Source organism: Arthrobacter sp. B0427-1-12 (assembly GCF_059092905.1).
Genome location: NZ_JBNHIC010000030.1, coordinates 1 through 49,713, shown reverse-complemented (window position 1 = coordinate 49,713; position 49,713 = coordinate 1). Strand labels below are relative to the sequence as shown.

Below are 49,713 nucleotides of genomic sequence, written 5' to 3'. Positions count from 1 at the left end.
GATCGCCTGCGTAGCCCGCCGCACCGGCGGGGACCTCGGAGCCCTCTGGGTCATCGAAGGCACGGGAAGCTCGGCGCCGCGTTGGGCGCCGGCACGGGCACTGCCCCGGCAGGAACCGGCCTACGCCTCATGCCGCGGCAGCAGGCCCAGTGCGGTCTCCGGCTCGCACAGCGAGTAGGTGTTGAGGACGGGAACGTCGAGGACCGCTGCGGCTTCCTCAGCGGCCAGCGGCGACGCCGTCAGCAGGCCGGATACCGCGGCGACGGTAACGCCTGCGCCGCGGAGCACCTGGATTCCCGCCGTCGCGCCGAGTGCGTCCGCGGCGGAAAAGACCACGTGGTCCACCACAGTCTGGAAAACCGGATCCGCCAACAGCCGGCGCGTTTCACCCTGGTAGACGCCGTCGGCGATCTCAATGACCACCACATCAGCGGCGGAATTGGCCAGGGCCGCGATCATGCTGATCAGTGTGGCACGGATGGTCTCGTAGTCCAGCCGGACGTCGTGGGATACCCGACGTCGGTGAAGTCGAGCACCCGGACAGCACCGGCGTCGGTAAAGAGGCGGGGATCATTGCCGGACCGACATGATGGCTGCTCCTAGGAATTGCCGTTCGCGGGATTTGCCCTGACGGCAGATGGGAGACGTTCGGGCGATTCGCCGAGCTGGAAACCCGGCCTGACTAAACAGTGCTGCTTGAACCTTGTAGTTTTCTGGTTCCGCTGCGGAGGCAAGCCCGGCCAGCCACTACAGGCAATTTCCAAGGCCCCCTTCCTAGCGTCAATACTGGAAGTCCACGGCAGGACCCACCACAGAGCACGGGAACAGGGGGGAACCATGCAGCAGCGCGCGCCGTTCCGCCTCCTGCGCGCCTCAGTGATCACCGGCGTCGTACTTTCCCTGGCGGGCACGGCACATATGGCGGGCGGCGGCGTTCTGCCGGCACCCGGCATCCAGGCGGCCCTTGCGGTCCTGACCATGCTGGGCGTGACCATTGCGGCCCACCGCCGGAGCAGTGTTCCCGGGCTGGCCGCCATCCTGGGCGCCGGACAACTGCTGCTGCACCAGGCCTTTGAAACAACGACGGCGGCCGCCGCCTGCGCGCCGTCCGTCACCGAAGCGCCGGCCAGCCACCTGAGCCACATCGCCGGCTCGGTCAACAGCATCAGCTGCCAGGGCGCGGCCGGCGGGGCCGGTGTCCTGATGGCACATCCGGGCGTGATGGGTCCGGCCATGCTGGCCGCCCACGCGCTGGCCACGCTGGCCACCGCCGTCGTCATCGCCAAGGGCGAGGCGGCGCTGTGGGCCCTGGCCGCCTGGCTGCGGCCGCTGCTGGACCTTCCGGCACCGGTGGCGCTGCTGCCCCGGCCGCGGCCCGCACCGGTCATCGCGGCCGCACCTGCAGCCCAACCCCGGCAGTTCCTGAGCGTCCGCACGCTGCGCGGTCCGCCTCCGGGAATCTTTCACTGAACACCGGCCCCCGCGGCCACCACCATCCAGTTCCTGCGCTGCCGATTCCAGGCCACAGCGGCCTGCAGCGCGCTTTGAAAGGTTTCCATCATGAACACGTCACTCCGCCGCACCCTGAACGCCTCCCTTGCCGCGGCCGCGACCGCCGGCCTGATGACCCTGGGCCTCGGCTCCGCCGCCGCCCACGTCCATGTCTCCCCGGACGAGACCGCAGCGGGCGCCAGCTCCAACCTGACCTTCGATTTCTCCCACGGCTGCGACGCTTCGCCGACCACGCAGGTCGCCATCACGCTGCCGGACGAGCTCAACGATGCCACTCCCAACGCCCACCCGGGCTGGGACGTGCAGAAGGTTGAAGAGGACCTGGCCGAGCCCCGGACCCTGCCGGACGGCGCCAGCATCACCAAGCGCGTCAGCCAGATTGTGTACACGGCCAAGACCCCTGTTCCCGACGGCGTCAGGGACTCCCTGACGATTTCGGTGACGGTGCCCGAGGCCGAGGGCTCCACCTTGGCGTTCCCCGTGCTGCAGACCTGTGAGCAGGGTGCCACCGACTGGGCCGAAATCCCCGCTGAGGGCAAGGACCCGCACGAGCTGGAATCGCCGGCACCGTCCTTTGCGGTCACCGCGGCCTCCGCCGAGGGGCACGGCCACGGTGAGGAGCAGGCCGAGGATTCAGCCTCCGGCGACGCAGCGGCCGAGCCGGCCAGTGCCGACGTCGAGGCTGCGTCGCAGACCACCAGCACCGGCTCCGACGCCGCCGGCTGGGTGGGCCTGGGCGCAGGCCTGCTCGGACTGGCCGCCGGCGGCACCGCCCTGGCGCGGACCCGCAGGGCCAAGCAGTAATACCGGATCCTGGAACAGCACGACCGGCCGGTGCCCGCACGACTGCGGGCACCGGCCGGTCGCGTCCGGATAACAATCCCGCCGCTTTTGGACGCGACACCGCCGCGCATCGTTGACTCGCTCACACCCAGCCGAGAAGGTTGGTGCTATGAGCAACCGGGCATGGAATACAGTCGCCGCAGCAGCGGCCATGGGAACACTACTTGTTGTCAGCGGCTGCGCCGCGACGTCGGAACCGGAAGCTACCGGTTCCCCCTCCGCAACATCTCCCGCTTCCCTCACCTCCGTTTCCCCCACCCCGACAGCGGCTGAAACCGCACCGTCCCAGCCGGCGTCGGCCGCGCCCGCACCGCAGGCCCAGACTCCCGAAGCCAACGCTCCGCAGACCACCCCGCAGACCACTGCCCCCGGAAGCCCGGCCGCACCGGAAGGACTGTGCACCGCCGGCATGCTCTCCGGCGCGGTGGTGGATATGCCCGGCGGGGCGGCGGCGGGCAGCGTCTACCGCTCGCTGCAGGTCACCAACACCTCCGGCGCCTCCTGCGTCCTGGACGGCTATCCGGGTGTCTCCTATGTAGATGCCGCCGGCAACCAGATCGGTGCCCCCGCGGACCGCGATCCGTCCCAGCCGCGCATGGCCATCACGCTCCAGCCGGGACAGACCGCCGCCGCGGTGCTGAAGCAGACCAACGGGCAGAACTACCAGGATTGCCAGCCGACGCCGGCCGGGGGTGTGCGGGTCTATCCCCCGAGCGCCACGGACTGGCTGATCGCTCCGCAGGACACTACCGCCTGCGCCAACGCCGGGATCGTCCTCATGACCATCGGCGCCTTCCAGCCCCTGTAGTCCGGGCGAACGTCTGGCAGCCGCAACCGGCCGCGCATACCGTCGGTGGCGTGCGCGATGATAATTCCATGACCGATGTGCTGGAAAAGTTCACCCCCGCCACCCGCGAGTGGTTCACGGGGGCCTTTTCCGCGCCCACGCCGGCGCAGTCGGGCGCCTGGGACGCTATTTCGGGCGGATCGCATGCGTTGGTGATCGCACCGACCGGCTCCGGAAAGACGCTCGCCGCGTTCCTCTGGGCTCTGGACACCTTCATCGCGGCCGGCGCGGACGAACTGCCGCTGGAACAGCCCGTCAAGGCCGGCAAGGGCGGGCGGAAAAAGGAACCCCGGCGGGGAACCCGCGTCCTCTACATCTCGCCGCTGAAGGCCCTGGGCGTGGACGTGGAGCGCAACCTGCGGGCGCCGCTGATCGGCATCACGCAGACCGCCCGGCGGCTCGGACTGCCGGCCACAGGCATCACTGTGGGTGTCCGGTCAGGAGATACGACGCCGGCGGAACGGCGGGCGCTGCTGAGCCGGCCGCCGGACATCCTGATCACGACGCCGGAATCCCTCTTCCTCATGCTCACCTCCAAGGCACGGGAAACGCTGACCGAGGTGGACACCGTGATCGTGGACGAGGTCCACGCCGTCGCGGGGACCAAGCGCGGGGCCCACCTGGCCGTGTCCCTGGAGCGGCTGGACGCGCTGCTGCCCAAGCCTGCCCAGCGCATCGGACTTTCGGCCACCGTGGAGCCCAAGGAAACCGTCGCCCGGTTCCTCGGCGGCAGCGCCCCGGTCGCTGTGGTCGCCCCGCCGGCACAGAAAACGTGGGACCTGACCGTCACGGTCCCGGTGGAGGACATGACGGATCTGCCGGCCGCCGCGCTGGACGCGGACGACGCCGGCACCGGCTACGCGCCGCAGGCCAGCATCTGGCCGCATGTGGAGGAAAAGATCGTCGACCTGATCCAGGCCAACCGCTCCACCATCGTCTTCGCCAATTCCCGGCGGCTGGCCGAGCGCCTCACGGCCCGGCTGAACGAGATCCACGAGGAACGGCTTGCCGTGGCCGCCGGAGCCTGGGCCGCGCCGGAGCCGCCGCGGAACCCGCCCGCGCAGCTGATGGCGCAGGCGGGCCAGACGGAGGGGGCCGAACCGCTACTGGCCCGCGCCCACCACGGTTCCGTGTCCAAGGACCAGCGCGCCCTGATCGAGGACGACCTGAAGTCCGGCCGGCTCAAATGCGTCGTGGCCACGTCCAGCCTGGAACTGGGCATCGACATGGGTGCGGTGGACCTGGTGGTGCAGGTCGAATCCCCGCCTTCGGTGGCCAGCGGCCTGCAGCGCGTCGGCCGCGCCGGGCACCAGGTGGGCGAAATCTCCCAGGGCGTCCTGTTCCCCAAGCACCGCGGGGACCTGGTCCACACCGCCGTCACGGTCGAACGCATGCTGGCCGGCCGGATCGAGCGGCTGTTCATTCCCGCCAATCCGCTGGACATCCTCGCCCAGCAGACCGTGGCCGCCGCCGCGCTGGGGACCATCGATGTGGAGGAATGGTTCGACGTCGTACGCCGTTCCGCGCCGTTCGCCACCCTGCCGCGCTCCGCCTTCGACGCCACGCTGGACCTGCTCGCCGGCCGCTACCCGTCGGACGAGTTCGCGGAACTGCGTCCGCGCATCGTCTGGGACCGGGTCGAGGGAACCATCACCGGGCGTCCGGGGGCGCAGCGGCTCGCGGTGACCTCCGGCGGCACCATCCCGGACCGCGGCCTGTTCGGGGTCTACCTGGTCGGTTCGGAGGACAGCGCCAAGGGCGGCAGGCGCGTCGGCGAGCTGGACGAGGAAATGGTGTACGAGTCGCGGGTCGGGGACGTCTTCGCCCTGGGTGCGACCAGCTGGCGGATCGAGGATATCACCCACGACCGGGTGCTGGTCTCCCCGGCCTTCGGCCAGCCGGGCAAGCTCCCGTTCTGGAAGGGCGATTCGCTGGGCCGGCCGGTGGACCTGGGCCGGGCCCTGGGCGCCTTTATCCGCGAGGTCTCCGATGCGGCGCCGGAAACGGCGCTGGCACGGTGCCGCGCCAGCGGGCTCGACGACTGGGCAGCGGGCAACCTGCTGGCCTACCTGACCGAGCAGCGCGAAGCCACCGACGTGGTGCCCAGCGACCGCACCCTGGTGGTCGAACGGTTCCACGACGAGCTCGGCGACTGGCGGGTCGTCCTGCACAGCCCCTTCGGCATGCCCGTCCACGCGCCGTGGGCGCTGGCGGTCGGCGCGCGCCTGAACCAGCGCTACGGGCTGGACGGCTCCGCGATGGCCTCCGACGACGGCATCGTGCTGCGGGTGCCGATGATGGACGAAGAGCCGCCGGGCGCGGAGCTGTTCCTGTTCGACCCCGAGGAACTCGATACGGTGGTCACCGCGGAGGTCGGCGGCTCGGCCCTGTTCGCCTCGCGCTTCCGCGAATGCGCCGCGCGCGCCCTGCTGCTTCCGCGGCAGAACCCGGGCAAGCGCTCGCCGCTGTGGCAGCAGCGCCAGCGGTCCGCGCAGCTGCTGGATGTGGCACGGAAATACCCGGCGTTTCCGATCGTGCTGGAAACGGTCCGGGAATGCCTGCAGGATGTCTATGACCTGCCCGCGCTCAAGGAGTTGGCCGCCGGCATCGAACAGCGCCGGCTGCGCATCGTCGAAACGACCACGAAGCTGCCCTCCCCCTTTGCCCGCTCCCTGCTGTTCGGCTATGTCGGCGCCTTCCTGTATGAGGGGGATTCCCCGCTGGCCGAGCGCCGCGCCGCGGCGCTGTCGCTGGATCCGACGCTGCTGAACGAGCTGCTGGGCCGCGCCGAACTGCGCGAGCTCCTGGATCCGAAGGTCATCGCGCAGACCGAGCGTGAGCTCCAGCGGCTGACTGAGGACCGGAAGGTCCGCGGCCTGGAAGGCATCGCCGACCTGCTGCGGCTGCTGGGCCCGCTGACGACGGCGGAAATCGCCGTCCGCACCCAGCCTCCGATGGAGGAGGCCTGGCTCGACGAACTCGTCGGCGCGCACCGGGCCCTGAAGGTCAGCATCGCCGGCAGCGAGCGCTGGGCCGCGATCGAGGATGCCGCGCGGCTGCGCGACGCCCTGGGCGTTCCGCTGCCCATGGGTGTCCCGCTGGCATTCATCGAACCGGTGCCGGACCCGCTCGGGGACCTGGTGGGCCGCTACGCCCGTACCCACGGCCCCTTTACCAGCGCCGAAGCCGCTCGGCGGTTGGGACTGGGCACCGCCGTCGTCGATACTGTCCTGCACCGGCTGGCCGCCGACGGCCGCGTGGTGGAGGGCGAATTCCGGCCAGCCCCGGCCGCGGAACCGGATTCACCGGACGTGCCGGAGGCTGCGGACCGCGGCAGCGATTTCGCCGGCTCCACCGAATGGTGCGACACCGAAGTACTGCGCCGGATCCGCCGCCGTTCGCTGGCCGCACTGCGCCAGGAGGTCGAGCCGGTCGACCCCCGGACCTACGGGCGGTTCCTGCCGGAATGGCAGAGTGTGGGGGCCAGGCTGCGCGGGCTCGACGGCGTGGCCACCGTCGTCGACCAGCTCTCCGGTGTCCCCATCCCGGCCTCCGCCTGGGAGCCCCTGATCCTGGCCTCCCGCGTCGCCAACTATGCCCCGGCGATGCTGGACGAGCTGATGGCCACCGGCGAAGTGCTGTGGTCCGGCGTGGGTTCGCTGCCCGGCAACGACGGGTGGATCAGCCTGCACCTGGCCGAGAACGCTCCGCTGACGCTGAACCCGAAGCCGGACTTCGAGCCTTCGGTGCTGCAGTACGAGCTGCTCAACCTGCTGGCAGGCGGCGGTGCGTACTTCTTCCGCCAGCTCGCGGAGGGCCTGGCCGCGGCCGGACAGCAGCCCGGCGACGACGCGGTGGTCACCGCGCTCTGGGAACTGGTCTGGGCCGGCCGGATCAGCAATGACACGTTCACGCCGGTCCGCTCCCTGCTGGCCGGCGGCACCACCGCGCACAAACAGCGCCCCACTGCACCCCGCGCCCGGTCCGCACGGATCGGGCGGCTGGGCCGGATGGGCCGCGGCCACGGAGTGCCGCTGCCCGGGGCTTCCGGGCTGCGCGCCGGAGATGGGGGCGCCGGTGCGGGCGGGGCCGCCGGAGCAGGCACGCGCGGTATCGGGCTGCCTGCCCCGCCGATCGCCGCCGGCCGCTGGAGCATCCTGCCCGGCGTCGAACCGGACGCAACGATCCACGCCCATGCCACCGCGGAACTGCTGCTGGACCGCTACGGCGTGGTGACCCGCGGCGCCGTCGCCAATGAGGATATTCCCGGCGGCTTTGGCCTGATGTACAAGGTGCTGGCCCGGCTCGAGGAGATGGGCCGCTGCCGGCGGGGCTATTTCATCGAACATCTCGGCGCCGCGCAGTTCGCCGTCCCGGCCACGGTGGACCGGCTGCGGTCCTTCACCGAAGACAGCCAGCTGCAGAAATCCGAACCGGCCGCCGTCGCCCTGGCCGCGACGGATCCGGCCAATCCCTACGGCGCCGCGCTCCCCTGGCCGGCTCTGGAAACCGGCCACCGGCCCGGCCGCAAGGCGGGCGCGATGGTCATCCTGGTGGACGGGGACCTGGCACTTTACGTGGAGCGCGGCGGCAAGACCCTGCTCTGCTTCACTGAGGACATCGACACGATCGCCCTGGCCGCGAAGTCGCTGGCCGCAGTGATCAAGCGCGGCGCGATCGACAAGATGGCGGTGGAAAAGGTCAACGGCCACGGCATCCTGGACACCCCCCTGGCCCAGGCGTTCATGGACGCGGGCTTCTACTCCACGCCGAGGGGACTGCGGATCCGTGCCTGAAAGGAATATCCGTGCCTGAAGGAGACACCGTCTGGCGAACGGCACGCCGGCTGAACGCCGCCCTCGCAGGCCGGCAGCTAACACGCTGCGACCTGCGGGTGCCGCAGTTGGCCACCGTGGATTTCAGCGGCAAAACGGTGGCGGAGGTTGCCTCCCGCGGCAAGCACCTGCTGATCCGCATCGGGGATCCGCAGACCGGCTGGACCCTCCATTCGCACCTGAAAATGGAGGGCGTGTGGCATGTCTACCGGCCGGGCGAGAAATGGCGGCGGCCTGCGTTCCAGGCCCGGGCCATCCTGGGCACCGCGGAAGTCACCGCCGTCGGATTCGCCCTCGGGCTCCTGGAGGCGGTCGCGCGGAAGGATGAGGACGACGTCGTCGGTTACCTTGGTCCCGACCTGCTGGGGCCGGGCTGGGATCCGGAGGAGGCGCTGCGCCGGCTGCAGGCGCAGCCGGACCGGCCGGTGGGACTGGCTCTGCTGGACCAGCGGAACCTCGCCGGGCTGGGCAACATTTACCGCTGCGAACTGTGCTTCCTGACCGGGGTGCATCCGCTGACGCCAGTGGCCCAGATACCTAACCTGCCCCGGATGGTGGAACTGGCCAAGCGGCTGCTGGAAGCCAACAAGAACCGGAGCATGCGGACCACGGCCGGCGTCCACGGCTCGGCGTTCTGGGTCTACGGACGCGGACGGCGTCCGTGCCTGCGCTGCGGAACGGCCATCGCCCACGACAAGCTCGGGGACAGCGATCTGGAACTGCGGGACCTCTATTACTGTCCGCACTGCCAGCCGCCGCGGTGAACGCCGGTACTCTGGATGGGTGATGCAATCCCCCCTTCCCGTGCGCAACGGCGTCAACGCCACACGCCTGCGGCTGCCCTCGGACGGCCGCTGGGACACCGCCATGGACTACGTCCTGGAGCGGTTCGGCCACGTGGACCCGGAGGGCATCATCGACCGCTTCGAACGCGGCGAGGTGGTCGGGCTGGGCGGCGTTCCGCTGACGGCCCAGACCCCGCTGACCGACCACACCTTCATCTGGTACTACCGCGAGCTGCCGCAGGAGGAACGTCTTCCGGTGGAGGTCGACGTCCTGCACGAGGACGAGCAACTGGTGGTGGCGGACAAACCGCACTTCCTGCCCACCACACCCGGGGGGATGTACATCGCCGAATCCGCGCTGGTGCGGCTGCGCGTGGCCCTGGACCTGCCGGACCTCATTCCCGTCCACCGGCTGGACCGGATGACCGCCGGCGTGCTGCTGTTCGCCAAGAACCCCGAAACCCGCGGCAAGTACCAGGTGCTGTTCGAGCGGCGGAAGGTGCAGAAGGAGTACGAGGCGATTGCCGCCGTCGACCCTTCCCTGCAGCTGCCGCGCACCGTCCGCAGCCGCATGGTCAAGTCCCGCACCTACCTGCTGGCGCAGGAAGTGGAAGGCGAGCCGAACGCGGAAACCCGGATCGAGCTGCTCGAGACCCAGCCCGGCCCGGACGGCACCGCACTGGGCCGCTACCGGCTGGAACCGCATACCGGCAAGACGCACCAGCTGCGCGTCCACATGGCGTCGCAGGGCATCGGGATCCTCAATGATCCGTTCTATCCGCAGCTGCTGCCGCAGGCGCCGGACGACTATGGCAAGCCGCTGCAGCTGCTGGCCCGCTCCCTCCGGTTCACGGATCCGCTGACCCAGCGGCCGGTCGAATTCCGGAGCCGGCTGCGGCTCAGCGCCTTCCCGTCCGACGTCGGTTAGCCGGCTGAATCAGCCAGCTGAGCCTTTCCCGCGCAAGGCGGACAGGTCCCGGTAAACGGACCGGAAAATGCGGGCGATATGGTCGCTGAACAGCACGAATTCCACCCGCTCCACCGAACCGGATTCGTGCGCCATCACCGTCTGCAGCGCCACCTCGGCCACCTTCTCCGGTTCCCAGCCGTAAATCCCTGCGCTCACTGCGGGAAAGGCCAGCGAAGTCGCGCCGATTTCATCGGCAACCTTCAGGCTGGACCGGAAGCACCAGGCCAACAGCTCCGGATCGGTTTCGCCGGCCCGGGCGTTGGGGCCCACGGTGTGGATGACCCAGTGCGCAGGCAGGTCGTAGCCGGGCGTGGCGACCGCCCGCCCCGTCGGCAGGCCGTCCGGCCAGGTGCTGGCGCGGACCCGGCGGCAGGCCGCAAGCAGTTCCGGTCCGGCCGCCGCGTGGATGGCACCGTCCACACCGCCGCCGCCCAGCAGTGATGAATTCGCCGCATTGACGATCGCGTCCACCTCGCGCTTGGTGATGTCCCCGGTGACAATGTCGATCCGCATGTCTGCCAGTGTGCCACCCGATATAGTACGGCACTAGTACCCCCTGATTTGGGAGTACCCCTTGATTTGGGGAGCCGGTCTCCCCCATACAGGGCTTGCGTGTTCACCGGCTCTTCAGTTGCATCCCAGTCTTTTCCCAACCACCCCCTGCCACGGTCCAAGGAACGGAAGAACCGTCTGGGGAGGCTTTTTGGTCCTTCCGTCCAGCATTCAAGAGGGGATGATCTTCAATGCTGCGCACCACCGAACGCCGCCGCACGGCCAAAGCCGGTCTTCGGCACCGCGGGCTGCAGGTGGCCATGGGCGCCACCGCCGCCGCGCTCCTGGCTCCGCTGTTCGCCCCGGTCGCCGGCGCGGAAACCATATCCGATCCGGTACCGGCAGGCGGACTGGCCGCCGTCGGCCCCATCGACCCTGCCCACGGCTTTCCCGTCTGGTACGAGGACAAAGGCGATCCCGCCAACGGCCTGGCCCCGGTCCGCCTGGAGCTATGCCTGACCGATCCACTGTGCCTGGCCGCAAGTGACGAAACCTGGAACCGGTTCTGGCCGGTATCTGTGCCCGGCAACTTCCCGGAAGAGGCATTCTGGTGGTCCGGCGAAGCGGAGATTGACCGGCCGGTGGGCAAGAGGGCCCGGCTTATCCTGGCCCAGGAAGCAGCTTTCGGGCTCGAAGTTCCGCAGGAAAAGCAGCAGGTCTCCTTCGCCCGGCTGCGCATCCGCGTAGACGGCCTGGTCCTGGGCGCGACCTATACCGTGACCCATCCCTATGGGGTCGAGCGGTTCGTCGCGGAGGATGACGGAAAGGGCGGCGGTGAAATCAACTACACCGAAGACTTTGGCTGCTTCGACACTCCCTGCACTGAGACATCCTTTGGCCGGGCAATGAACGGACGGGTAGGGCCGTTCCTGCGCTGGGACACCGGTGCCCCGGCGGGCTATGTGGGTGACCCGAATATTCCCCACAGAGTGGTCGGCAGTCCATATGACACCAACTTTTTCCGGGTGGAGGGCCCGAACGTTGGTGGTCCGGGTGTGAACGTCGTCCAGACCAATCTGTTCAGCGTTCAAGGCAAGATCGCCGGCCCTGAAGCCCCGTACACGGATGTTGCGCCATCCAACCAGTTCTTCAACGAAATCATGTGGCTCAAGAACCAGGGCATCACCACAGGCTATCCCGACGGCACATTCCGGCCCGTCCAGCCAGTCAACCGGGACGCCATGGCAGCCTTCCTGTACAGGATGGCAGGCTCCCCCGATTTCACACCGCCGGCGGAATCACCCTTCAACGATGTCACCGTCGACAACCAGTTCTACGAAGAAATCAGCTGGCTGGCTGAAAAGGACATCACCACCGGCTTCGACGATGGCGGCTTCCACCCCGTCGAACCCATCAACCGGGATGCGATGGCTGCCTTCCTGTTCCGCTGGAATGCCCTGTTCGGCACCGTCGAGGTTCCGGCCGACCTGACCCCGCAAACCAGCCCGACGCTCCCTGATAATCACCGACCGCACCCGGGCCGCCCGACAGACGTCGGCCGGCCCGACGGTGTATGGCCACGCCCACTTTTTGGGGTCGGCAGTGGGTAGGCTGATGGGGTTGGCTACTGAAGAAACCGGGCTGAGGAGGTTGAACAGTGCGTGCCGCGGACGGGGAAGGGAACAAGATGGCAAGGAAACCGCCGCCGTATCCTCCGGTTCCTCCGAAGGCACCTCCTGTTCTGCCCACAACCCGGGCCCAGGTGCCGCCTCCACCGCTGCGGCGGCCCGCTGTGCCCGGTTCCGCCGGCACCCCAACCCGTGTCGTACCCGCCCGCCCAAGCCGCCCGCCGGCGTCGTGCTTAACCGCCCGCAAGGGGCAGCCTGCCCCGGGCGGCCGGCAGCCCGGTTCGGCATCCCGGCTGGCGGCCGGAATCCGTTCCATCGACCTGAAACGAAGCCTGACCCTGAAAAGGGACCAGTCCGGCGCCGTCGACGGTGACATCCTGCGGCGGATGTCCGTCACAGCCGCGGCGCTGGTGACGGCCGCTGCGGTGGCGGCAGGCGTGGGCCTGTTCGGCGGGCCCCGGATCGCGGACGCCGCCGGCGGGGCGCTGAGGCCCGATGCGACTCTGCTCGCTCCCGCAGGTCCCGCGTTCACCATCTGGTCCCTGATCTACCTGGGCCTGTTCGCCTACACCGTCCACCAGTGGCTGCCCGGCGAGGGGGGGAGTTCCCGGCACCGGCGGCTGGGCTGGCTCGTCGTCCCCGCGATGCTCCTGAATGCCTTCTGGATCTGGGCGGTCCAGACGGGCTGGCTCGGTTTTAGCCTGGTCATCATGGCCGCGCTGGTGACCGTGCTGGCCTGCACGTTCCGGCAGCTGATTGCCGAGCCGCCCGCATCCCGGCTGGAGGCGGTAATGGTGGACGCCCCGCTGGGCCTGTACTTCGGCTGGGTCATGGTGGCTGCCGCCGCCAATCTGGCCGCCGGGCTTACGGCCACCGGAGCGGACCTCTTCGGCTGGGGCGCGGAGATCTGGTCCGCCTTGGCACTGGCTGTCCTGGCGGTTGCCGCCGCAACGGTGAGCATGGCCGAGCGCGGGCGGCTGTCCGTTGCCGCCGGAGTGATCTGGGGCCTGGTCTGGATCACGCTGCAGCGGCTACTGGGCGAGCCGTCGTCGGAATTCGTGGCTGCCGCGTCCGGATTCGCCGCGTTCCTGGTGCTTGTCTGTGCCCTGTCGCGGCGCCAGCGGGTCACGCATGAGGAGCGGCTGGCCGCCCGCCGGGAGTTCCTTGGTTACGGATCGGTTCCCAACGGCCCCGCTGACGGCGGAGAACCCTCAGCGTTCCGGTAGCGGCAACCTGTTCGACGGCGTAGCGCAGGTTGGCCGCGGCCTGCTGTCCCTGGCTGTCCTCGGCCGCATGTTCGCTGGGCTCGACCAGGAACCGCACCGTGATGCGCGGTACCCCGGCGACCACGTCCAACTGGTTCGCCTCGACCAGATGGGCTGCCGCCACCGCATCGATGGCTGATTCCATCACCTGCTCCGGCCGGCTGCCGGGGCGCAGGCCGAGGATGTCCAGCTGGGCGCGGAAGGAAGGCATGCATCCAAGCGTATCCCCGCCCCCTCCACCCCCGATTACTCCGCAATTGACGCACGAATAACGCGTTTTTCGAACGTGTGTTGCGGAGTCAGCCGGAGGGACGGGGAGGTCAACCGGTGTTGCGGAGGCCGGCGGCGACGCCGTTGATGGTGATGAGCATGGCCCGCTGCAGGCGTTCACTGTCTTCGGCACCGCCGGCCCCGTTCCCGCCCTCCCGGACGCGGCGCAGCAGCTCCACCTGCAGGTAGGAAATCGGGTCGAGGTACTGGTCGCGGACGGCCAGCGAGCGCTTCAGCGTCGGCTGCTTGTCCAGCAGCTCGGCCTCACCCGTCAGGTTCTTCACTTCGGCGACGGTCAGCTCGTATTCGGCCCGGATCACGTCGAAGAGCCGCTGCAGTTCCGGCGGGACCAGCGCGGACACGTAGTGGGCGGCGATCTCCATGTCCGTCTTGGCCAGGGTCATCGTGACATTGGAGAGGACAGACCGGAAGAAGTGCCAGCGCTCCAGCATTTCCCGCAGCTGGGCCTCACAACCGGCCTCCCGGGCGGCCTTCAGGCCGGAGCCGACGCCGAACCAGCCGGGGACGATCTGGCGGGACTGCGTCCAGCCGAAGACCCAGGGAATGGCCCGCAGCCCGCCGAGTCCGGCGCCCGAATCAGGGCGCTTGGACGGGCGCGACCCGATGTTGAGGGAACCTAGCTGCTCCATCGGCGTCGAGGCCAGGAAGTAGGCCGGCAGGTCGGGATCGTCGATCAGGGACCGGTACCGGGCGAAGGCCGCGGCCGAGACGGTTTCCATGACCTCGGAGTAACGCTCGCGCTCATCCTCCGAGGTGCGCGGCGTGCGGTGCAGCGCCGAGCCCTGCAGGACGGCCGCCACGGAGAGCTCCAGGTTTTCCCGTGCCAGTGCCGGCAGCGAATACTTGTCCGAGATGACCTCGCCCTGCTCGGTGAACTTGATTTCCCCCTCCAGCACGCCGTTGGGCTGGGCCAGGATGGCGTCGTACGTCGGTCCGCCGCCGCGGCCCACCGAGCCGCCGCGGCCATGGAACAGGCGCAGCCGCACACCGTGCCGGGCCGCCACATCCCGCAGCTTGCGCTGGCTCTTGTGGATCTCCCACTGCGAGGTCAGGACGCCGGAGTCCTTGTTCGAATCGGAGTAGCCGAGCATGACCTCCTGCACGTCCCCGCGCAGCTGGACGATCCGGCGGTAGGCCGGGTCGGAGAGCAGTTCGTCCACGATCCGGGCCGAGTCCCGCAGTTCCTCCACGGTCTCCAGCAGCGGGGCGAAGCCGATCCTGGCGAAACCGCCGGGCTTTCCCGACTCATCGGCATGTCCGTTCCCATAGACGTCGATCAGCCCGGCCTCGCGCGCCAGCACCGCCGGGGCCAGCACGTCGTCCGCGCCGCGGGTCATCGAGACGATGTATGTCTCGATCACGTCCGGCCCGTAGGTTTCCAGCGCCGTACGGATCTCACCGAACACCGCGAAGGTCCGCCGGCCGGCGTCGTCAAGGGGCGGGGGATTCGGTGCCAGCGGGCGGCGGGACATCAGCTCGCGGGAGAGCACCCGCATCCGCTCCTCGCGGGTCAACTCGGCATACGGGACTTCAAGCTGGCCGAGCCGGTCGACCAACTGGCCGACGACGGCGTGGTGCGCGTCCGCATGCTCGCGGACATCGAGCGTGGCCAGGTGCAGTCCGCAGGAGGAAACGACCCGGCGGGCCGCGGCGAGCACCCCGTCCGCCGCCAGCGATCCCGAATGCGCCCGCAGGGACCGCTCGACCAGCGCCAGATCGGTCAGTACCTGCGCTGTGGAGGTGTAGTCGCGGCCGTTTTCGTGCGCGGTGCCGTTCTGCACCCGGACAGCGGTGTTCATCAGCTTCGCCTTGATACAGGTCAGCTTCAGCCGGTACGGCTCGTGCGCATTCAGTTCCAGCACGCGCCGGTCCAGCCGCGGCAGGTTCCCCAGGTCCACGCGGATGGACTCCATCAGCTCCTCCTCCACAGGGACGATCGCTGTGGAGGAGGAGAGCGCGGAGATGAGGTCGTCGATGAACCTGATGGCCAGCCGCACCGCATGCTGGCTTTGCAACTGCAGGATCTCGCGGGTGGTGGCAGCGGTGACATTGGGATTGCCGTCCCGGTCCCCGCCGATCCAGGAACCAAAACGCACCGGCGAGGAGGGCAGGTCGACCCCGTGTTCGGCCAGCAGGTCGGACAAATCCCCGAGCAGCTCCGGCATCGTGTCCGTGAGGATGTTCTCCAGGTAGTAGATCGCGTTGCGCGCCTCATCGAGCGGCGTGGGACGGACCTGCCGCAGCTCGTCGGTCTGCCAGATCAGGTCGATGATCTCCGCCAGCCGGCGGTCCTGGCGCCGGCGAGCCATGGTGCCTTCCGCCGTCGGCTGGGCCAGGATGTCGGAGAGCGTGCGGATCTTGTCCAGCACGGACCGGCGCGACGCTTCGGTGGGGTGGGCGGTGAAGATCGGCCGCACGTCCAGTTCGCGGACGGCTTCCTGCAGCGCCGCCGGACCGGCTGCGGCGGCGACGCCTTCCACCGCCCGGGCCAGCCAGCCGTCCTGCTCCGCCCGGGTGCGCAGACCGCGGACACGGTGCACCTGTTCGGCCGCATTGGCCAGATGGAAGTAGGCGGCGAACGCACGGACCAGCTCGGTCGCCTCCTCCAGGGGCAGCCCGGCCAGCAGTTCGCGCACCTGTGCGGCCGTCGCGGCGCGCTCCGCCGCCGAAGCCGGCCCGCCGCCGTCGTTCGCTGCGGAGGCCTTGGACTGCTTGGTCAGCAGGCGCACGCGCTCCACGAGTTCCAGCAGCTGCGGGCCGTGCTGCCGGACCAGCGATTCGCCCAGCAGCGTGCTGACGCGGCGCACATCCGCACGCAGTTCGGCATCGAGATCGGCGTCCAGCGCACTCTGGGTCATGGAACCATTCCTTCGGGTGGGGGCCGTATGCTGCGCTGGATACGGAAGGCGGTAAACAACCCTTCGGATACTACCCAATATGACCCGGACCACAAGGGCCTTCCGGCGCTGCGTTATGCAGCTGTAACAACGACGGCGGCGCCCGCCTGCCGCTGTCACAACTCCTTGGTTCTATACCTTCCAGGAGCAAATTGGAGGCTGGTGCGCTCTGCGGAGGCGTCAGTCCGCCGTGACGGTGATGGTGCGGGTGGCCCGGACGGTCCGCGGGCGCCAGGTCAGGAAGTCCACGTGGATCCGGTACTGCCCGGGGGCCGGCGGGTGCAGCAGCATGTCGTACTTTTCCGCAGCCCCGGAGGAGACCACGCTGATGAGCAGGCGGTTTCCGGTGGCCCACAGCGGGAGGGCCGGCCCGTCGGGGCTGGCGGTATTCCAGAACGGACGGCCGTCGTGGGAGATCAACTCGGCCATGGACACCGGCACATCGTTCATGTCGGTAAACCGCAGCAGGGTCGGGAAGTAATCAGCGTTGAAGTACCGCAGCAGGGTCGGGGCGCGGCCGCTGCCGTCCACAGTGGCCCGCATTTCGGAGAGGCTCCAGACCAGGTCGCCGGACGGACGTTCGGGGATGATCCCGCCGAGCAGGTAGAAATGGTCCGCCTCGAACCGGTTCAGGCCGGCGTCCTCACCGGAGAGGCCGGCGGCATGGTGCAGCTCGTGCCAGCGCGAATCCAGCGAGTAGGGCCCCACCAGGGTCTCCGTGGCAATGTCATACTCCGGCCCGTTGATCGACACCTTCCTGGAACCGGGGAACGTGTTGTCATCTGCGTTGACCGGGTCAATGATGATGGGCCCGAACATGCCGTACTGCACGTGCAGGGGCGTGTTGACGTGGCAGTGGTAGAAGTAGGTGCCCGCCGTGCCCTCATTGGGGCTGCCCGCGACACCCGGCTCGGGCCGCCACTGGTAGGTGTAATGGCCGGTCACCTCGAAGGAGGTGTGGCCGACCCCGTCGTTGCGGGGGTCCGGTTCGATCCCGTGCCAGTGGATCGTATGCACACTCTTGCTCGGCTTGATCGTCCCGTGAATGATCTGGCCCTCCGTCGCCCGGATCAAAGGTCCGGGGAGACCACGGCCGGAGTCTCCGGCTTCAAAGCTCCAGACCTCGTGCTGGGAGCCGTCCGGGAACTCGAGCCTGCGGTTGAAGAAATCCAGTTCCACGGAGACGTCCGGCCGCTGCGGATGTTCGGTTTCCGGGCTGCCCTCGTGGGGCTGGTTGGCGGCGAAGTCCACCTGGCTGCGAAAGAACCCATGCTCCTCCGGTTCCTCCTGGGCGGCCAGGACCCAGTCCGCCACCAGTCCACCCGGATACAGGCCCCCGGCGGCGGTCTGGGACGGTTCGGCGTGGCAGTGCATCGGGTACTTCCAGTCCTTCGTCCGCGCCTCCCAGACCGCATCCACCACCTCCGGCGGGCGGCGGCAAGGCAGCAGGGCCTTCTTGCGCTCCAACGGATTGAGCGAGACCGTATCCTCCCACTTTTGAAGCACAACTCGCCCGTCCGGATCGACGAAGCCAACGTCACGGGGCAAATCCTCACCGTTTCTTCTGACTATCCAGACGTGGTTGCCGTGATAGTGCAGCTGGTGGTCCACGATCCCGGTGTTGACCATCCGGATCATCTGCCCGGTGCGCACCGTGCCCGGGAACCGAGAGGCGCTCAGATCCCGGACATCGCCCTGCCGGGGGAAGCCGGAGGGCAGGGTGTCCTCGTGCCGGCGCTCGTTCAGTTCCCTGTCGGTGCTCACGGCCATGGACTGGAAACCCGAATAGCCGTTGAGGGTGAAGTAGCGGGGAGCATCATGCCCGGTCTCCGGGTCGGGGGTGCCGCCCCGGGCCGCGGCCGCGGCCCATTCGGGCACAATGTCATGGCAGATCCACAGCCACTGCCGCTCGAACTCCAGCCGGCCCGGCGCCAGCCGCCACGCATCGGCCGGATCGATCACCACCAGCGCACCGTGCAGCCCCAGCACCCGCTCCACCAGTTCGTTGCCCGGATCCGAAAAGACATAGGTGCCCGGCTCCGGGGCGTCCAGCACCACCTCCCCGACCGCCCCCGGGGCAATCGGCCCGGTGCCCACATCCTCGCCGGCGGGCCCCGCCTCATGGAAGGCCAGCTGGTGCGGCTGGGCCAGGGTGTTGTGCACCCGCAGCCGGATAGTGGAGCCGGTTTCGGCAATCAGTGTCCGGGGCGGGAAGAAGCTGGCCCAGTACGCCCGCCGGATCAGGTAATGGTGCGCGCTCTCCGGATCCGGGCCCAAAGGCAGGGGCCGCCCGTGCGGCGGCAAAGCCGCATCCAGCGGATAATGCCGGCTGGCCACCACCTCATTGCCGGCGGTGAAGACATACGGCCCCAAGGTCAGACTGGGGTCCGGCTCCCCCGCCGCCGCCGGACGGTCACCGAAACCGCGGTGATACAGCAGCGAACCGTCCACCATCGGCAGGAAGCCGTCATTGATGTAGACGTCCAGGACGCCGCGATGTCGGACGGTGGGCAGGGTGAAACTGGTACGGGCCACGATGCACCTCTTCGCGTAGGCTCCGCACACCCGGGATGGGTATGCGGAGCCTACGCCGTCAATCTCGTGGCCCCAGCTCCGACGTCGTCCTCCATTTGTGCCATCGAGTCCTTTGAAAATGCTTGAGGAGGAAATGTTTGAGGCTTCCGCAATGACAAATGCGCTGGATGGGGCTACTTCGGCGCCATCCTGATGGCGCCGTCCAGCCGGATGGTTTCGCCGTTGAGCATCTGGTTTTCGATGATGTGCTGCACCAGCGCCGCATATTCATCCGGCCTGCCCAACCGCGACGGATAGGGCACCTGTTTCCCCAGCGATTCCTGCGCCTCGGGGGGCAGGCCAGCCATCATGGGCGTTTCGAAAATCCCCGGCGCGATGGTCACCACCCGGATCTGCCACCGCGCCAGCTCGCGGGCCACCGGCAGCGTCATCGCCGCCACGGCACCCTTGGAAGCCGCATAGGCCGGCTGGCCGATCTGCCCGTCGAAGGCCGCGACCGATGCGGTGTTGATGATGACGCCGCGCTCCGGGGTCAGTTCCTCGCCGGCGGCGGTGCGCACCGCCGCGGGTTCGGTTTCCGACATCGCCTCCGCGGCGAGCCGCAGGACATTGAAGGTGCCGATCAGGTTGACCTGCACCACCCGGTTGAACTGCTCCAGCGGCAGCACGCCGCCGCGTCCCAGCACTTTGCCCGGGGTGGCGATGCCGGCGCAGTTCACTGCCATCCGCAGCGGTCCGCGTTCGACGGCGGCCGCCACCGCCGCCTCGACGTCGGCCGCGTTGGTCACATCGGCCGGGATGAAGCCGGCGCGCTCCCCCAGCTGTGCGGCGTACTCCGCGCCCGCGGACTGGGGCAGATCCACCAGCAGCACCTGCGCGCCGGCGTCATACAGCCTGCGGGCCGTGGCCGCGCCCAGTCCGGATGCGCCGCCGGTGATCAGTGCGACGTTGCCTGCGATGTCCATCGTTCCTCCCCGCCGAGGTGGTTGCTGTGCCGCTGCCAAGCCTAGCGCCCGAGGGACCCGCCGCGAACGGAGTGAGTGGCGGGAGGGCGGTAGTGGCCACGGGACGGGAGCGCACCGGCCCAATCCAACAAGCTGGGCCAATAGGCTGGGCCCATGACTGCCGTGACCCGCGAGGAATGGGCCCGCCGCGCGGACCTTGCCGCCCGCGCCGTGACCGCCGGCTTCGGCCGCCGCCTGCTCGGGCTGCCCTGGACCCACCTGGGCGCCGTCCGGCGCCCCGCCGCGGACAGCCCGGCCCTGCTGCAGCCGTGGCACTACTGGTGGCAGGCGCACTATGTGGACTGCCTCGTGGACACCGGGCGGCGCGAACTTGCCGCCGGGCGGCGCTTCGCCGGCCCGCACCGGCCCAGCGCGGGACGGCTGGCCTCCCAGCTGGTCCGCGGCATCCGGCTCCGCAACGCCGGCCGCTTCACCAACCTGTACTACGACGACATGGCCTGGCTCGCCCTGGCCGTCCAGAGGCTGGACGGGCTCGCCGCGGAGGCCCAGTGCCGAGGCCGGCGCCGGAACCGCCGCGCCCTGGCCGTGCTGGCCCGGCGGCTGGAATCCGCCCACACCCCGGAGCTGGGCGGCGGCCTGTACTGGAACACCGAGCGGAACTTCAAGAACACCCCCGCCACCGCCCCGGCCGCGCTGTTCTTCGCCCGCGCCGGGGACAGCCGGCAGGCGCGGCAGCTGGTGGACTGGCTCGCCGCGAACCTGCTCGACCCCGAGACGGGCCTCTACCGGGACGGGCTGCGGATTGTCGGCGGCCGCCCCGTGCCGGTGCCGGACATCCATACCTACAACCAGGGTCCGGTGCTGGGCGCCCTGCTGGAGCTGGCCAGGGAGGGCACCCCTGACGCTGCGGCGAACGCGGAGCGCGCGGCCGGCCTGGTGGCCGCCGTCGCCCGCGGCCTGACCACCCCGGCGGGCTCGCCCGCACCCGGCGCCCTCATCACCCACGGCGGCGGCGACGGCGGCCTGTTCACCGGAATCCTCGCGCGGTATCTGGCGCTCGCCGCCAACTCGCCGCTGCTGCCGGCTTCCGCCCGCACCCAGGCCCGGACCTTGATTACGACGACGGCCGCCGCACTCTGGGCGGGCCGCTCGCCCTGGGCGGCGGGCACCGGCGGCACCCGGGACCTCACCGTGTTTCCCGCCTCGCCGGGATCGGCCGCGGAGCCCGGTGCCGCCGTCGACCTATCCACCCAGCTGCAGGCGTGGATGATCCTGGAAGCCGCCGCTTCCTGCGCTGAATAGCGGGTACCGGGTCTGCAGGGGCGCTACATACGCAACACCAACATTGCGTAATGGTTGTGATTTACCTCACTTAAAGCATGTATCCGGCTGCGTCTAAGGGTCGCCTAACCTACAGTTCTTCCTTAGTGAGCTACGCAACTGCACCCGGCTCATCAACTTCACTCTGCACGAAAGGCCCATCATGAAGTTCCGCCTCAAGCCCGCGTCCACGTCGACGCTCGCCATCGCCGCAGTCCTCGGCCTCGCTGCCTGCGGCTCCGGCACCGGCACCGCCGCTTCCGAGTCCGACGCAGCCGCGGCCGGCGGAAATGGTGAAATCACCGTCTACAACGCGCAGCACGAAAGCCTGACCCAGGCCTGGGCCGACGAATTCACCGCGGAAACGGGCATCGAAGTCACCCTGCGCCAGGGCAACGACACCGAGATGAGTAACCAGATCGTGCAGGAGGGCGAGGCCTCCCCCGCCGACGTCTTCCTGACCGAGAACTCCCCGGCGATGACCATGGTGGAGAATGCCGGGCTGTTCGCCGACGTCGCCCCGGAGACCGTCGCCCAGGTGCCGGAGCAGTACCGCCCGTCGACCAACAAGTGGACCGGCATCGCCGCCCGCTCCACCGTCTTCGTCTACAACAAGGACAAGCTGACCGAAGCCGATCTGCCGGCCTCGCTGACGGACCTGGCCAATCCCGAGTGGAAGGGCCGCTGGGCCGCTTCCCCGTCCGGCGCGGACTTCCAGGCCATCGTTTCCGCCATGCTGGAGCTTGAGGGCGAGGAGGCCACCGCCGCGTGGCTGGAGGGCATGAAGGAGAACTTCACCGCCTACCAGGGCAACAGCACTGTGCTCAAGGCCGTCAATGCCGGGGAAGTCGACTCCGGCGTGATCTACCACTACTACTACTTCGGCGACCAGTCCCGGACCGGCGAGAACAGCGGCAACGTGGGCCAGCACTACTTCAAGAACCAGGACCCGGGCGCCTTCGTGAGCGTTTCCGGCGGCGGCGTGCTTCAGTCCAGTGACAACCAGGAAGCCGCGCAGCAGTTCCTGAAGTTCATCACCGGCAAGAAGGGCCAGGAAGTCCTGCAGACGGGCACCTCCTTCGAGTACCCGGTGGCCAGCGAGGTTCCCGCCAACGAGGCCCTGGTGCCGCTGGCGGAACTGCAGGCGCCCCAGGTGGACGCCGCCAAGCTGAACAGCCCGAAGGTCGTCGAACTGATGACCGCGGCGGGTCTGCTCTAGAAACCGTGCATCCTTTCCAGCGGCAACCGGGCGACCGTGGCAACTGACACGTCACTCGCCCAGCAGGAACGCGGGACGACGCCGGGAGGCCGGGCCAAGCGCTCAGGCCCCCCGGCCGTCGTCGTCCTGCTCGCATCCCTGGTGGCGCTGTTCGCGCTGATCCCGCTTGGCTACGTGGTGGGCATGACCATCGCCACCGGATGGGAAACCGCCTCAGCGCTGATCTTCCGCCCCCGTGTAGGGCAACTGCTGCTTAACACGGTGGCCCTCATCCTCATCACGGTGCCGCTGTGCGTGCTGCTGGGTGTCGGCGGGGCGTGGCTCGTGGAGCGCACCAACCTGGCCGGGCGGCGGATCTGGGCCACCCTGCTGGCCGCCCCGCTGTCCATCCCGGCATTCGTCAACAGCTACGCCTGGATCAGCACCGCCCAGGGCCTGAACGGCCTGCCTGCGGGCGTGCTGATCTCCGTGCTGTCCTACTTCCCGCTGGTCTATATCCCGGCAGCGGCCACACTGGGCCGCCTCGACCCGGCGATCGAACAGTCCGCGGCCTCCCTGGGCCTGGGGCCCTGGAAGGTCTTCTTCAAGGTGGTCCTGCCGCAGCTGCGGATCGCCGTCACCGGCGGCGCCCTGCTGGTGGGCCTGCACCTGCTGGCCGAATTCGGCGCCTTCGCCATGATCCGCTTCGACACGTTCACCACGGCGATCATGGAGCAGTACCGTTCCACCTTCAACGGCACCGCCGCGAACATGATGGCCAGCGTGCTGGTGCTGCTGTGCCTGGTGCTGCTGGTCATCGAGGCGCGCAGCCGGGGCAACGCGCGGTACGCGCGCCTCGGCTCCGGGGTCCAGACCAGGCCGCGGTCCGCGGCTCTTGGCCCCTGGCAGGTACCGTCCCAGCTGGGGCTGGCCGCCGTCGTCGTCCTTGCCCTGGGCGTCCCGCTCACCAGCATCACCCGCTGGCTGGTCGCCGGCGGCGCGCGGATCTGGGAACTGGACAACATCGGCGCGGCGCTGCTGCAGACCTTCCTGTACGGGGCGGCCGGCGCGGCAGTAACGACGGCGCTGGCCTTCCCGCTGGCCTGGCTGGCGGTGCGCCACCGCAGCAGGTTCACCCGGCTGCTTGAGGGCAGCAACTACATCACCAGTTCCATGCCGGGCATCGTGCTGGCGCTGGCCTTCGTGACCGTGGCCGTCCGGGCGGTGCCGGCGGTCTACCAGACCTCGGTGCTGGTCATCCTCGCCTATGCCCTGCTGTTCATGCCGCGTGCGCTGGTCAACCTGCGCGCCGGCCTGGCGCAGGCGCCCAGGGAGCTGGAGGAGGCGGCCCAGGCCCTGGGCAAACCGCCGCTGACGTCGTTCCTGAAGGTCACCCTCCGGCTCACCGCCCCGGCCGCGGCCGGCGGCGCGGCGCTGGTCTTCCTGGGCATCATCAACGAACTGACCGCGACCCTGCTGCTGGCACCCAGCGGCGTCCGCACGCTGGCCAGTAAATTCTGGTCCCTGAGCGCGGAAATCGACTACGCCGGCGCGGCTCCCTACGCCGCCGCGATGGTCCTGCTCTCCGCCCCGATGACGTACCTCCTGTTCCAGCAATCCAAGAAAGCCGCCGGCCAATGACAGCACTTCCCGCCTCCGGGCCTCGCGCGGACGGGGCCCGCGCCGTTCCGACGCCCGCGGAGGCCGCCGCCTTCCGCCTACCGGCGGGCGTCCCCCTCCCCACCGGCACCACCACACCCGAGGACAACCACCTGGTGGTCAACAAAGTCACCAAGTCGTTCGGCGGCACGGAGGTGCTGCGCGGCGTGAGCCTGGCCGTCCAGCAGGGACGAACTACGGCGGTTGTGGGCCCGTCCGGCAGCGGCAAGACGACGCTGCTGCGCATCATCGCCGGCTTCGAAGCCCCGGATTCGGGCTCGGTCACCCTCGGCGGCCGGACCGTGGCGGCCGACGGCGTCCTGGTCCCGGCGCACCGGCGGAACATCGGCTACGTGGCGCAGGACGGTGCGCTGTTCCCGCACCTGTCCGTCGGCGAGAACGTGGCCTTCGGCCTGGAGCGGAAGGCGCTGGCGCGGCGCGGACAGTCCGCCAAGGCCCGCGTCGCCGAACTGCTGGGCATGGTCTCCCTGGAGCCGGACTTCGCTCGCCGCCGGCCGGACCAGCTCTCCGGCGGCCAGCAGCAGCGGGTGGCGCTGGCGCGGGCGCTGGCCCGCGAGCCGGAACTGATGCTGCTGGACGAGCCCTTCAGCGCCCTCGATGCCGGCCTGCGCGTGGCCACCCGCAAGGCAGTCGCCAGGACCCTGGCCGAGGCCGGCTGCACCACGATCCTGGTGACCCACGACCAGGGCGAGGCGCTGTCCTTCGCCGACCAGGTGGCGGTTATGCGCCATGGCATGCTCGCCCAGGTGGGCAACCCATTCATTGTCTACACCCGCCCCAACGACCGCGAGACCGCCGAGTTCCTGGGCGATGCGGTGATCCTGGACGCGGACCTGCAGGGAACGCTGGCCACCTGCGCGCTGGGGGCCATCCCGGTGCGCCGGCCCACCTGCCAGGGGAAGGTGCATCTGATGCTGCGGCCGGAACAGATCCGCATCGCCAGTTCCGGCCCCATCCACGGCACTGTGCTGGAAACGGACTTCTTCGGCCCGGAGATCACCGTCCAGATCCGCCTGCACGGGGCTGCCGGCGGGGCCGCCGGTTCTGGCGGCGGCGACGGCCTGCCGGGCGATGGCCAGACCATCACGATCCGCCACTGGAACGCGATGATGGCCCGCCCGGGCTCGGAGCTGTACCTGCGCGTCGTCGGCGAAGCCGTCGCGTTCCCGGCCTAATCCCGCCCGATCAGGGGCGGCGCTTCTGCGGATACGGAGCTTCATACCGGGCCAGCATGTCGACGAAACCGGCGATCTTCCGCTCACGGGCCGCCGGTGTCCTGACCTGGCCCAGCCGGTAGATCAGCGCGAAGCGGTTCTGCGCCGTGAGTACGTCGAACATCGCCTGCGCCGCCGGATTCGCGCCAATCGCCGCAGCGAGATCCTCCGGCACCTCGGCCGCCGCCGGCCCGGCGTGGGCCCGCTCCCATCGCCCGTCCGCCTTGGCCGCCTCCACGGCCGCCCAGCCCGCCGGCCGCATCCGGTCCTCCTCGGCCAACCGGGCCACATGCCCAACGTTACGCGCGGACCAGGCACTGCGTGGTCCGCGCCGGGTGAACCGCTGGAAGGAACTCTGCGCATCCCGCCGCCTGGCCTGGCCGTCGATCCAGCCAAAGCACAGCGCCTCATCCAGGGCGGCGGCGTAGGTCAGCGCCGTAACATTGCCGCCCTTCTTGTGCAGCACCAGCCAGACTCCCGGACTGTCCGCGTGGTTCTGCTCCAGCCACCTGCGCCAGGCAGCGGCGTCAGGCAGCAGCAGTTCGGGCAGGTCCACGGCCATCAGATCCTCCGATCCGGGTACGGGCGTAAATGCGCGCTGGCAAGGATTCATTATCCCCCGGGACCCGGCCCCGGCCCCGCGGCTCCATTACGGCGCACGGACCTGCCGGATGACGGCACCCGTGGCCATGCGATAAAACAAGTACATGAATGTACGCACCCCAGACCCGTATCCCGGCTGGCTTTCGGAAGAGGACCTCTATGAAGCCCGCCAGCGGCTTCCCATGGTTTATGTGGAAGCCATTCCCGTCCGGCTGGACCCCCTGGGGTACGTAACTGAGATCGGGCTGCTGCTGCAGGCGGACAACGAAGGCACAATGATCCGTTCCTTTGTCTCCGGGCGCGTGCTGTACCGGGAGACTATCCGCGCCGCCCTGCTGCGCCACTTGGAGAAGGACCTGGGCCCGCTGGCGCTGCCGCAGCTGCCGGTCAGTCCCGTACCGTTCACCATTGCGGAGTACTTCCCGACGCCGTCGCAGACCAATTTCACCGATGACCGCCAGCACGCTGTCGCCCTGGCCTACATCATTCCGGTCTCCGGCGAATGCGACCCGCGGCAGGATGCGTTGGAGCTGACATGGATGACGCCGGAGGAAGCACTGAGCCCGGCAGTCCAGGAAGAGCTCGCCGGCGGGCGAGGGGACCTGCTCCGCCAGGCGATAGCCCACGCTGGCTTCGGCAGATAGGCTGACGACGGCGGCACCATACCGTTCCGGTCCCCGAAGGACAAGGCCAGCGGCAGCTGCATAGGCCGGCGGCAGGAAAATCGTTTTCACCAGCGGCGATCGGCCGCCGCAACAGACCCAAAATGAGCCCTGCCCTACCCCAAATTTGAGGATGTTACCGGCCCGTCCGCGGTGCCAGCATTGGTGTTGTCAGGAAACGGTCCTCCGCGCAGGACGGGGGCCGTCCGCGCAAAGGAGCCCGCCATGCTCAGTCACCCACTCCGTTTCCGCCGCATTGCCACCGCAACCTCGCTTTTCGCCGCCGGGGTCTTCAACACCGTCGCATTCGCTGTCTGGCCGTGGGGGCGTGACGGTTCCGAAGAAGCCTTCGCACAGGGCGTCATCGGCAGTTCCTCAGCCAGCGAAATCGGCCCGCTCCTGCTGCACTACGGCCTCATTGCGCTGGCCGCATCCATCCTCGGCCTGTTTGAAATGCTGCGGCCGGAAGGCGGCATCTGGGGCCACCTCGCCGGATGCCTCGCCTTCGTCGGAACTGCCAGCTTCATTCCCATCGCACAGATCTTCTGGTTCCTGCTCGCCGCAGACACTGTCGGCGTACCCGCCGGCCAACTGGCCGCAATCGCCGAAGCGTACCCGGGTCAGTTGCCCAGCAACGCAATTTTCCTCCCGGCTGTTTTCTGCACGCTCATTGCGGTGCCGATGTTTTTGCTGGCCCTCTGGCGCAGCGGCTTCCTGCCGTGGTGGCCAGCCGTGGTGATGTTCGTCGGCATGGGCCTTCCGATCCTCCTTCCCTACGGCGTCTTTGTCCCCACCATGGCGGCCGCCGTCCAGGCCGTGGCGCTCATCTACGTCGGCTGGCAGGTGCTGGATCTGGATGACCGTTCCCTCTCGGCCAGGAATTCGCTGCGCAGTACGGCAGCCCGTCCGAAGGGAACTACACATCAGGAGGAAACGGCCTAACGCCGTCTCAGTCACCCCCGCCGCAATCTTCCTCCCCCTCGTCGCCGTCGTCCCCGCCGCCCCATAGCCCGGCGACAAGACCCTCCCCAGCACCAGCAGCCCGGAGGCCGCGGCGGACACGAGCGTCCACAGACCACCCAGAGCGGCAGCAAATCCGATCCCCATGAGCAGTTCCCCGGCGCTGGGCAGCAGCTCCGCCAGCGGCGGCGCGATCCAGAGGCAGAACACGACGGCGGCCAGCAGCACCAGCGCTCCGGTCAGACAGCGGCGCAGCGCGCGGTCGATCCGCCGGGCCCGCCCCCCGCCTGCCGCCGCCCCGCCGCCCACCGTCACGCGTTGCCGCGGTACCTCGAATGGTCTGCACGCCCCCAGTCTAGGATCGCGCCGCGCAGCCGGCCGGCACCCTGTGGATAACCCGCGGTGACAGGTTTCCCGGTTCCGCTTCCTATACTGGAGGGCGGACCTGCCCAGACAAGAAGGATGCTGCGATGACAGAAACTCAGCCAGAGACATACGTTCGGCGTGTCAAAGCTGAGGATATTGCGGCCGGCCAACGGATCGTGACGCCGGTCCAGACATCGGCACCGGTGGTGGCCACCAGCATCGAGAAGGATGACTTCGGCACGCCCGCCCTGGTGCTCGCCCAGCTGAACGACGGCGGCACGGTGCGGATCGCGGTCGGTTCGGCCGTGCATGTGGAGGCTGACCGGAACGACGCCGGCGCCGTCCCCGCTGCCGAAGCCGCCGCGCCTGGCGTGCCCCGACCCGACGCGGCCGCCACCGGCGGCGCGGCAGCGCAGGCCGCGACGCTGCTTGGCCTCGGGGAACCGGACTGGATTCCGGCCGAGGAGAGCACGCCGGAAGGGGTCATCGCCGACGTCGCCGCCGCCCATCCGGGCAACGCCAAGGTGCAGCGCGTCGCCGCACGGCTGGCCAAGGGGCTGAACATGAAGTCCGGCAGCAACCTGCAGGACGTGCGGGACCTGGCACACATCCTGTACGTGGACGTGGACGATCCGCAGCGGGCGCTGACGGTGGCCGAGCTGATCACGGACCTGCCCTTCGACGGCAATTTCGGCCGGTGGAAGTGGATCGAAAGCTGCCTGGCCATTGCCGCGCACATCACCCGGCAGGCCGGAGACACCCAGCGGTCCGAGGCCTATGCTGCAGCGCTGCGGGTCCCCGACGACGCCGAGACGGATCCGCTCAAGGCCAAGCTCAATGCGCAGTTCCGGCAGCGCCAGCTCAACGAGCCGAACCTCTACGACCGGGAAATCAGCCGGGCGGTGGCCCACGTGGACAAGAAGACGGAAAAGGACTGGCGCCTGCTGCGTTTGGGCACGCTCATGTACCTGCGCGCCCACGGCGGCTCGCAGACCCTCAACGCCGCCGAACTGGACCGCCGGATCAACAACGAGCTCGTCGCCATCCGCGGCCTCACCGATCAGCACTGAACGCCGGCTCCGTGGCTGCGCCACCCGTTTCGCTCCGCAGTTCACGCACGGATGAGCGCTCTTTCGAGCGCGTGCTGCGGAGCCAGCCGGGGGTAGCGAGGCGGGGCCTGTTCCGGTCTGGTCCCGCCGCGTAGAGTCGAGGCTATGACGGACAGTGCCGGAACGCCACAGCCCACCTCCGCCCACCTGGATCCAGATCCCCTCAGCGTCCACATCAACGCGGATGCCCGGCAGATCTGGGTCATGCTGCGGGAACCGTCCCTGCTCGCTCAATGGCACGGCTGGAACTACGGCGACGGCGGCCTGGCGGAGGAGATCCAGCAGATCTACTTCACCGATGCCACCGAGCAGGAGGACCACCTGGGCCTCACGCTCGGCAGCGGGGACCGGTTCATCCTGGAACCGGTCGGCGACGGCACGCGCGTGACCATACGGCGGGCTCCGGTGCGCGAGGACTCCGACTGGGCCCAGTTCAACGCGGACATCACCGAAGGCTGGATCAGCTTCCTGCACCAGCTCCGCTTTGCGCTCGAACACCACCCGCACGGCACCCGGCAGACCACGTTCCTGTCCGGCGCCACCGGCACATCCGGATCCATTCTCGACCGGCTGGGCCTGGCGGATCTGCCGGACATTGGCGCGCCGTACCGGGTCATGGCCGCCACCGGCGAAGAACTGAGCGGCAAGGTCTGGTACCGCACGGAACGCCAGCTGGGCCTGACGGTGTCCCGCTACGCGGATCACGGCGACGGGCTGCTGATCGTCGCGGACCAGCCGCCCGCAGAGGGCAGGCCCGACGGCGGCACGATGGTCATCGTCTCCAGCTACGGCCTGGGTGCGCATGACCTGGCGCAGCTGCGCGGGCGCTGGGACACCTGGCGCGCGGAGAATCTGCCCGGCTCCGAGCCGGTGGTCTAAGACGGTTTAGGGCAGCCGGAGCAGGCGCCGGAACTTCTTCTCCGCCGCGGTGCGCTGGTGCATGATGACCACCAGGAGCATGCCTACGCTGGCACCGATCACCGTTTCGATGGCGCGGTCCCGAATCAGTACCATCGGGTCGCTCCGGTGTGCCAGCTGGGTCATGACCAGCGCCAGCGGAGTAACGAAGATCTGGGCCAGACTGTAGTGGCGCAGGATGAACATCTCCGCGGCGAACTGGAGCGCCACCACGATCAGGACCAAGACCCAGGGCTCAGGCTGCGGGGCCAGCAAGGCCATCGTGGCCACCAGGCCGGCGAAGGTGCCGAGGATACGATGCACACCCCGTCCTACCCGGTGGGCCACGGTGGGACCGACCAGCGGGACGACCGCCGCGATCATCGCCCAGTAGTTGTGGCCCAGGCCGGCCGCCGTCGCAATGCCGCCGGCAATGGCTGCAGCCGCAGCGTACAGCAGGGCCTCGATGTAGAACTCCCGGCGCTGCTCGGCGCTGGGCTTGGGCCTGGCCGAGGCGGTCCAGGGCTGGCGGTGGCTGGGAACAACGCGGGCACTGATTCCGATCAGCATTGACAGCACAACGCTGGCCGCCGCCGTCAGGAAGGCCTCCCACAGCTGCGCGGTCAGGGGAATCGAAGAGATGGCGGCGTACGCGAAGATGTAGAAGAGTGAACCGCGGGGCCGCAGGTCGAAGAACGTGGTGATCAGGGAGCCCAGCCCGGCCACGATGACCGTGCCGATGACCAGCTCCCATGGGCCCGGGCCGGACATCGCCGTCAAGGCGCCCGCCATCATGGTCACGACCAGGACGATTCCGGTCTGGCCCTGGTGCAGGAACCGTTCGCGGTGGAGTTCACCCCGGCCATAGATGCCCGTGAATGCACCGAAGGACGCAAAAATCATCAGGTCGTAGCGGCCCATGGCAAGCAGTGCCAGCAGCGGCACGGCGACGCCGACCGCGCAGCGGATTGCCGGATGATGGTCATTGCGTGCCGGGCCGACCCGGAAGAATTCGCGTACGTGGTGTTTCAAAAAAGCAGCTCACGCCCTTTCGGATGGAACCTGACGGATGGAAAGCGGCGACAGCGGCGTCACGTACCTAGGTCCGTCCTGCGGACAGCAGCCGGACCGGAAAACAGCACAATGCCAACACCAATTTTATCCCGCCTTTTGTCGCCTGCTCCGGGACAGCCGCGTGAGATTGCCTGCCCAGGGCCGTGATACCGGTCGCAGGCAGCGGACATTATCCAGGTCCGGAGGCCAAATCCCGGTATTTCACTCCCTAGGGCAAAATGGATAGGTGCCCCAATCTGATTTCTCCTTTGCCGTAGGCAAGCGCCTGTCCGAAACCGCCCCCATCGCCGCCGCTCCGGAAGGCGAATTCCTGGGCCGGTCCGGGACCATCACCACACCCCACGGCGAGATCCAGACGCCGGCGTTCATCGCCGTCGGAACCAAGGCCACCGTCAAGGCGGTGCTGCCCGAATCCATGAAGGAACTGGGTGCGCAGGCACTGCTGGCCAACGCATACCACCTGTACCTGCAGCCAGGGGCGGACATTCTGGACGAGGCCGGCGGGCTGGGGAAGTTCATGAACTGGTCCGGCCCCACTTTCACGGACTCGGGCGGATTCCAGGTCATGTCGCTGGGCTCCGGCTTCAAGAAGGTCATCAACATGGATGCCTCCCACGGCGCCGAAGGGGCGGACGACCGGGTGGCCGCGGGCAAGGAACGGCTAGCGCATGTGGACGACGACGGCGTGTGGTTCAAGAGCCACCTCAACGGCGACCGGCACCGGTTCACCCCGGAAATCTCCATGCAGGTCCAGCACCGGATCGGCGCGGACATCATGTTCGCCTTCGATGAGCTGACCACGCTGATGAATTCCCGGCGTTACCAGGAGGAGTCGCTGGAACGGACCCGGCTGTGGGCCGAGCGCTGCATCGTGGAGCATGAGCGGCTCACGGAAGAGCGCGCGCACCGGCCGTACCAGGCGCTCTTCGGTGTGATCCAGGGCGCCCAGTACGAGGACCTGCGCCGCAAGGCCTGCCGGGACCTGGGCGCGATGAACTTCGACGGCTTCGGCATCGGCGGGGCGCTGGAGAAGGAGAACCTGGGCACGATCGTGCGCTGGTGCAATGAGGAACTGCCGGAGGACAAGCCGCGCCACCTGCTGGGCATCTCCGAGCCGGATGACATCTTCGTGGCCATCGAGAACGGCGCGGACACCTTCGACTGCGTCTCCCCCACCCGTGTGGCCCGCAACTCCGCCTTCTACACTCCGGACGGCCGGAAGAACCTGTCCAATGCCCGGTTCAAGCGGGACTTCACCCCGCTGGTGGAGGGCTGTGACTGCTACGCCTGCGCGAACTACACCCGCGCGTACATCCATCACCTGTACAAGGCCAACGAGCTGGTCAGCCACACCCTGATCTCGATCCACAATGAGCGGTTCATCATTAAACTGGTGGACGATGCCCGGCTGGCGATCGAGGACGGCACCTTTTTCGACTTCAAGGCCGAGACCCTGGGCCGGTACTACGCCCGCTAGTTCCGCCCGGCCCGGTCAATCTTGCTCGCCTTCTTCCGGAACCGACAGGAAAGGCACACATGACTCTTGTAGCGACTGACTCTTGTAGCGACGATGCCCGTCAAGGCCGTGACCATCGGTGTGGATACCCATTCCCTGGTTCATCATGCTGCAGCCATTGACCAGGACGGCCGGCTGCTGGGAACGGAACAATTCACTACGGACCTGAACGGTTACCAGCAGCTTCTGGACTGGGCGGCCGGCTTCGGGATCATCAATGTCTTTGGTGTTGAGTGCACCGGATCCTACGGAGCCGGGCTGACCCGGCATCTGCTGGCCGCCGGAATCGACGTGGTCGAGGTCAACCGCAGCCACGACCAGGTGCGCAACCGGAAGGACAAGAACGATGCCATCGATGCAGAGGCGGCGGCCCGGAAAGTTCTGTCGGGAGAATGCTCCTCACCGGCAAAGACACCACCGGAGCGGTGGAGGCCATCAGAAACCTGCACCTGCCGCGGGATTCGGCGGTCAAATCCCGCAGCGCCGCCTTCGTGCAGCTTCGGGACATCCTGCTCACGGCCCCGACAGGGCTCAGGGCCCGGCTGGATGCCAAGACGCTTGAGGGAAAAGCCACCCATGCCCGGAGCCTGCGGCCGGAGCTGAACCGCCTTGACGAACCCGAACAGGCGGTGAAGTACCACTTCGCGAACTGGGCCGGCGTGTCCACGAGCTCACCGCCCAGATCAAGGACGTTGACAAGCACCTGGACAAACTGGTCAACGCCGTGGCGCCACGGACCATGGCCCTGCTCAGGTGGGGCCGGTCAGCGTGGCGCAGCTGCTCATCACGGCGGGGCAAAACATCGACCGTTTCCGGAGCGAGGCAGCCTTCGCGCGCCTCTGCGGGGTTGCACCCGTGCCCGTCTCATCCGGCAAATCGCATCGGATGCGCCTGCACCGCGGCGGTAATCGCCGCGCCAACAGGGTCATCTGCCTCATTGCCATCTGCCGGCTTCGCTACGACCCCAGATCCCAGGCCTACCTGGAGCGCAAACGCGCACAGGGCCACTCGAAATCCGACGCGATCCGCTGCCTTAAACGCTATATCGCCAGAGGGCTCTACCACGCGCTGAAGAATGATTTGCAGCAAACACCTCAGGCTAGCTAGTCCGCTTGAAACCCAGCACCGGAGGCCTGCTGCATGTGACCTCCGCGTATGGCCGCGCAAAATTGTCATCAGCAGACGTAGTCCAATTTGTTAGGTTCGGAGACCGGTCAGCCTGATTCTGTCGCGCGATGTTCTCGGCGCTCGGGTGGACAGGCCAGCGCCCGGCGGCGGGTGGCTGCGTTACGCAACCACCCGACGTCGTACGCAGGGAAAGGTTAGTCGGTGACCTCGAAGGTGATCGTCTCGGTGAACTCGCGGCCGTGGACGTCGGTGGCGGTGACGGTGGCGGTGTGCTCGCCGACGGCCAGGTCGGCCGGCAGCTCGAGGCGCCACAGGTGGGAGGTGCGGTCGTGGAGGCCGCCGCCGTGCACCAGCTGCTCGAGGCTGGCGGCCGGATCGGTGTACTCGGCGCCGATCAGCGGCACGTCATCGGCGGTCATCGACTGGGTACGCGTGGCCTCGGTGGTCTCGCCGCCGTCAATGGATACCTTCACGGTGGAGCCGGTGGAGCCCATCCAGAAGTTGGTGGTCAGCCAGGTCTCAGCGAGTTCGCCCTGGGCCACGGCGTTCGGGTTCTGCGGGGCCGGAGCCGTGCCGCGCCGGTCCGTGTACGTGTCGTACCAGGCACGGTAGGCGGGGGAGTTGATGCCCAGGGCCATCTGGTCGGAACCGTCGTCGCCGGTGGCGGTGAAACGCTCGCGGATCTCCGTGTTCTTGATGTCCAGGGTCAGTACGCCGGGAGGGGTCCCGTCACGCTGCACGGAGGTGGGGAAGCCCTCCTCGAGCACCCGGCCGTTGTACCACTGGCCGGACACTGCCGGGACAGTCAGGTGGGTGAACGGCAGGCCTGCGTCGCCGAGTGTGTCGGTCCAGCCGGCCATCAGGTCGCCCTGGCGGAGGTTCTCGGACATGTGGGTGTGCCCGGCGACGGAGACCACCTCACGGCCCTTGAGGATCTCGTAGATTTCCTCGATCTGGGCGTGGGTGTAGCCGCTGGAGTAGTAGAACTCGTGCAGCGGCGCGTGGGAGGCGATCACGATCGCCCGGTCTTTGGGCACAGACGCGATGTCCTGGCGCAGCCACTCGAGCTGGCGCTCGCCCAGGCCGTACGCGTAGTTGCTCTTCTTCGCCGGGATCTGCGTCGGGTACTGGATGTTGCTCAGTGCCACAACGTGGGCCTTGCCGGAGTCATAGGAGTAGTACTCCGGGCCGAACTGGGCGCGGAAGGTGTCGAACTCGTGCTCACCGTCCAGCGCGTCGAAGTCCAGGTCGTGGTTGCCCGGCAGGAAGCGGGCCGGCCCGTTGAGCATGGAGGTCAGATTGCGGGTCTGGGCGTAGAGGGACAGATCGTTGCCCACGATGTCGCCAAGGAACAGGGCGCCGCAGCCGGCATAGTCGGTGCGGGCGGCCAGGTCGGCGAAGACACCGTTGCGCGCGAATCTGACTTCTTCCTGGTCGTAGGTCTGAACGTCGGCGCCGAGCACGCAGTGCTGCTCCGGGGACTGGGTCAGGTCGCTCTTGGCCAGCGGGAAGTTCACCTTGTCAGGCAGTGCTCCGGTAGGGGCGATGCCGCCGTACTTCAGCTCAGGGGAGCCTTCGGGCACGTGGTTGTAGAAGAACTGGGCGATGTTGTCCTCGTCCACCGGCACCTGGTAGCCGCGCGGCTGGGTAACGAAGACGGTCATGTTGTCGAATGCCGGCAGCTCATAGCGGCCCTGACCGTCCGTCGTCACGACGTCGCGGCCGTTGGAGACCGTCACCCCGGGCATGCCCGGCTCACCGGAATCCTGGGTGGAGTTCCTGTTCTTGTCATCGAAAACGGTGCCATCGAGAGTCTGCTGGTCGGCCTCCGGAGCGTTAACGACGTCGACACCTCCCCGGTAGGCGGAGGCGGCCCAGCCGGTTTCGGCCGGGGCGGGAGCGGCGATGGCGGCGGGGCCAACCATGGCGCCGGTGGCCAGCAGAGCCAGGGCAGCGGTCAGGCGCAGGGGCCGGGACAACCAGGTTGTTTGGGGAGTAGGGGACGGGTGCACGAAATTGAACCTCCGGTTGAGTGACTGCCGCCCGTTGGGGGTGGCCGGCCCTGTCAACTCTTTCCCAGGCGAATGAACGGGAACCAAAGAGGAAGCGATGTACACGCCACATGCTGGTAATGCTGCTCTCGCCGGGAGTTAACCGTTTCGGCAAATCAAACGGATCTGGTTCGAGGGATTTGCCGGCCCTGCCAGCCATCCGCTGAGACGCTACTCGCACCTGCTCGAAAGAACCAATGTAAGGGGGATTACCGTGAAGATAAGTAGGCCCAGTGCCGCCAAGGGATGCGGATTCCAACTGATGCCCAGGTAGTGGTGCACAAGTAACCCCTGAGGACGATATGGGGAAACTCCGTTGCTACCGGTAGTCGGTAGTTTTGGTGGACAACTCGTGAAGCTGCCTGAAAGAGGAACGTTTAGTGGGAAGCTCTCAAGGGCCAGCCAGTTCCGCTCCCAACGCTCTTTCTCCAAGAGATGCTCAGTGAGAACGGTGACGCTTCATGCCGACTGCGCGAGTAAGGCGCATGTGGCGATGAGCAGCCAAATATGTGAGCGTTGTGGCCTACGCCGCTCCTGAAGCCACCAACGTTTATATAACCGGCTATCCCGATCCACCAGAAGAGAAGAGTGACGAAGCCGCTGATGACGACAAGGGAACCCCGAAAGTCCTTGCCTTTAATCAAAATCAAACGATCATCCTGGTCAGCCATGCCAACTCCCACAGTCTTCAAATTGCCTATCAGTCATCAGGACAGCACGAATCATCGAGTTTGACGCGACCATAGTCGGAGGTCCCGATTTTCTTGGAAGAGGTTGACTATAGGAACATCTCCCCCCGCCTCCTCCCGAGGACGTGGCTTTGCTCCGCTGAAGCGGTTCCGGAACCACTTCCCCGGAGCAGCGCCGCTTCCTCAGGAGGGGGCGGAGGACGACGGGTGGAGGACGACGGGCTCAGATCGGGTCAGGCGCTTACGACGCCGTAGCTTGGCTCGCGCTTCTTGATCGCCTTGATCACGGTGCTGGTGATCGGGACGAAGAGGAATTCAACGGCGGTCTTGTACGCGAATCCGACGATGACATAGTTGACGAAGTCGCCGGCGGTGGTGATGCCGATGACGGAAGCGGCGATGGCGCAGAAGATCAGTGTGTCGACGAACTCACCAACCCCGGTGGAGGTCATCAGGCGCGCCCACAGGTGCTTTTCTTTGGTCCGTTCCTTCATCCTGACCAACACCCACGAGTTGAGCGTCTGCCCGGCGAGGAAGCCGAGCAGGCTGCCGAGCACTACCAGCGGCACCGGCCCCAGTACCGAGGCCAGGGCGTCCTGGTTCGTGTAGAAGTCCGCCGCGGGCAGGCTGATGATGATCCAGAAGGTGAGCGCCGCGAACACTGCCATGGCGAAGCCCATGAGGATAGCACGGCGCGCTGCCCGGAAGCCGTAGACCTCGCTGACCACGTCGCCCAGGATGTAGGCCAGCGGAAACAGGAAGAAACCGCCGTCCGTGAGGATGGGCCCGAAAGCGACGCCCTTGGATGCTCCGATGTTGGACAGGATCAGGACCACGCACATGAGGGCCAGGATCAGGTCGTAGTGGGTGCTGCCCCGGGAGGCGAATTGGGCGTGGGTCTTTTCCTGCAATTGAGTCATGGGAAATCACATTCTTCGTAGTGGTTCGCCAGGCGTGGATCGCCCGCTGTATTAGCACTAGGAGCCGCGGCGGGCCCGGCCGGAAGGCCGCCCTCATTGTCCCATGCTCCCGGCGTATGCTCGGAGCAGCGGAAGGGAGGCCGCTATGCCGCTGCACTGGAAAATCGGGGACGCCGTGGTGGACGGGGTTCCCCTGCTGCCGTCCAAGCCGCTCAAGCTGGAGGCCCGGGGCCTCGACCGGCCTCCCGGCCAACTGCAGATCCACCACATCCCGAACCGGGCGATGACCCAGCTCTGCGACTGGCTGGCAATCCCCGCCCGCCGCCTGGTAGCCCTCGTGGACATCGAAAGGACCGGTCCGCACACCTACGCTTCGGCCGAACCATGGCCATTGCCGGTGCCGCAGGGATTCCACCAGTCGGCCGCGTTCGTGTTCACCGTGGGCCCGGAGGTGTCACGGCCGGTTTACAGTTCACGAATCGGAAAGGCCTTCTGGGAGATCGATGGCGCTGGTCTTTCCGTGCTACCCGTCGGCTCCGGCGGCCAGGCTGCGATCACTGTGAACCTGAGCTACGCAGCCGATCCGGTGCTGGAAGTCAGGGCCCTGACCGGACGGGACCTTGCCTACCACATGCTGGCCAACATCAAGCGGGAAATGGCGAATCAGGGCGTTGACTGGGACGAGGATCTGGCGGCGTATGCCGAACGCGCACTGCCGATCTTGCTGCGCTCGCTCGATCAGGCCTACGGGCCGCCGCGGGACTGGATATTCGGCGTCGGGCGCAGGAGGGTCGAAGGCGATGCCGGCGACCCGTCGCGGGTGGTTCTGACGCTGCAGGGACAGACGCCCGGGCAGGGATACGTCGCGGTCACGTTCCGCAACCCTGAGTCACCGGGCCTGCCGGAGCAGGGCGAGACCACTGACCTGTGGGCCATCACCATGGACGCAGACGGCCGGGTGTACGCCAGCCCGGACGTCAGCCTCCTGGAGCTGCCCGGGGTGAAGCCGCCGCGAAGCATCTTCTAGACCCGGGCTCGGGAACGGGGCTTTTGAACACGTTCAAAAATAAGCGCTATGGTGATTTGAACACGTTCAAAAAGGAGTGCCGTGGCTGAGAGAACCGTCAAAAGCGAGCAGACGCGGCAGCGGCTGGTGGACACTGCGCTGCGGCTATTCCGCGAGGAGGGCTACGAGAAGACCACCATGCGGGCCATCGCCCAGGCCGCGGAAGTCTCGGTGGGCAATGCCTACTACTACTTCGGATCCAAGGACGAGCTGATCCACGAGCTCTACCGATCCCTGCAGGACGAGCACCGCGAGCGCACGCTCCCCCAGCTTCAGGAGGGCAACAACCTCGGCGAGCTGCTGCGGACCATCCTCCACACCGGCGTCAATATCATGGCCCCCTATCACGCGTTCGGTTCCAGCTTCATCTCCGTGGCTCTGCCGCCGTCGTCGGCTGTCAGCCCCTTCGGCGAGCAGGCGTCCATCGCGCGCGGCAAGTCCATCGCCCTCTTCCGGCAGGCCGTCGGCCAGGCCCGGCCGCAGCCGCCGCTGGCCATCCGCGAGGACCTGCCCGAACTGCTCTGGCTGGTCTACATGGGCATCACCCTGTTCTGGGTCTACGACAGCTCACCGGAACAGCGGCGCACGCGGAAACTGATCGACGACGCCGCTCCCCTGATCTCCAAGCTTGTCGTGCTGTCACGGCTGCCGGTTGTCCGCAAGATCACAGAGGACGTCGTCAGCCTGATCCAGAGCACGAAAAAGTGATGCCGCGGCGATGAAAAGTCAGAACATGTACGACGGCGGCTGGCCGGATTCCGAGGGGTACGCCGAGCAAGTGCCGCCACCACGGAACCCGCGGCACCGGGTCACGTTCGGTCCGGGCGCATTCATCGTCGGCTACATGGTCACCGTCTTCCTGCTGTCTGTCGGAACAGTTTGGGGCACAACGAGCAGCGATTATCCCTTCAATCTCGGGGCCTCCATCGGCTTTACCCTCTACGTCGTCTTCATCGGATCGCTCATTGGCCTGGCGGTCGGAGTCCTGCCGGCGCTGCTGCTTGGCCTGCTGCTGCGGCCGGTAGGCAGCCAGTGGCTCCACGTGCTGGCGTTCTTCGCGGCCGGCTTCGCCGTTCCCGTCATCCTGACCCTCATCATTGATCCAGGCAGCTCGGTCTACAGCCGCTGGTGGATCGTGCCCCTGGCCATCGGTACCGCGGCGGGCATCGGCCGGGCCAGCGTGTGGAAGCTGGTGAGAGTCTCTTGAAGACGGTCGTCATCGCCGGCACATCCGGCTTCATCGGCACCTATTTCCGCCAGCGCTTCGCCGAGCTGGGCGGCGGGGTGCGGACCATCGGCCGCAGCGGGAAACAGCCGACGTCATGTGGGGTGATACCGAAGGCATTAGCCAGGTATTCGACGGCGCACACCTACTCCTCAACCTCGCCGGCAAGTCCGTCAGCTGCCGCTACAACCGCCCGAACAAGGCGGAGATCTGCCGCTCCCGCCTGGAAACGACAGTGGAGCTTGGGCGGGCGCTAGCAACATGCGCCGCCGGCGGCGGCAGGCCGCCGTCGTTATGGATCAACGCCAGCACCGGCACCATCTACCGGCACGCCGAGGACCGGCCGCAGTCGGAGTACGACGGCGAACTGGGCACCTGTTTCTCCGTGGACGTCGCCCGGGCGTGGGAACAGGCACTGAACGACGCCGAGGCGCCCGGAGTGCGGAAGGTCACCCTGCGCATCGCGATCGTGCTGGGACCAGGCGGAGTCATGCGGCCGTTCGTCAACCTCGCGCGCTGCGGCCTGGGCGGGCGGCAGGGCAAGGGGAGCCAGCAGTTCAGCTGGATCCATGTGGAGGACCTGCTACAGGTGATCCTGTTCCTCGCCGAGCACCGCGAACTGGCCGAGGTACGGCGCGCGCCGCGGATACCGTTTGGGCTGCCCACGCCGAAGTGGCTGCTGGAGCTGGGCGCGGTCCTGAGGACAGGCTTGGCAGGAAGCAGACCGGCGGAGATGCGGCTCTCCTACGATGGGAGGATGACCCCAGCGAAACCCGTCGATTGGATGGAACGGCACCAGATCGGTCTGTACCTGTGTGCGATAGCCGCCGGAGCGATGATCGGCTGGCTTGTTCCCGCTGCCGCCGGGCCGCTGGAAATGGCGATCAACCCCGTACTGGGGCTGCTGTTGTATGCCACGGTCTTGGGGATCCCGTTTGCGCAGCTGGGGAGGGCGGTCCGGGACGTGCGGTTCATGGCGGCTGTGCTGCTGCTGAACTTTGCGGCCGTGCCCCTTGTCGTCTTCCTGCTGTCACGCTTCGTTGCCGGCAATGACGCCCTGCTGGTGGGGGTCCTGCTGGTGCTGCTGACTCCGTGCATTGACTATGTCATCGTCTTCTCCGGCCTGGCCGGCGGTGCCAGTGACCGGCTGCTGGCCGCAGCGCCGCTGCTGATGCTCACCCAGATGCTCCTGCTGCCGCTCTACCTGCTGATCTTCGTCGGTCCGCAGCTCGTGTCCGTCATCGACGCGAAACCGTTCGTTCAGGCCCTGGTCTTTCTGATCCTGCTACCGCTGGCCCTGGCTGCACTGACCCAGGCCCTGGGCCGCACCCACGCCGCCGGGCAGGCAGTGAAGAAGATGATGCAAGGACTGATGGTCCCGCTGATGATGCTCACGCTGGCAGTGGTCATCGGTTCCCAGATCGCAGGAGTCGGACACCAGCTGCCTGCGCTGTTCTCCGTCATTCCGCTGTATGCGGTGTTTCTGGTCGTCATGGTTCCCATCGGCCTGCTGGCAGGACGGGCCGCACGCCTGGATACCCCCGGCACGCGGGCGGTGATCTTCAGCGGGGCAACCCGCAATTCCCTGGTAATTCTTCCCTTGGCCCTCGCCCTGCCGGCACCGCTGGCGCTGGCATCGCTGGTGGTCGTGACCCAGACCCTGGTCGAACTCATCGGCATGGTCATCTATGTGAAAATCATTCCCCGTATCGCTCGGACTGCCGCCGCCATTCACACGTAACAGCCCATCCGGCCAGCCCGAAGGTAACGGTGCGGGGCCCCGGATTCGCGTCCACCCCGCCGCGGGTAGGACAATAGACGGCATGTCTTTCAACACCCCCGTTTCTGATTCCGCAGCCACCACATCTCCGGCAGTCACGCTGACTATCGCCGGATCGGAGGCAACCGGCGGTGCGGGCGCGCAGGCGGACCTGAAGACCTTCCAGGAGCTGGGCGTCTACGGCATTACCGCCCTGACCTGCATCGTCTCCTTCGACCCCAAGGACAACTGGAACCACCGGTTTATGCCGGTCGATCCGCAGGTGATCGCGGACCAGCTCGAGGCCATCCAGACCTGCTACGCCGAGGCGCTGGACACCGTGAAAATCGGCATGCTCGGCACGCCCGCCACGATCGACACCGTGGCCGCCGCCCTGAAGAGCCAGGAGTGGAAGAACGTCGTTCTGGATCCGGTGCTGATCTGCAAGGGCCAGGAGCCCGGCCACGCGCTGGACACGGACCAGGCCCTGAAGGCGAACATCCTGCCGCTGGCCACCTTCGTAACCCCCAACCACTTCGAGTCCGAGTCCCTGGCCGGGATGGAGATCAAGGACCTCGAGGACCTGAAGGAAGCGGCACGCCGCATCCATGAGGCGAGCGGCGCCGTCGTACTGGCCAAGGGCGGCGTGCGGCTGGCCGGCGAGAACGCCGTCGACGTGTTCTACGACGGCGGGACCATGGCCGTGCTGAGCGCGCCGAAGGTGGGCGAGGTCGCCGTCAGCGGTGCCGGCTGCTCGCTGGCCGCCGCCGTCGCCGCGGAGCTGGCCAAGGGCGCCACGCCGCTGGAAGCCGCCCAGGCCGCCAAGGCCTTCGTCACAGAGGGCATCAAGGCCCGGGTCTCCTCCAACGCACCGTTCGACGCGCTCTGGCAGGGCGGGGCGGCCGAAGCCTCCGCGCTGGCGAACGCCGCGCTCTAGCCTAGCTCTAGCGACGCCGGCCCGGGCCCCTCAGCCTGGGGAAAATGTCCCAGTGACCAATGGTCGTTTTCCGCTGGAATGCCACGTGCAAACCAACTGGAAATGACCATTGGTCATGGTGGAGACGCCAGCAGTCACTCCTGCTCGCGGGCGGCAAGGACTTTGGCCACGGCTGCGGCGATGTGCGCTTCGGCAGCCTCCTTGTCGACGCCGAGGCCGGAGAGCTCGCCCTGGCCGTCTTCCAGCTCCAGGAGCGCGAGCAGGATGTGCTCGGTCCCGATGTAGTTGTGGCCCAGCCGCAGTGCCTGCCGGAACGTCAGCTCCAGCGCCTTGCGCGCCTGCGGGTCGAAGGGAATGAGGTCGGGCAGCTGCCCCGCCTCGGGCGGCAGGGCGGCGGCAACGGCGTCCCGGACCGTCTCCAGCGCCACGCCCTGGTCGATAATTGCCCGGGCGCCGGGTGCGTCCGGCTCAGCCAGGAGCCCCAGCACCAGGTGTTCCGGACGGATTTCCGTATTGCCGGCGGCACGGGCCTCATTCTGCGCTGCCATCACGACGTTCCTGGCCCGGTCCGTGAACTGGCTGAAGCCCTTGTTAAGATCAAGGGCCTGCGGTTCGCCGGAGCCCTTTGGCACAAAACGTTTTTGGGCCGCCTGTTTGGTGACCCCCATGCTCTTGCCGATGTCCGACCAGGACGCGCCCGAGCGCCTGGCCTGGTCGACGAAGTGGCCGATCAGGTGGTCCGCCACCTCTCCGAGGTGATCGGCGGCAAGGACCGCATCGGACAGTTGGTCCAATGCATTGTCGTGGACCTGGGTGATGGCTTCAATCAGGTCATCGAGCCGGACGGGATTCGTCATGCGGATTGGATCTGTCATGAGTCAACCCTAGGTTGACCCCTCCATTCCGTCAACCCTCGGTTGACCCTTTTGCTGCGGGATCCATCACCCTGCCCATAAAGAGCGGCAGGCCGGTTTCCTCATGCACCACCTGGTACAGGAACGGCCGGTCGAACGTCAGCTCCAGAGGCTCTTCCCGGAGCGGCATTCCGGTGACCATGAAGTCGAACTGCGTCACCGCGGCAGCCACGCTCCCCTTCTCCCCCACAGTGATGTTGGCCGCCTGCGCCGCCGCGCTGATTTTCAGGCGCGGCCGGATCGCGTCAAGGTCCGGGCGGTCACTAAAGGTTTCGACAAGCCCCAGCCTGGGAAGGAGTTCGCACAAATCCGTCGTGGCGGCATGGTCCCACCTTGGCAGGGACAGGGCGATGCGCCGCACGGGGCCCGCGTCAAGGACAGCCCCGACCTGCTCCCAGCCGCCCCAGTCCAGGTCCGGCACCCCGGCTGCGGCCGGCAGCACCAGACGCATGACGAAGCCTTCGCCGTAGGGCAGGTCCACAGCCTGGCCGAACCGACCCTGCGCATAGGCCAGCGCGTCCTCAAGGTTCATCATGGGGACCGGAACAGGCGTACCGTCCGTCCGCGTGAACGCTGCATCCGCCGTCAGTGCCGGATCAAAGGGTGATGCCCACGCCCCGGCAAAGTAAACGGTGCTGAGCAGGCTTAAGACGGTCTCGGTGGAATACTCTGCCGGAGCCTCACGGACCCGCCCGCCCGTGTGCGCCGCGGTCCATGCGTTGATGGCACCCTTCGCGCTTGCGGCGTCGGCGAAGCTGACCGGGTAGATTCCGGTGCCATAGTGCCGGGCCAGCGTTTCCAGGTAGGCGTCGCCGATGGGTTCGGATTTCTCGACAAAAAGACCCTGCGCCAGATGGACCACGGGCTCGTCAGGCGGGTCGTCCTCGTCGACGGCTCCCGGGTCGCCGTCGAACTCCTCCAGCCGGGACAGCAACGCATTCATCGCCCCATCCCGGTCCTCCAAAGGCAGGCCGAGGACGGCATCCAGCTCGGCCGCCGTCGTGCTTCCGGCACCGGCGCGCAGCATGGCGAGGGCACAGAGCAGGCCGACCGGCGACATGACAACATTCCTGCTGCCGCTGCCCGCGACGATCCTGGTCCCCAGGGCAAGGGCAGCCAGCGTGAGCTGCCGCTGCCTGTCCGCCCAGGCGGAGGGCGCCACGGACTCGCGCGCCGCTGCGGACTTGAGCAAGGTCGGGGCTGGGAGATCTGCGGTCATGGCGCATCATCCTCGGGATCGGCGAGCGGAACTTCGGATGGTTGGAATGCTAGCCGCCGGGCCTGACTTTCACGTCCGGGCCGCCTACTGTCCCGTGCCCGCGGCTCCGCCGCCAGCCGGCAGGCCACCCTGGCCGGCCGGTCCCGGGTCAGAGAACGGCGCCGGTGCCTGTTTGGGTGCGGGGGCGGGCGCCGGGGCTTGATCGGTTGCGGGGGCCGGCTCGGTCGGCAAAGTAGAGCTCAGGTCGCCGGTCCCGGGATCTTCCGTCGGCACGCTCTTCCCCATACCGGGGACGTCGTCCGTGGTCACGCCGCCGTCGACCGGGCCATCCCCGATCTGCCCGGGCACCTCCTCGGCCGGTGCAGTCGGACCGCCAGCCTCGTCCGGAACCGCCGGGCTGTTCTGGCTGCTCGGGCTGCCGCCAAGGACTTCGCCAAGCGTCGTGGTTGGCCCGGTGGTGCCGCCGTCGATATTCGACGTCGAGGAAACCAGCGTGGAGATCGGCTGGTTGGTTCCGAACTCGACCGCAGTGACACCCACCATCGCGATTACGAAGGCGGCGGCGCTGGCCATCCCGATCGTCAGCCAGGTCCTGGGCGTGAACCGCCTCCTGGCAAGTTTGGTCCGGAAATCCGACACCTCGGCCGGTGCGCCGGCGGTCACCATTCCGCCACCGCCAGGCCGTAGCCCGCGCCATCGGGGCTGCGGAATTTTCTTCTTCGCCGCGATGCTGGCCGAACTGAGCGTCCGGGTAAAGAGGGCGGTTGCCACGGTGGCGACAATCGAACCGAGTGCAGCCCCAACAAGCGTTCCGGCCACGCCGAGATGGGAGCCGACAACGGCGGAGGCCACCGCTGCCAAAGCCGAGCCAATGGTCTGGGTGCCGCTCAGTCCAAGAAACTGTTTCGGTTTGTCGTCGGTAACGGAGTCTTCAGCCATATCACGCGCTCAATCAGAGGTATTACGAATAGGTAACGCCGATCCTACTGCCGGTACCCCCTGGCACCCGCCTCATTTGATGAGATATTGCTCACACCGGAAGCGCGACGGCGGCCTGCCGCCTGGGTGCCGGAACCTTCCGGGCGGAAGGCGGCCTGCCGCCGTCGTACCTATGCCTGATCCGTGTCTTCGGCATGCGCCGGTTCGGGCGGCGTGACCAGCAGCGCGGTGCCCTGGAAAGCCTCCAGCTGGATATAGAAGCTGTGCAGGTCATCGACGGTTCCCACGGCTTCGCCGCTGAACGCGTCGGTCACCTCCGCTCCGGTCCAGAGCTGTTCTGAACGGACCGTGCCGGCAATGTCGTGGGCGGAAAAGTTCAGGACCGTGACTTCGCGGTGGCCGGAGGGAAGGTCGTGGACCATGACGAGCATGCCGCGGTGCGAGACGTCCGGGACGTCGATCAGCCCGCTCCGGGCGATGCCATGCTCCTCACGGACGGCCAGGATCTTCGCCAGCTGCCGTGCAAATGATGACTCGTCCTCCAGCTGTTCGGGAAGGGTGCCGTACAGGCTCACGGCTGTGGGCATGCCCGAGGTGGAGGCCTGGGCGGACGGGTTGAAGCCCATCAGGTCGTGCGCGCCGCGGTTGATCCACCGGGTGTCCCCGTGGGCCACCAGCTGGGCGACCTTGGACCGGTCCAGGGTCAGCATGCCGCACAGATCCCAGCCGGACAGGGCGAAGACTCCGGGCTGCAGGGCGTTGTACATGGCCAGCAGCAGGTGCACGCGGCGGATCCGGTCCACCTGTTCGTCCGTGATCGACTCAAGGTCCCTGATGCCCAGGACCGCGGTGATCACACTCGCCGTCGTGCACGCGATGCCGTTGGTGGTGAAGACCAGGTTGTAGGGTCCGGCTTCACCGGTCAGACCTTCCCGCAGGGTCTGCTGGACGGTATGCGCCAGTTCCGCGCCGGTGAGGGTCCGGCCCTCGAGTTCGTAGGCATCCTCCTTGTGCCTGGCGGCGAAGTGCACCAGTTCATAGGTCAGTTCGTCATGGTTCTGCAGCGCGTGCACCAGGGACGCCTGGTCGATGCCGATTTCCATCGCCAATCGCAGGGTCAGCCGCAGGAATTCGGTATCCGCCGTTACCAGGGCGTGATGGTAGGCGGGGCGGGTCACGAAGTCGTAGGACAGGTCCGGGCCGGCCTCGGAGGTGGCCTTGATGTCATCGATGCTCAGGTTCAGCTCCTGGAAGGTGAAGCCGCCGACTTTGCGCACCATGCTGCCGATGATCTGGTTCGCGGCTTCCGAGAGCGGATGCCCTTCCGACCAGCCCGGTGTTTCCTCCGCGCTTTTCTCGACTCCAAGGAACCCGTTGGCGTCGAGCCGGAGCGCGCCTGTACCCAGATCCACGAGGGAGTGCAGCGCGTCCCCCAGGACCAGCCGCATGCCGGAGAAGGTGGGATCCAGCCAGTTGATGGACGGCTGCCCGGCCTTGAAATAGTGCAGGTAGACCCACCGGTGGAACGTGCCGGTGGTGTCCATGACGGGGCGCGTCGCGCTCCAGTTGGTTTCCTTGACGCCGGGCTCATAGAAGATGACCCGCTGGAGTTCGCCGATGATGTACCCGGCGTCCTGCAGGGCGCGTTCCGTGGCGGCGTCGATGTTCACGGAGTCCTTCCCTTCAGGAACGTCCGGGAGCAGATGCCAGTCGGATTCCGGGATGTCGATCATGTGGTAGATGCCCGGGTAGTCCCGGTAATTCATCTCGGCAAGCCGGAAGTCCGCGCCCTTGCCGGTATGCCCGGGCACGATGTCGTCCACAATGGTTCCGCCGTGGTCTGTGGCAACCTGGCACATGGCCCGGAACTCTTCCTCTGTGCCGAACAGCGGATCGATGGCCATGCTGATGCGGTCGAAGTGCCCGTCCACGCTGGGCGTCTGCTGCCAGCCGTTCAGCCCGCCGGCCAGTTTCACCGGACCGGTGTGAATGGCCTTAATGCCGATTTTCTGGAAGGCGTTCCACAGGCCGGCGTCCCCCAAAGCAGCGAGGAAGGACTGGCCGGGCTTGGTGATGAAGGACAAGGGGTACGCGGTGAACCACACCGACGCCCGGTCCACCGCTGCCCTCGGGTTCGGGTAGGCGAACGGGTTCTGCCACATGCTCGCCTGGCCTGAGAGCTGGCGGGCAATTACTTTGGCGTCCCCGAGCATCGACTGGTTCCGCAGCCACTCAACGTAGACGCTATTGCGGGCATCCGGTTCAAACGGCGGCTGGCCCGGTGCCCAGGGGCGGCGCCGGGCCTTCGGCCGCAGGGAGCGGGGGCGGGCCGGATAGAACTGTTCGTCGTAGGTGATTTCGGGGACAGGGACGCCCTCCGCCTCGACCGACCCCGACTCGACAGGTCCCGCCTCGAGGGCTTCCTCCTCGAGGGCTTCCTCCTCGAGGGCTTCCTCCTCTACAGCATCACCGCCGTCGACGTCCCCGTAGCGGCCGTCAAGCGCGCGCTCTTTCGAAGGAACCGAATCGACCATGGGGCTATCTCCTTGATCCTCTACTACTGCTATCTGCTGCCTATACCGGCTTTTTCCAACACTGCCAGACCGCGGGTACAGCCGCTAGTGCGCGGTAGGCGCCGGTGCCCTGCCGTGCCGGCTACTTCCAGCCGAAGCGGGCGCCGAATCCGGAGGTTTCATTCATTGATTCGTCCGTTTTGAGGTGGCAGGCCGGGTGCCGGGTGTCGATCCCCGGCCCACCATTGCCCAATTCATGGAGGTAGATCGTCTCCCGCGCAGTGGCATCCGGGTCAGCGTCGGGCACGTAAATGCCTTCGTAGATTTCCGCGAGGCTTCCGGATTCGAAGGTGATGATGTTGTCCCCGGGGTCGTAGGACCAGTGCCCCGCTTTGGAGCCCGCGACGAGCAGGCGGTAGCTTCCATCGTCCGTGAGTTTGACGTTGAACATCGCGACGGGCGTGGCAGGTCCGGCGGTCCAGCACTCATACAGTCCCGGCGGCGGTCCTTCTGGGGCAGCGCTCGGTTCCGGGATGCCGGCTGGAACCGTTGTTTGGTCTTGGGCCGGCGTCTCGGCCTCAGCCGGCGTCGGGGTTTGTGCAGGCGTCGAGGTTTGCGCCGGGGCCGGTTCCGGCGGGTCCGGTTCCCCCTCCGGGGTGCATCCGGCCAGCCCCACACCTGCGAACAGAATCAGGCAGGCAATGAGGCCGGCGGCCGTGTAAGTTCGCCTGGAGGGGCTGCTTCTGGATTTCATGCCGGGGCTGCTTGCCTGGTTCGGTTTCATTGGTCCCGTCCTGTCGGTCAGACCACCGTCCCAGCCACAGCAGTGCCTTGCGATACACAACACGCTACATTCAGGCCCCGGGACCCGCCAGAGGCCCGGCGGCAGACGCGCCGTGTCGTTACCGCCGTTGGTACGACGCCGGCACCCGGCTTGGGTGCCGGTGCCCAGCGTGCGCTGGACCGGGCTATGCCCTAGCAGCGCTCGCGCAGCGCCGCGACACCCTCGCCCTCAAGCTCGTCGCAGTACGCGGCGCGTCCCGTCATCGCCATGATGAGGGCAAGGGTAGTGCCGGAGACCAGCGGACCGGAGCCGGCGGTGAAGGGGCCGTCTGTCGCCGTCAGGCGCAGCCCGCCGATCCGTCCCTTCGCCACGACAATCAGATCGGTCCCCTTGTAGTACTCCGCCACCCGCGTCACCACCTCGATCGGATAGTCACGGACTATGCCCAGCGGCCGCCGGATGTCTTCGGCATGGACGATCGCCTCGCCCAGCCAGGCCACGGTCGGGCCGGGAGGTGCGGTCCTGCTGGTGACCACCCGGCGGAAATTGGCGAGCGTCTCGGCCGGCGTTGCGCCCAGGTGCTCGGCCAGGCGCATGGCCACCTGCTTATCAAAGTCGAACCGGCAGCGGATCACGCCCGCCATCCACCGAAGGGGATTCAGACTCGCCGCCGCGGTCAGGTGCGCCAGCACCTCCCGGACGGAGAACTCGGTGCACAGTGAGGGTGCGGCCCACTGTGCATCCTTCAGGTTCGCGAGGTCGGCGGCCAGGGCCGCCCGCTCCGCGTGGATCGCTTCCCAGGTATCGGTCACGGGCCCATAGTAACGGGCACGACGTCGGCACTCACCGAAAGTGCCGACGTCGAACCTTGTCTGTGGTCAGACATCCTTCCGGTCGGCGGAGCCGAGGACCTGGGCCACAGGCGCCGGCTTGGTGGGGGTGTGGGTCTGCATCAGTTCCGGGTGGTGCAGGTCCAGGGCGGGCCGCTCGGAGCGGATGCGCGGCAGGGAGGTGAAGTTGTGCCGCGGCGGCGGGCAGGAGGTGGCCCACTCCAGCGATCCGCCGAAGCCCCAGGGGTCATCCACCTCGACCTTCTTCGCGCTGC

39 protein-coding genes and 3 pseudogenes are annotated in these 49,713 nt (G+C 67.8%); 25 read left to right on the top strand and 17 right to left on the bottom strand.

Features of this window, described 5'->3' with window-relative positions; genetic code table 11:
- Positions 1–120: 120 nt before the first annotated feature.
- Positions 121–459 carry a hypothetical protein gene (locus AC5RWU_RS16585; protein WP_494031996.1) on the bottom strand — a complete coding sequence of 113 codons (339 nt, stop codon included), beginning with the start codon at positions 457–459 and terminating at the stop codon, positions 121–123.
- Positions 460–837: 378 nt separating this feature from the next.
- On the opposite strand from AC5RWU_RS16585, the gene AC5RWU_RS16580 reads away from it, so the two are divergent.
- From AC5RWU_RS16580 to AC5RWU_RS16555, 6 genes are all read left to right on the top strand, one after another.
- The gene (locus tag AC5RWU_RS16580; protein WP_494031997.1) at positions 838–1,470 is read left to right on the top strand and encodes a hypothetical protein; all 633 of its coding nucleotides are present in this window, start codon (positions 838–840) and stop codon (positions 1,468–1,470) included.
- A 90-nt stretch (positions 1,471–1,560) separates the two neighbouring features.
- Positions 1,561–2,316: a YcnI family copper-binding membrane protein gene (locus tag AC5RWU_RS16575; protein ID WP_494031998.1), complete on the top strand. Its 756-nt coding sequence runs from the start codon at positions 1,561–1,563 to the stop codon at positions 2,314–2,316.
- Positions 2,317–2,464: 148 nt separating this feature from the next.
- The gene (locus AC5RWU_RS16570) at positions 2,465–3,163 is read left to right on the top strand and encodes a DUF4232 domain-containing protein (RefSeq protein ID WP_494031999.1); all 699 of its coding nucleotides are present in this window, start codon (positions 2,465–2,467) and stop codon (positions 3,161–3,163) included.
- 68 nt (positions 3,164–3,231) lie between these two features.
- Positions 3,232–7,998, top strand: coding sequence for an ATP-dependent helicase (locus AC5RWU_RS16565; protein WP_494032019.1), 4,767 nt, complete (start codon positions 3,232–3,234; stop codon positions 7,996–7,998).
- Between the two features lie 11 nt (positions 7,999–8,009).
- Positions 8,010–8,801 carry an Fpg/Nei family DNA glycosylase gene (locus AC5RWU_RS16560; protein WP_494032000.1) on the top strand — a complete coding sequence of 264 codons (792 nt, stop codon included), beginning with the start codon at positions 8,010–8,012 and terminating at the stop codon, positions 8,799–8,801.
- Between the two features lie 22 nt (positions 8,802–8,823).
- Entirely contained in the window at positions 8,824–9,750 is a 927-nt protein-coding gene (locus AC5RWU_RS16555; RefSeq protein WP_494032020.1) for an RluA family pseudouridine synthase, read from the top strand.
- Positions 9,751–9,759: 9 nt separating this feature from the next.
- On the opposite strand, the gene AC5RWU_RS16550 is transcribed toward AC5RWU_RS16555, so the two are convergent.
- Positions 9,760–10,305: an O-acetyl-ADP-ribose deacetylase gene (locus AC5RWU_RS16550; protein ID WP_494032001.1), complete on the bottom strand. Its 546-nt coding sequence runs from the start codon at positions 10,303–10,305 to the stop codon at positions 9,760–9,762.
- A gap of 230 nt (positions 10,306–10,535) precedes the next feature.
- On the opposite strand from AC5RWU_RS16550, the gene AC5RWU_RS16545 reads away from it, so the two are divergent.
- Positions 10,536–11,894, top strand: a complete 1,359-nt coding sequence (locus AC5RWU_RS16545) for an S-layer homology domain-containing protein (RefSeq protein WP_494032002.1) — start codon at positions 10,536–10,538, stop codon at positions 11,892–11,894.
- Positions 11,895–12,076: 182 nt separating this feature from the next.
- Positions 12,077–13,138 carry a TspO-related membrane protein gene (locus AC5RWU_RS16540; protein ID WP_494037084.1) on the top strand — a complete coding sequence of 354 codons (1,062 nt, stop codon included), beginning with the start codon at positions 12,077–12,079 and terminating at the stop codon, positions 13,136–13,138.
- On the opposite strand, the gene AC5RWU_RS16535 is transcribed toward AC5RWU_RS16540, so the two are convergent.
- The 4 genes from AC5RWU_RS16535 to AC5RWU_RS16520 form a co-directional block, all read right to left on the bottom strand.
- Positions 13,038–13,388 (bottom strand): hypothetical protein, encoded by a 351-nt coding sequence (locus tag AC5RWU_RS16535; RefSeq protein ID WP_494032004.1) that lies wholly within the window; start codon positions 13,386–13,388, stop codon positions 13,038–13,040. The genes AC5RWU_RS16540 and AC5RWU_RS16535 overlap by 101 nt on opposite strands.
- 109 nt (positions 13,389–13,497) lie before the next feature.
- Positions 13,498–16,326, bottom strand: coding sequence for a phosphoenolpyruvate carboxylase (ppc, locus tag AC5RWU_RS16530; RefSeq protein WP_494032005.1), 2,829 nt, complete (start codon positions 16,324–16,326; stop codon positions 13,498–13,500).
- A gap of 219 nt (positions 16,327–16,545) precedes the next feature.
- The gene (locus AC5RWU_RS16525) at positions 16,546–18,900 is read right to left on the bottom strand and encodes a multicopper oxidase domain-containing protein (RefSeq protein WP_494032006.1); all 2,355 of its coding nucleotides are present in this window, start codon (positions 18,898–18,900) and stop codon (positions 16,546–16,548) included.
- Positions 18,901–19,073: 173 nt separating this feature from the next.
- Positions 19,074–19,865 carry an SDR family NAD(P)-dependent oxidoreductase gene (locus AC5RWU_RS16520; RefSeq protein ID WP_494032007.1) on the bottom strand — a complete coding sequence of 264 codons (792 nt, stop codon included), beginning with the start codon at positions 19,863–19,865 and terminating at the stop codon, positions 19,074–19,076.
- A gap of 153 nt (positions 19,866–20,018) precedes the next feature.
- Between AC5RWU_RS16520 and AC5RWU_RS16515 the strand changes: the two genes are divergently transcribed.
- From AC5RWU_RS16515 to AC5RWU_RS16500, 4 genes are all read left to right on the top strand, one after another.
- Complete coding sequence (locus AC5RWU_RS16515; RefSeq protein ID WP_494032008.1) at positions 20,019–21,167, top strand: glycoside hydrolase family 76 protein; 1,149 nt, start codon at positions 20,019–20,021, stop codon at positions 21,165–21,167.
- Between the two features lie 181 nt (positions 21,168–21,348).
- Positions 21,349–22,404, top strand: a complete 1,056-nt coding sequence (locus AC5RWU_RS16510) for an iron ABC transporter substrate-binding protein (RefSeq protein ID WP_494032009.1) — start codon at positions 21,349–21,351, stop codon at positions 22,402–22,404.
- A gap of 36 nt (positions 22,405–22,440) precedes the next feature.
- Entirely contained in the window at positions 22,441–24,024 is a 1,584-nt protein-coding gene (locus AC5RWU_RS16505; protein WP_494032010.1) for an ABC transporter permease, read from the top strand.
- Positions 24,021–25,238 carry an ABC transporter ATP-binding protein gene (locus AC5RWU_RS16500; RefSeq protein ID WP_494032011.1) on the top strand — a complete coding sequence of 406 codons (1,218 nt, stop codon included), beginning with the start codon at positions 24,021–24,023 and terminating at the stop codon, positions 25,236–25,238. Before AC5RWU_RS16505 ends, AC5RWU_RS16500 begins: the two co-directional genes overlap by 4 nt.
- 10 nt (positions 25,239–25,248) lie before the next feature.
- Here the strand turns inward: AC5RWU_RS16500 and AC5RWU_RS16495 are convergent, their stop codons facing one another.
- Positions 25,249–25,839 (bottom strand): YdeI/OmpD-associated family protein, encoded by a 591-nt coding sequence (locus AC5RWU_RS16495; RefSeq protein ID WP_494032012.1) that lies wholly within the window; start codon positions 25,837–25,839, stop codon positions 25,249–25,251.
- 145 nt (positions 25,840–25,984) lie between these two features.
- Here AC5RWU_RS16495 and AC5RWU_RS16490 point away from each other — a divergent pair, with 145 nt between their 5' ends.
- From AC5RWU_RS16490 to AC5RWU_RS16475, 4 genes are all read left to right on the top strand, one after another.
- Complete coding sequence (locus AC5RWU_RS16490) at positions 25,985–26,524, top strand: NUDIX hydrolase family protein (protein WP_494032013.1); 540 nt, start codon at positions 25,985–25,987, stop codon at positions 26,522–26,524.
- A gap of 243 nt (positions 26,525–26,767) precedes the next feature.
- Positions 26,768–27,484 (top strand): hypothetical protein, encoded by a 717-nt coding sequence (locus AC5RWU_RS16485; protein ID WP_494032014.1) that lies wholly within the window; start codon positions 26,768–26,770, stop codon positions 27,482–27,484.
- A 488-nt stretch (positions 27,485–27,972) separates the two neighbouring features.
- The gene (locus tag AC5RWU_RS16480; protein ID WP_494032015.1) at positions 27,973–28,938 is read left to right on the top strand and encodes a DUF6707 family protein; all 966 of its coding nucleotides are present in this window, start codon (positions 27,973–27,975) and stop codon (positions 28,936–28,938) included.
- 144 nt (positions 28,939–29,082) lie between these two features.
- A complete protein-coding gene (locus AC5RWU_RS16475) occupies positions 29,083–29,856 on the top strand; it encodes an SRPBCC family protein (protein ID WP_494032016.1) in 774 nt (257 codons plus the stop codon).
- Positions 29,857–29,862: 6 nt separating this feature from the next.
- Here the strand turns inward: AC5RWU_RS16475 and AC5RWU_RS16470 are convergent, their stop codons facing one another.
- Complete coding sequence (locus tag AC5RWU_RS16470) at positions 29,863–30,906, bottom strand: FUSC family protein (protein WP_494032017.1); 1,044 nt, start codon at positions 30,904–30,906, stop codon at positions 29,863–29,865.
- A 268-nt stretch (positions 30,907–31,174) separates the two neighbouring features.
- Between AC5RWU_RS16470 and tgt the strand changes: the two genes are divergently transcribed.
- Positions 31,175–32,425 carry a tRNA guanosine(34) transglycosylase Tgt gene (gene tgt / locus AC5RWU_RS16465; RefSeq protein WP_494032018.1) on the top strand — a complete coding sequence of 417 codons (1,251 nt, stop codon included), beginning with the start codon at positions 31,175–31,177 and terminating at the stop codon, positions 32,423–32,425.
- Between the two features lie 75 nt (positions 32,426–32,500).
- Positions 32,501–33,571, top strand: a pseudogene (locus AC5RWU_RS16460) (IS110 family RNA-guided transposase).
- A gap of 215 nt (positions 33,572–33,786) precedes the next feature.
- Here the strand turns inward: AC5RWU_RS16460 and AC5RWU_RS16455 are convergent.
- Positions 33,787–35,604, bottom strand: coding sequence for a calcineurin-like phosphoesterase C-terminal domain-containing protein (locus AC5RWU_RS16455; RefSeq protein ID WP_494037083.1), 1,818 nt, complete (start codon positions 35,602–35,604; stop codon positions 33,787–33,789).
- 548 nt (positions 35,605–36,152) lie between these two features.
- Here AC5RWU_RS16455 and AC5RWU_RS16450 point away from each other — a divergent pair.
- Positions 36,153–36,389 (top strand): hypothetical protein, encoded by a 237-nt coding sequence (locus AC5RWU_RS16450; protein ID WP_494037082.1) that lies wholly within the window; start codon positions 36,153–36,155, stop codon positions 36,387–36,389.
- 176 nt (positions 36,390–36,565) lie between these two features.
- Here the strand turns inward: AC5RWU_RS16450 and AC5RWU_RS16445 are convergent, their stop codons facing one another.
- A complete protein-coding gene (locus AC5RWU_RS16445; RefSeq protein WP_494037081.1) occupies positions 36,566–37,252 on the bottom strand; it encodes a queuosine precursor transporter in 687 nt (228 codons plus the stop codon).
- Between the two features lie 145 nt (positions 37,253–37,397).
- On the opposite strand from AC5RWU_RS16445, the gene AC5RWU_RS16440 reads away from it, so the two are divergent.
- From AC5RWU_RS16440 to AC5RWU_RS16415, 6 genes and pseudogenes are all read left to right on the top strand, one after another.
- A complete protein-coding gene (locus tag AC5RWU_RS16440; RefSeq protein ID WP_494037080.1) occupies positions 37,398–38,279 on the top strand; it encodes a hypothetical protein in 882 nt (293 codons plus the stop codon).
- An 81-nt stretch (positions 38,280–38,360) separates the two neighbouring features.
- Positions 38,361–39,026, top strand: a complete 666-nt coding sequence (locus AC5RWU_RS16435; protein ID WP_494037079.1) for a TetR/AcrR family transcriptional regulator — start codon at positions 38,361–38,363, stop codon at positions 39,024–39,026.
- Between the two features lie 10 nt (positions 39,027–39,036).
- Positions 39,037–39,525, top strand: a complete 489-nt coding sequence (locus tag AC5RWU_RS16430) for a hypothetical protein (RefSeq protein WP_494037078.1) — start codon at positions 39,037–39,039, stop codon at positions 39,523–39,525.
- Positions 39,526–39,640: 115 nt separating this feature from the next.
- A pseudogene (locus tag AC5RWU_RS16425) lies at positions 39,641–40,102 on the top strand (NAD-dependent epimerase); the annotation flags it as partial.
- 225 nt (positions 40,103–40,327) lie between these two features.
- A complete protein-coding gene (locus AC5RWU_RS16420) occupies positions 40,328–41,284 on the top strand; it encodes an arsenic resistance protein (RefSeq protein WP_494037085.1) in 957 nt (318 codons plus the stop codon).
- Between the two features lie 82 nt (positions 41,285–41,366).
- Positions 41,367–42,239: a hydroxymethylpyrimidine/phosphomethylpyrimidine kinase gene (locus tag AC5RWU_RS16415; RefSeq protein WP_494037077.1), complete on the top strand. Its 873-nt coding sequence runs from the start codon at positions 41,367–41,369 to the stop codon at positions 42,237–42,239.
- A gap of 134 nt (positions 42,240–42,373) precedes the next feature.
- Here the strand turns inward: AC5RWU_RS16415 and AC5RWU_RS16410 are convergent, their stop codons facing one another.
- From AC5RWU_RS16410 to AC5RWU_RS16380, 7 genes and pseudogenes are all read right to left on the bottom strand, one after another.
- Positions 42,374–43,114: a Clp protease N-terminal domain-containing protein gene (locus AC5RWU_RS16410; protein ID WP_494037076.1), complete on the bottom strand. Its 741-nt coding sequence runs from the start codon at positions 43,112–43,114 to the stop codon at positions 42,374–42,376.
- Between the two features lie 31 nt (positions 43,115–43,145).
- The gene (locus AC5RWU_RS16405; protein WP_494037075.1) at positions 43,146–44,372 is read right to left on the bottom strand and encodes a serpin family protein; all 1,227 of its coding nucleotides are present in this window, start codon (positions 44,370–44,372) and stop codon (positions 43,146–43,148) included.
- An 84-nt stretch (positions 44,373–44,456) separates the two neighbouring features.
- Complete coding sequence (locus tag AC5RWU_RS16400; RefSeq protein WP_494037074.1) at positions 44,457–45,311, bottom strand: hypothetical protein; 855 nt, start codon at positions 45,309–45,311, stop codon at positions 44,457–44,459.
- A 170-nt stretch (positions 45,312–45,481) separates the two neighbouring features.
- Positions 45,482–47,845, bottom strand: coding sequence for a maltose alpha-D-glucosyltransferase (gene treS / locus AC5RWU_RS16395; protein ID WP_494037073.1), 2,364 nt, complete (start codon positions 47,843–47,845; stop codon positions 45,482–45,484).
- 121 nt (positions 47,846–47,966) lie between these two features.
- Complete coding sequence (locus AC5RWU_RS16390; RefSeq protein ID WP_494037072.1) at positions 47,967–48,578, bottom strand: hypothetical protein; 612 nt, start codon at positions 48,576–48,578, stop codon at positions 47,967–47,969.
- 221 nt (positions 48,579–48,799) lie between these two features.
- A complete protein-coding gene (locus AC5RWU_RS16385) occupies positions 48,800–49,420 on the bottom strand; it encodes a maleylpyruvate isomerase family mycothiol-dependent enzyme (RefSeq protein WP_494037071.1) in 621 nt (206 codons plus the stop codon).
- 66 nt (positions 49,421–49,486) lie between these two features.
- A pseudogene (locus AC5RWU_RS16380) lies at positions 49,487–49,713 on the bottom strand (aa3-type cytochrome oxidase subunit I); the annotation flags it as partial.

Excerpts from the sequence above, each read along its gene's own strand:
- AC5RWU_RS16585 (WP_494031996.1), bottom strand. The coding sequence starts at position 459 with ATGATCGCGGCCCTGGCCAATTCCGCCGCTGATGTGGTGGTCATTGAG.
- AC5RWU_RS16580 (WP_494031997.1), top strand. The coding sequence starts at position 838 with ATGCAGCAGCGCGCGCCGTTCCGCCTCCTGCGCGCCTCAGTGATCACC.
- AC5RWU_RS16575 (WP_494031998.1), top strand. The coding sequence starts at position 1,561 with ATGAACACGTCACTCCGCCGCACCCTGAACGCCTCCCTTGCCGCGGCC.
- AC5RWU_RS16570 (WP_494031999.1), top strand. The coding sequence starts at position 2,465 with ATGAGCAACCGGGCATGGAATACAGTCGCCGCAGCAGCGGCCATGGGA.
- AC5RWU_RS16565 (WP_494032019.1), top strand. The coding sequence starts at position 3,232 with ATGACCGATGTGCTGGAAAAGTTCACCCCCGCCACCCGCGAGTGGTTC.
- AC5RWU_RS16555 (WP_494032020.1), top strand. The coding sequence starts at position 8,824 with ATGCAATCCCCCCTTCCCGTGCGCAACGGCGTCAACGCCACACGCCTG.
- AC5RWU_RS16550 (WP_494032001.1), bottom strand. The coding sequence starts at position 10,305 with ATGCGGATCGACATTGTCACCGGGGACATCACCAAGCGCGAGGTGGAC.
- AC5RWU_RS16545 (WP_494032002.1), top strand. The coding sequence starts at position 10,536 with ATGCTGCGCACCACCGAACGCCGCCGCACGGCCAAAGCCGGTCTTCGG.
- AC5RWU_RS16535 (WP_494032004.1), bottom strand. The coding sequence starts at position 13,388 with ATGCCTTCCTTCCGCGCCCAGCTGGACATCCTCGGCCTGCGCCCCGGC.
- ppc (WP_494032005.1), bottom strand. The coding sequence starts at position 16,326 with ATGACCCAGAGTGCGCTGGACGCCGATCTCGATGCCGAACTGCGTGCG.
- AC5RWU_RS16520 (WP_494032007.1), bottom strand. The coding sequence starts at position 19,865 with ATGGACATCGCAGGCAACGTCGCACTGATCACCGGCGGCGCATCCGGA.
- AC5RWU_RS16515 (WP_494032008.1), top strand. The coding sequence starts at position 20,019 with ATGACTGCCGTGACCCGCGAGGAATGGGCCCGCCGCGCGGACCTTGCC.
- AC5RWU_RS16510 (WP_494032009.1), top strand. The coding sequence starts at position 21,349 with ATGAAGTTCCGCCTCAAGCCCGCGTCCACGTCGACGCTCGCCATCGCC.
- AC5RWU_RS16500 (WP_494032011.1), top strand. The coding sequence starts at position 24,021 with ATGACAGCACTTCCCGCCTCCGGGCCTCGCGCGGACGGGGCCCGCGCC.
- AC5RWU_RS16495 (WP_494032012.1), bottom strand. The coding sequence starts at position 25,839 with ATGGCCGTGGACCTGCCCGAACTGCTGCTGCCTGACGCCGCTGCCTGG.
- AC5RWU_RS16490 (WP_494032013.1), top strand. The coding sequence starts at position 25,985 with ATGAATGTACGCACCCCAGACCCGTATCCCGGCTGGCTTTCGGAAGAG.
- AC5RWU_RS16485 (WP_494032014.1), top strand. The coding sequence starts at position 26,768 with ATGCTCAGTCACCCACTCCGTTTCCGCCGCATTGCCACCGCAACCTCG.
- AC5RWU_RS16480 (WP_494032015.1), top strand. The coding sequence starts at position 27,973 with ATGACAGAAACTCAGCCAGAGACATACGTTCGGCGTGTCAAAGCTGAG.
- AC5RWU_RS16475 (WP_494032016.1), top strand. The coding sequence starts at position 29,083 with ATGACGGACAGTGCCGGAACGCCACAGCCCACCTCCGCCCACCTGGAT.
- AC5RWU_RS16445 (WP_494037081.1), bottom strand. The coding sequence starts at position 37,252 with ATGACTCAATTGCAGGAAAAGACCCACGCCCAATTCGCCTCCCGGGGC.
- AC5RWU_RS16440 (WP_494037080.1), top strand. The coding sequence starts at position 37,398 with ATGCCGCTGCACTGGAAAATCGGGGACGCCGTGGTGGACGGGGTTCCC.
- AC5RWU_RS16430 (WP_494037078.1), top strand. The coding sequence starts at position 39,037 with ATGAAAAGTCAGAACATGTACGACGGCGGCTGGCCGGATTCCGAGGGG.
- AC5RWU_RS16420 (WP_494037085.1), top strand. The coding sequence starts at position 40,328 with ATGGAACGGCACCAGATCGGTCTGTACCTGTGTGCGATAGCCGCCGGA.
- AC5RWU_RS16415 (WP_494037077.1), top strand. The coding sequence starts at position 41,367 with ATGTCTTTCAACACCCCCGTTTCTGATTCCGCAGCCACCACATCTCCG.
- AC5RWU_RS16410 (WP_494037076.1), bottom strand. The coding sequence starts at position 43,114 with ATGACAGATCCAATCCGCATGACGAATCCCGTCCGGCTCGATGACCTG.
- AC5RWU_RS16405 (WP_494037075.1), bottom strand. The coding sequence starts at position 44,372 with ATGACCGCAGATCTCCCAGCCCCGACCTTGCTCAAGTCCGCAGCGGCG.
- AC5RWU_RS16400 (WP_494037074.1), bottom strand. The coding sequence starts at position 45,311 with ATGGCTGAAGACTCCGTTACCGACGACAAACCGAAACAGTTTCTTGGA.
- treS (WP_494037073.1), bottom strand. The coding sequence starts at position 47,845 with ATGGTCGATTCGGTTCCTTCGAAAGAGCGCGCGCTTGACGGCCGCTAC.
- AC5RWU_RS16390 (WP_494037072.1), bottom strand. The coding sequence starts at position 48,578 with ATGAAATCCAGAAGCAGCCCCTCCAGGCGAACTTACACGGCCGCCGGC.